Source organism: Paracoccus sp. MA (assembly GCF_020990385.1).
GTDB lineage: Bacteria > Pseudomonadota > Alphaproteobacteria > Rhodobacterales > Rhodobacteraceae > Paracoccus.
The window spans coordinates 1,676,877-1,732,198 of record NZ_CP087598.1 but is presented as its reverse complement, the minus strand read 5'-3'; the positions used below and the strand labels follow the sequence as shown (position 1 = coordinate 1,732,198).

The window sequence follows — 55,322 nt, the reverse complement described above, 5'->3', positions numbered from 1 at the left end:
CAGCTGGGCCATGGCGAGACCATCGCCGACACCGCCCGGGTGCTGTCGCGCTATGTCGACCTGATCATGATCCGCACCTTCGAAGAGGCGACGCTGCTGGAAATGGCCGAGCATGCCAGCGTCCCGGTGATCAACGGCCTGACCAACCGCACCCATCCCTGCCAGATCATGGCCGATGTGATGACTTTCGAGGAGCATCGCGGGCCCATCGCCGGGCGCAAGGTGGTCTGGTCGGGCGACGGCAACAATGTCTGCTGCTCGATGATCCATGCCGCCGGCCAGTTCGGCTATGACTTCACCTTCACCGGCCCGCCCACGCTCGACCCCGAACGCGAGGCGGTGGAATTCGCCCGCGCCCAGGGGGTGCAGGTGCAGATCGAGCGCGATCCGATGCGGGCGGTCGAGGGCGCCGATCTGGTGGTGACCGATACCTGGGTGTCGATGCATGATCCGCAATCGGCGCGCGAACGGCGGCACAACCAGCTGCGCCCCTATCAGGTGAACGAGGCGCTGATGGCGCGGGCCAAGCCGGATGCGCTGTTCATGCATTGCCTGCCGGCGCATCGCGACGACGAGGCGACCAGCGCGGTGATGGACGGGCCGAACTCGGTCATCTTCGACGAGGCCGAGAACCGGCTGCATGCGCAAAAGGCCATCATGCGCTGGTGCCTGGGCCTGTAGAGCATCGCGGCCGGCGCGCATCCGCTTTCGGCCGGGATCGTCCTGGCCCGGATCGCTGGCCCCGGGCCTGCGACCGACCGGCCCCGGGAGGCGTTGCGGGGTCAAGGCGCCGCCTGACCGGGTCCAGGCATCGTCCCATGCCCACCATTCGCTGCGGCGGGGGGTGGACCTGCCCCGGGTCTCGCGCAGGCCGGATCGGCGCCTTTGCGGCAGCGGCCCCTGTGCCGGAGGCGTGGCAAAGGAGGCTCTGCCCCCGTCGCGCCGCGGCGCGACTCCCCCGGGATATTTGGACAAGAAAGAAGCGGGGAGGCTGCCGCGGGCGATCCTGTCAGTTCTCGCGGAAGGCGCGGGTGAAATAGTCCGACAGCGGCTTCACCAGGTAGGCCATCGGGCTGCGGTCGCCGGTCTGGATATAGACCTCGACCGGCATGCCGGGCACCAGTTCCAGCCCCTGGAGCTTTTCGGCCTCGGCGGCGGGGATGGTCACCTCGGCCCGATAATAGGGCACATGGGTGGCCTGGTCGATCAGCGTGTCGGCGGAAACCCGGCTGAGCGTGCCGTCGATCTCGGGCGTGGTGCGCGACGAGAAGGACGAGAAGCGCAGCGCCACCTGCTGTCCGGGATGGACCTCGTCGATATTGATCGGGGCGATGCGGGCCCCCACCACCAGCGGGCGGTCCTGGGGGATCAGGAACATGATCGGGTCCGCCGGCCGGATCACCGAGCGCGGCGTGGTGATCTGCAGTTCCTGCACCACGCCCGAGACCGGGGCGCGGATTTCCAGCCGGGTGATCTGCTCGAGCAGCGAGCGGCGCCGTTCGGCCAGTTCCAGTTCGCGATAGCCGAGCTCGCGCAGTTCGGTCTCGGCCGCCTCGCGGCGGGTTGCGGTCTTTTCCAGCCGCGACAGGTCGATCTCGGCCAGCTGGGTCACGGCGCGGGCGCGCGTGGCGGTCGCCTCGCCCAGCAGCCCGTCGAGCCGCGCCGCCTCGCGTTCGAGCGCCAGCACGCGCGGCGCCTGCGCCAGGCCCTTTTCCAGCAGCGAGCGCTGGTCGCGCAGCTCTTGCGCGATGAAGCCCCTCTGCTGCTGCAGCGCCTGGCTCTGGGCATCCACCCCGCCGATCTGCGACTGGATCTGCTCGGCCTGTTTCGCCAGCTGGCCGAGCGACTGCTCGAGCGTATCGAGCCGGGCCAGGAACAGGCTCGACTGCCCGTCCATCAGCGCCTTCAGCTCGGGGCGCTTCGCGGCGGCTTCGATCAGGTCGGGCGGAAAGGCGATCTGCTTGCCGTCAGCCCGCTCGGCCTCGAGCCGGCCGCGGCGGGCGAGGATCTCGAAATACTGCCCTTCGACGATGGCCAGCTCGGTATTCAGCAGCGCGCCGTCCAGCCGGATCAGCGGCTGTCCGGCGCTCACGCTTTCGCCGTCCTGGATCAGGATTTCGGCGACCACCCCGCCATCCGGATGCTGGACGATCTGGCGGCGCTGTTCGACCTCGACCTGGCCGGGGGCGACCACGGCGCCGGCGATCCGCGCCGTCCAGGCCCAGAGCCCGAAGCCGCCGATCAGCACCAGCAGGGCCAGCAGCCCCAGCAGCACCGGTCCGCGCGCCGACCACTCCGGACGCTTGCGGACCGGCGCTGGCGGCGGGGCCGGGCTTTCTGCACGGCGGGCGCGGAAGCGCGGCGGGGCCTCGCGGCCGGCCGTCGGGGGCGACAGCTTTTCGACCGGGGCGCGGCCAAGCTCGCTGGGATCGGTCATGTCACGCCTCCGCCTTGGCCCTGGGCGCGGACGATCTGGTCGGCATTCCGGACCAGAGATTTCAGCACCTCGTCGCGCGGGCCGAAGGCGCGGCGCAGGCCCTGATCCATCACCAGCAGCATTTCGCATTCACTGATCGCGGCCGGGCGATGCGCCATGATGATGACGGCGCCGCCGCGCGCCTTGATGTTGCGGATCGCCAGATTCAGCGCCGTGGAGCCCTCGTTGTCGAGATTCGAGTTCGGCTCGTCCAGCACGAAGATCACCGGATCGGCATAGAGCGCCCGGGCCAGGCCGATGCGCTGGATCTGGCCGCCCGACAGCCGGCCGCCGGTCTGGCTGACCCTGGTGTCATAGCCCTGCGGCAGGTCCAGGATCATCCGATGCGCGGCCGCCGCCATGGCTGCGGCGACGACGCGCTGCGGATCGGGTTCGGGGGAAAGCCGGGCGATGTTCTCGGCAATGGTGCCGTCGAACAGCGTGACCTGCTGCGGCAGGTAGCCGATCAGCCCGCCCAGCACGTCCGGGTCGTATTGGTCGAGTGTCGCGCCCCCCAGGCGGATCGAGCCGGAGGCCACCGGCCAGGCGGCGATCAGCGCGCGGGCCAGCGTCGTCTTGCCGGCGCCCGAGGGGCCGATCACGCCGAGCGCCTGGCCGGGGCCCAGGTCGAAGCTGACCCCGCGCAGCGTGGCCACGGCCTGGCCGGGAGGGGCGACGGTCAGGTTGCGCACCTCGAGCAGCGCCTCGGGGCGGGGCAGCGGGGTCCGCTGCGGCACCGGCGGCCGGCGCGACAGCAGCTCGCCCAGCCGCCTCCAGCCGTCCTGGGCGCGCTGCACGATGGACCAGCCGCCCACCACCTGCTCGACCGGCGCGAGCGCCCGGCCCATCAGGATGGAAGAGGCGATCATCGCGCCCGGCGTCACCTCTTGCTGCAGCACCAGCCAGGCGCCGGCGGCCAGGATCGCGCTTTGCAGGAACAGCCGGAAGGTGCGGGAAAATACGGTGAAACCGGTGGCGCGATCGTTGCCGCGCATCACCGCTTCGGTCGCGGCGTCCCGTGCGGCCTGCCAGCGTTCGAAGGCCGCCGACCGCATGCCGAGCGAGCCGATCAGCTCGCCCTCGTCGCGATAGAGGTCCGACATGCGCTCGGCCGACTGGCTGGCGATGGCCGCCTGCTGCAGCGCGTCGCGGCCGAGCCATTGGTTCAGCAGCGTCGCGCCGACCAGCACCGCCAGGCCCGCCGTCGCCACCGCGCCCAGCAGGGGGTGGAAAAGGAAGACCGCCGCCAGGAAGAACGGCGCCCAGGGCAGGTCGAACAGCGCCATCAGCACCGGCGAGGCGATCAGCCGCTGCACCGCCTCGAGATCGCGCATCCCGCCGCGCACCACCAGGTCCGAGCCGGCGGCCTGGCCGTCCTGAAGCGCGGCGGTGAAGACGCGGCCCTCCATCCGTTCCTGGAAACGGGCGGCGATGCGGGACATGACGCGGTTGCGCGCCAGGTCGATCACCCCCATCAGGGTGAACAGGAAGACCACCAGCAGGAACAGCGCAGTCAGCGTCTCGACCGAGCGGCTGGCCAGGACCCGGTCATAGACCTGCATCATGAAAAGCGGCCCGGTCAGCATCAGCATGTTCACCGCGAACGAGAACAGGCCGACAAAGGCGTAAAGCTGCCAGGCCCTGCCCCGGGCGGATTTCAGCTCTTTCTGGCCGTCATGTCGCGTCGGCGGCAAGGCCATGCCGGTTCCTTCCTCGTCAACCTGTCCGGGCTTGCCCGGAATCGTTCCAGCGCATATCCCAAAGCGCGGCCGTGAAACAGTCCGCTCGCCACCCCCGGTCCCGCCGAGGCGAATCGTCGCCGCCTTGACAGGTCATAGCCACGGAAGGTTACCAAAAGCTTGCCCGCGCGGAATTTTTCAATGCTTCTTTTCGTCACCGCGATTCTGGCGGCCTGTTCTGCGGATCGCGGTGCCGAGGGCATCAACGATCCCTATGAGCCGATGAACCGCAAGATCCATGCCTTCAACCGCGGGCTCGATGCGCGGGTGGTCAAGCCGCTGGGCGCGGGCATGGCGGGCGAAGGCGACGACGGATTGGGCAGCCATGCCCTTGAGGCCGTTGGGAATTTCGGGTCGAACCTCGCGCTGCCCGGCAAGGCGGCGAACCACCTTCTGCAAGGCAGGCCGGCGCCGGCGGTGCGGACGAGCTTTCGCTTTCTGGTGAATTCGACGCTGGGGCTGGCCGGCTTCCTGGACCCGGCGGGCAAGGATTTCGCCCTGCCCGAGGAAGACACGGATTTCGGCGAGACGCTGGCCGTCTGGGGCATGGGCGAGGGGGCCTATCTGGAGCTGCCGCTGATCGGGCCTTCGACGACGCGCGACGCGGCCGGGCGGGTGGCCGATCTGGTGCTTGACCCGATGCGCGGCTGGCTGAACCGCGACCAGTATCTGATCGGCATGGGGGCGCGGGTCGCCTCAAAAGCCGGTGAACGGGGCCGTTTCGGCGATTCCGTCGATTCCATCCTGCACGAAAGCGCCGATAGTTATGCCCAGACGCGGCTGATCTGGTTGCAGCATCGCCGCCACGAGCTTGGCGAGGAAGGAGAGCACATTGACCCTTATGCCGAATGAGATCCGCCAGCCGGATCGCCGGGGCTTCCTGGGCCTGGTCGGCGCCGGGCTGGCACTGGCGGCCACTCCGGCCTGGGCGCTGGACACGAACGAGGCCCGGGCGCTGATCCAGACCTCGCTGGACGAGGTCTATGCCGTGATCAATTCCGGCCAGCCGCCGGCACAGATGTATCGCGCCTTCGAAGCGATCTTCGCGCGCTATGCGGATGTCGAGATCATCGCCCGCTCGGCGCTGGGTCCGGCGGCACGGCAGGCCGGCGCCGCCGAATTCGCCGATTACAGGCAGGCGTTCCAGGGTTATATCGGCCGCAAATACGGCAAGCGCTTCCGCGAGTTCATCGGCTCGAAGATCGAGGTGACGGGCGCCCGGCCGGTGAAATCCTTCTATGCGGTGACCTCGGTCGCCTATCTCAAGGGCCGCAGCCCGATGGAAGTCGAGTGGCATGTCTCGGACAAGTCCGGGAAAAGCCGCTATTTCAACATTATCATCGAGGGGGTGAACATGCTCGCCTCGGAACGGGCCGAGATCGGGGCGATGCTGGCGCGGCGCAAGGGCGATCTGGCGGCGCTGGCGGCGGACCTGAGGCAGGCGGGCTGAAACACATCCGCCCTGCGGCAAAGGGAAGGCCGGCCCCGCGGGACCGGCCTTTTGCCATTATTGCTGATAGACCCCTTCGATGCCGCGCAACGCCTGGGTCAGCGCGTCTTCGGTGCCGCCATCGGCGCCGGGCACCGGCATCTCGGCCTCGGGGCCGCTGGTCACGGTCTCGGCCGGGAAGGTCGGCGGGCCGCCGGGGGTCTGCACGCCGGGATCGGGCAGGGCTTGTCCCTCGGCGGGCGCCTGCGCCTGTCCCTGCGGCGAGGGCTGGCCGAGCGCCTCGGACAGCGCCGCGGCCAGCGGATCCGCCGCGCCGTCGCCGCCGGTGCTGACCACCTGCGGCACGGCGCTGTCGGGATCGAAGGCGAAATTGCCCAGCGGCTCGACCGGCAGGCCGTCATGGATCTCGGCCATCACCGCCTGCCAGATCTCGGCCGGCAGCCCGCCGCCGGTCACGCCCTTGAGCGGCGTGTTGTCGTCATAGCCCATCCAGACGCCGGTGACATATTGCCCGGTGAAGCCGATGAACCAGGCATCGCGATAGCTGGAGGTGGTGCCGGTCTTGCCCGCCGCCGGACGGCCCGACAGCTTGGCGCGGGTGCCGGTGCCGCGCTCGATCACCTGCTGCATCATGCCGATCAGCTCTCCGGCCGCCTTTTGCGAGATCACCCGCTGGCCCATGCCGCCGGCCTGGCCGATCAGCGCCTGGTCGTCGCCCTTGATGCGCAGCTCGACCAGGCCATAGGGGCTGACCGCGGTGCCGCCGTTGCGGATGCCGGCATAGGCGCCGGTCATCGCCAGCAGCGTCGATTCCGACACGCCCAGCCCCAGCGAGGGGCCGCTGGCCAGGTCGTTGGCAAAGCCGAAATCCTGCGCGACCCGGCGCACGGCGTCGCGGCCGGCGATCTCTTGCAGGCGGATCGTGGCGGTGTTCAGCGATTGCGACAGCGCCCGGGTCAGCGTCACCTCGCCCAGATAGCGGCGGGTATAGTTCTGCGGCGACCAGGGACCCGAGCCGCGCACGTTGATGGTCAGCGGTGCGTCCAGAACCGTGTCGTTGGGGCTGTAGCCCTGGTCCAGCGCCGCGGCATAGACGAAGGGCTTGAAGCTCGAGCCGGTCTGCCGCTTGGCCTGCGTCGCCCGGTTGAAGGTGCCGGTCGCGGTATTGTCGCGCCCGCCGATCATCGCCCGGACCGCGCCGTCGGGCGACATCACCACCACGGCCGCCTGCGCCTTGGAGCCGGGCGCGACCTTCTCGTCGAAGATACGCTTCAGCGCGCGTTCGGCGGCCCGCTGCACCCGCTGGTCGAAGGTGGTGGTGATGGTGACGTCCTCGGTCGTCTCGCTGGTCAGGAAGCCGGGGCCGGATTCCATCACCCAATCGGCGAAATAGCCGCCGGCCCGCGCCGCCGCCGCCTTGGACAGCGCCGCCGGCTGCGCCTTGGCCTCGGCGAACTGCTTGTCGTCCAGGTAGCCCTGGTCGTGCATCAGCCCCAGGATGACCGAGGCCCGGTCCTGCGCCCGCTGCAGGTTCGAGGTCGGCGCGAAATAGCTGGGCGCCTTGAGCAGCCCGGCCAGCATCGCCGCCTCGGCGGCGTTGACCTCGGCGGCCGACTTGTCGAAATAGCGTTGCGCCGCCGCCTCGAAGCCACGCGCCCCCGCACCCAGATAGGAGCGGTTCATGTAGATGTTGAGGATGTCCTGCTTGGAGTATTTGAACTCCATCGCCAGCGCATAGGGCACTTCCTTGACCTTGCGCCAGATCGAGGACTTGCGGCATTCCGCCTCGAACTCGGCCTCGGATTTCCAGCGGATCGGGTCGAAGCTTTCGCCCAGGCACAGCAGTTTCGCGACCTGCTGGGTGATGGTCGAGCCGCCATTGCCCTCCAGCGGGCCGCGGCCCTGGGACAGGTTGATCCGGATGGCGCTGGCGATGCCCTGCGGGTCCACGCCGAGGTGGCGATAGAATCGCTTGTCCTCGGTCGCGACCACCGCATTCTTCAGCACCGGGGCGATCTTGTCGGCGCTGACCATGCCGAAAGTTTCGCCACGCCAGGCGAAGACCCGCCCCTCGGTGTCCAGCATGGTGACCGAACCGCGGGCACGGCCGTCGAAAAGCGCCGAAGGTTCGGGCAGCGTCGTGTAGTAATAGAAGCTGGCGGCAAAGAGAATCAGCGCCACGGTCAGCCCCAGCCGCCAGACCGAGCCCCAGATCACCCGCCAGACCAGCAAGACGATTCCGGCGATTCCCCGCGTGACGACATTGCCGCGCCGCGGCTTCCGCGGCGGCTTGCCCGAGGATCCGCCGGATTGTTTCTGCCTTTTCTGAGGGGCTTGGTCGAAATTGCGCTTGTCCGCGACAATGCGGCCTGTGCCGGTCGGTTTCTTCATGCCTGCTTTCCTGCCCGGCCGAGTGCTCCGGCCCGTTGGCGCGCAACATACAGCAAAGCCCGGGGCTTGAGAACCGAGATGACCTATCAGTGAACTGCCCCGTCATGGCGCAAAGCCCGGCAAGGCTGCCCTTTTTCCGGGCAGACGAGGCGCGGGCTCGGCCGAAAGCTGCACAAACCTTGTGCCCGGCCGCGGGCGGCGGGTTTTCTGGCCGGGACATGGAACTGCTGCAACGCAGAAAGAAGGTGCAGGAAACATGATGAGACCTACCGCGATCAAACCCATGATCCCGGCGCTCGCCCTCCCGCTGATCGGGCTGGCGGTGCCGGCCCTGGCGCAGGATGCCGAAAGCCCCGCCGCCGCCGTCGAAGCCGTCGTCGAGGCGGTCGCGCCCATCGTGGACAAGGGCGACACGACCTGGATGATGATTTCGGCCATCCTGGTCATGGCCATGTCCATCCCGGGGCTGGCGCTGTTCTATGGCGGGCTGGTGCGCGCCAGGAACATGCTGTCCGTGCTGATGCAGGTCTTCACCGTCTTCTGCATCATGTCGATCCTCTGGGTCTGCTTCGGCTATTCGCTGGCCTTCACCGGCGCCGGCTCGGCCGAGGAGGCGAACTGGCTCACGCCCTTCATCGGCGGCTTCTCCAAGGCGTTCCTGGCGGGGGTGGACAGCTCGTCGCTGGCCGAGACCTTCACCACCAATGTCTATGTGCCGGAATATGTCTTCATCATCTTCCAGATGGCCTTCGCCTGCATCGCGCCGGCGCTGATCGTCGGCGCCACGGTCGAGCGGATGAAGTTCCAGGCCATGCTGGCCTTCGTGGTGATCTGGTTCTTCTTCTCCTACCTGCCGATGGCGCATATGGTCTGGTGGTGGGGCGGGCCCTCGGCCTTTGACGCGCCCGGAGGCTTCCTGTTCGGCCATGGCGATCTGGACTTTGCCGGCGGCACGGTCATCCATATCAACGCCGGCGTCGCCGGCCTGGTCGCCGCGCTGGTCGTCGGCCCGCGCCTCGGCTACGGCAAGGAGCTGATGGCGCCGCACAACCTGCCCTTCACCTTCCTCGGCGGCTGCCTGCTGTGGATCGGCTGGTTCGGCTTCAACGCCGGCTCGAACATGGAGGCCACCGGCACCGCCGCCATGGCGATCCTGAACACCACCGTCGCCACCTCGGCCGCGGCGCTGGCCTGGGCCTTCGGCGAATGGCTGTTCCGCGGCCATCCCTCGCTTCTGGGCGGCATCTCGGGCGCCATTGCCGGGCTTGTCGGCATCACGCCCGCCGCCGGTTTCGTGGGCCCGATGGGTGCCATCGTCATCGGCCTGGCCGCCGGCTTCCTGTGCATGTGGTTCGTGGTCAGCCTGAAGGCGAAGCTGGGCGTGGACGAAAGCTTGGACGTGTTCGGCATCCACGGCATCGGCGGCATCGTCGGCGCCATCCTGACCGGGGTCTTCGCGGCGCCGTCGCTGGGCGGCTCGGGCATCTACGACTATGCCACCGAATCGGTCGTGGCCGGCTACGACATCGCGGGCCAGCTGATGACGCAGACGCTGGGCGTGATCGTGGCGGTGGTCTGGTCGGCGGTGGTCTCGTTCATCGCGCTGATGATCGTCAAGGCGGTGGTCGGCCTGCGCGTCTCGGACAATGACGAGCGGCAGGGCCTCGACGTCACCACCCATGGCGAAAGCGCCTATAACAGCTGAGGCAGGGCTTCAGGCCAAGGAAAAGCCCGGCGCGAGCCGGGCTTTTTCGTTGCGCGGCGTCCGGCGGTCAGGCCAGGCGCGAGACCACGAAATCCGCCAGATCCGCCAGGATCCTGCGCAGGGGCTGGTCGGGGGCGGCCTGCAGGGCCGCCTTGGCGCGGCCCGCCCAGGCGATGGCGTCGGCGCGTGCGGCCTCCAGCGCCTCGCGGCGGCGCAGGATCTCCAGGGCGGCAGCCAGGTCGGATTCCTCCTGCCGGCCCTGGCCGATGGTGCGCTCCCAGAAGGCGCGTTCCCCGGCATCCGCGCGGGCAATGGCCTTGATCACCGGCAGGGTCAGCTTGCGCTCGCGGAAATCGTCGCCGACATTCTTGCCGATCACGGTGGTCGAGCCGCCGTAATCCAGAAGGTCGTCGACGATCTGGAAGGCGATTCCCAGCGCGTCGCCGTAATCGAACAGCGCCCGCTGCACCGCCGGCTCGGCGCCGGCGACCACCGCGCCCGCCTCGGTCGCGGCCGAGAACAGCGCCGCCGTCTTGCCGCGCACGATCTGGATATAGGTATCCTCGGTCGTGGCGATGTCCTGCGCGGCGGTCAGCTGCAGAACCTCGCCCTCGGCGATGGTGGCGCTGGCATTGGCCAGGATGCGCATGACCTGCATGCTTTCCGTGTCCGCCATCAGCTGGAAGCTGCGCGCGAACAGATAATCGCCGACCAGCACGCTGGACTTGTTGTCCCACAGCAGGTTCGCCGTCGGCCGGCCGCGGCGCTGCTGGCTTTCATCGACCACGTCGTCATGCAAGAGCGTCGCGGTATGGATGAACTCGACCGCGGCGGCCAGCAGGACATGGCTTTCGCCCGCATAGCCGCAAAGCCGCGCGGCGGCCAGCACCAGCATCGGCCGCAGCCGCTTGCCGCCGGCCTCGACCAGATGCGCGGTGACCTCGGGAATGCGGGGGGCGTGGCGGCTGGCCATGCGTTCGCGGATCAGCGCGTTGACCCGGTCCATATCCCCGGCAAGTTCGGCCGAAAGCCGGTCGAGCGGCTTGGAGACGTTTTCGTTCATGCCCATCAGCGATCCCCTTTCGCCGCAAGCCATTGCCATGCCATGGACACATGCGCAACAGCCGCGTAACTTTCCCGTGTCATGAAAGAGCTTCTGCGCACCACCGACCCGCTTCTCATCACCCGCGCCGCCGACCTGCTGGCGGCCGAGGGCATCCAGTCCTTTCCGCTGGACCAGCACATGAGCGTGCTCGAGGGCTCGCTGGGCATCCTGCCGCGGCGGCTGATGGTGGCGGATCGCGACCTGTTCATGGCGCGCGCCATCCTGCGGGACAATCGCATCCACCATGACTGAGCTGCGCGAGGACGGCTTCCTCGGCGGCCGGCTGCGCATCCTTCAGCCCGCGCGCGGCTATCGCGCCGGGGCCGATGCGGTGATGCTGGCCGCCGCCTGCCCGGCGCGGGCCGGCGACAGCGTGCTGGAACTGGGCTGCGGGGCCGGGGTGGCGCTGCTTTGCCTTGGCGCGCGGGTGCCGGGACTGCACCTGGCGGGGCTGGAGCTGCAGCCCGCCTATGCCGAACTGGCGCGACGCAATGCCGCGGCCAATGCCATCCCGGCGGAACTGCATCAGGGCGACCTGGCCCGGATGCCAGCCGAGCTGCGCGGCCGAAGCTTCGACCATGTCATCGCCAATCCGCCCTATTTCACCGGCGGCCCGCCGGCGCCGGATGCCGGTCGCGGCCGCGCCCGGCACGAGGCGACTCCGCTGCCGCAATGGGTCGAGGCCGGGCTGCGCCGGCTGCGGCCGGGCGGCCGGCTGACGCTGATCCAGCGCGCCGACCGGCTGGCGGCGATTCTGGCGGCGCTTTCCGGCCCGGCCGGGGCGATCGCGATCCTGCCGGTGGCGGCGCGCGCGGGGCGCGAGGCGGGGCGGATCATCGTCTCTGCCCGCAAGGGCGCGCGGGCGCCGCTGCGGCTGCTCACGCCCTTCGTCATGCATGCGAAACCGTCACATGCGGGCGATCAGGAGGACTTGACCGAGGCCGCGCAGGCGGTTTTGCGCGGGGGTGCGGCACTTTCGCTCGAGGGGCCGAATTTTCGGTGACAATGTGACGATTCTGTGCTGCAATCCCTTGGTTCGATCAATCCAAGAGGAGGACGACATGTCGGTTGAATCCCATGTTCAGGAGCTTCGCCGCAAACATCAGTCACTTTCGAACGCCATCGAGGCCGCGCATCGCAGCCCCGGCATGGATGACCTCACCATCGCCCAGATGAAGAAGGAAAAACTTCGCCTCAAGGAAGAGATCACACGCCTGTCGCATTGACCTGTGACACGGGCGGGCCCGGTCCCGCCCGCGGCCCTGACCATGGAATGAGAAACGGCCCGCGAGATCTCGCGGGCCGTTGCCATTTCGCGGCCTGTCCGGCCAAGGGGTCAGACGAAGAACTGGCCGCCGTTCGCGCTGATGGTCGAGCCGGTGATGAAGCCGGCCTCGTCCGAGGCCAGGAAGGTGACGCAGCGCGCGATCTCTTCGGGTTCGCCCAGGCGTCCGACCGGGATCTGGGGGATGATGCGCTCGTTCAGCACCTTCTCGTCGATGGCGCGGACCATCTCGGTGCCGATATAGCCCGGGCAGATCGCGTTCACGGTGATGCCGGCGCGCGCGCCCTCCTGGGCCAGGGCCTTGGTGAAGCCCAGGTCGCCCGCCTTGGCCGCCGAATAATTCGCTTGGCCGGCCTGCCCCTTCTGGCCGTTGATCGAGCTGATGTTGATGATGCGGCCGAACTTGCGGTCGCGCATGCCCGACCAGACCGGATGGGTCATGTTGAAGAGACCGGTCAGGTTGGTGTCGATGACCTCCTTCCACTGCTGGGGGGTCATCTTGTGGAACATCGCGTCGCGGGTGATGCCGGCATTGTTGACCAGCACGGCGATGGGGCCCAGCTCCTCCTCGACCTGCTTGATGCCCGCCGCACAGGCGTCGTAATCCGCCACCGACCATTTATAGGTCTTGATGCCGGTCTCCTCGGTAAAGGCGCGGGCGGCATCGTCATTGCCGGCGTAATTCGCGGCGACCGTATAGCCCGCCTCCTTCAGCGCCTTCGAGATCGCCGCGCCGATGCCGCGCGACCCGCCGGTCACAAGGGCCACTTTTGCCATTTCTCGTCCCCCTTTGAAAATGGTCTTGAAATTGTGTTACCGAACCCGGCCGGCGCGCGCAAGATAGTTGCGCGCGCCTTTTTCGATCAGGGACGTTCCAGGCACAGGGCGACGCCCATGCCGCCGCCGATGCACAGCGTCGCCAGACCCTTCTTGGCGTCGCGGCGCTGCATCTCGAACAGCAGCGTGTTCAGGATGCGCGCGCCCGAGGCGCCGATCGGGTGGCCGATGGCGATGGCGCCGCCGTTGACGTTGACGATGGCCGGATCCCAGCCCATGTCGCGGTTGACGGCGATGGCCTGGGCGGCAAAGGCCTCGTTCGCCTCGACCAGGTCCAGGTCGCCGACCGACCAGCCGGCCCGCTCCAGCGCCCTGCGGCTGGCCGGGATCGGGCCGGTGCCCATGATCTGCGGATCGACGCCGGCCGTCGCATAGGAGGCGATGCGCGCCAGCGGCGTCAGGCCGCGGCGGGCGGCCTCGTCCTCGGTCATCACCAGCACGGCGGCGGCGCCGTCATTCAGGCCCGAGGCGTTGCCGGCGGTCACCGTGCCCTCCTTGCTGAAGGCGGGGCGCAGCTTCTCCATCGCCTCCAGCGTGGCACCGTGGCGGATGTATTCGTCGGCATCGACCACCGTCTCGCCCTTGCGGGTCTTGATCGTCACCGGCACGATCTCATCGGCGAACTTCCCGGCCTTCTGCGCCGCTTCGGCCTTGTTCTGCGAGGCGACGGCGAACTCGTCCTGCTCGGCGCGGGTGATGCCCCATTTCGAGGCGACGTTCTCGGCCGTGGTGCCCATGTGGTAGTCGTGGAAGGCGTCCCAGAGCCCGTCCTTGATCATGGTGTCGAGCATCTTCATGTCGCCCATCTTCTGCCCCGAGCGGATATAGGCGGCATGGGGCGCCAGCGACATCGATTCCTGGCCGCCCGCCGCGACCACGGTGGCGTCGCCCAAGAGCACCTGCTGCGCCGCCAGCGCGACCGAGCGCAGGCCCGAGCCGCAGACCTGGTTCAGCACCCAGGCGGCGGAACCCTGCGGATAGCCGGCCTTGATATGGGCCTGACGGCCCGGGTTCTGGCCCTGGCCGGCGGTCAGGACCTGGCCGAGGATGGTTTCGGACACTTCGGAAGGATCGATGCCGGCGCGCTCGACAATGGCCTTCAGGACGATGGCGCCAAGGTCATGCGCGGGCAGGTTCGCATAGGATCCCAGAAAACTGCCGACGGGGGTGCGCGCGGCAGAAACGATTACGGCTTTGGTCATGACAGGTTCCCTCCTGATGCCGAGACGATCGGTGCATGCCGACGTTTGCCGTTTCGTTACCCGAGGTCAAGCGGACTTGGCGGCAGGTCCGGCGCGGAAACGCCGCATCCGGCCGGCTTGCGCGGCCGCCCTGCGCGGGCTGGCCGGGGCAGGGCCTTCCCCCGGTCCCGGCGGCATGGATGCGACGATGAAAGCGGGCCGGGCGGCCGCGGATATGGCCGGAGCATTTCTACCATAAGGCGAATCGCGCTCAGCTGCGCTGGGCGGCAGAGCTGGGGGACCTCCACGGCGGCACGATGGTCGGCGCGCCGAAGTAATAGCCTTGCAGGCAGTCGATGCCCATGTCGATCAGGAAGGCGGCGTCATCCGCCGTCTCGACCGATTCCGCGACGGTGAACATGTCGAAATGGTGCGCGATGGATTGCAGCGCCCGGGCCAGGACCTGGTTGTCGCGCTGCTCGGCGATGTCGCGGATGAACTGGCCGTCGATCTTGATCATGTCGAAGCAGAAATCGCGCAGATAGCGGAACGAGGTGTAGCCGGCGCCGAAATCGTCCAGGGCGAAACTGACGCCCTGGGCCTGCAACTCATGCATGAATCGCCCGACCAGCTCCGGCATGCCCATGGCCGAGCTTTCGGTGATTTCCAGGATCAGCCGCTCGCCGATGCTGTCGTCGCCGGCGATGCCCTCGCGCAGCGTGCGCAGCCAGGCCGGATAGCCGATCGAGCGCGCCGACATGTTGATCGACAGCCGCAGCGAGGGTTCCTCGGCCAGCGATTTCAGGCCCAGGGCCAGCGACAGGCAGTCGATCTGGCGGCCCAGCTCGGTGGTTTCGGCCAGCGGCAGGAAGTCCCGCAGCGGCACGATTCGCCCGGTTTCGTCGATGATTCGGATCAGCCCCTCGTGGAAGGCCGCATGGTCGGGGCGTTCCGCCTGCACCACCGGCTGATAGGCCAGGACGGCATCGCCGCGCGAGACCGCCCGCCGCACCGTCGCCATCGTCACCCGCGACTGCTGATCGACGGCGAAACCCAGCGGAGAACCCATTTCCTTTTGCGAATCAATATTGTCGGTCATGCCAAGACTCCTGTCATCGACGGAAGTCTGGCGATCATCTCCTAAGATCGCGTAAACTGGTCCCGATTTCTCGACTCGAGGTTAACGGATCCTTGCCCGACATGACCGAACGCTGTGCCTGGTGCGGCTCCGACCCGCTTTACGTCGCCTATCATGACCATGAATGGGGGGTGCCGGAATACGATGCGCGCGCGCTTTGGGAAAAGCTGGTGCTGGACGGCTTCCAGGCCGGGCTGAGCTGGATCACCATCCTGCGCAAGCGCGACGCCTTCCGCGAGACCTTCGAGGGCTTCGATCCCGAGCGCGTCGCCCGCTGGGGCGAGGCCGAGGTCGAATCGGCGCTGAAGAACCCCGGCATCATCCGCCATCGCGGCAAGATCGAGGCCACCGTCAAGGGCGCCCGGCTTTTTCTGGACATCGAGGGTTCCGAGGGGTTCTCGCCCTTCATCTGGTCCTTCGTGGGCGGGCGTCCGGTGCAGAACCGTTTCGCCAGCATGGCCGAGGTCCCCGCCAAGACCCCGGAATCGGAGGCCATGGCCAAGGCTCTGAAAAAGCGCGGTTTCACCTTCTGCGGGCCGGTGATCGCCTATGCTTTCATGCAGGCCTGCGGGCTGGTCAACGACCATATGGTCCACTGTCCCGCCCATGACCGCGTCAGGGCGCTGTCGCCTGCCGGATAAGCGCCTTGGCCGTGTCCGAGGACCAGTCGGCGCCGCCGATCAGCCGGGCGACCTCGTTGCCGTCGCGGTCGATCAGCACCGTCACCGGCATGCCCATCACGCCCATCTCGCGCGCGAGCTGCTGGCGCGGGTCCAGCCGCACCGGCAGGTTGGCGATGTTCTCCTCGTCCAGGAACTTCCTCACCGCCGGGGGCGGGTTGTGGCCGGCGGCGATGGCGACCACCTCGAAATCCTCGCCGCCCATCTCGGCCTGCAAGGCGTCCAGCGAGGGCATCTCCTCGCGGCAGGGCGCGCACCAAGTCGCCCAGAAGTTCAACAGCACCACCTTGCCCTTCCAGTCGGCCAGGCTGTGCGTGCCGCCCTCGGGATCGGTGAATTCGGTTGCCGGCACCGGGGTCGGGTCGGTTTGCTGCAGCTTCGCCAGCCCGCCGTCATGCGCGGCCTGCCAGTCGATTTCCCCCGCGTAACCGGCATTTGCACCAAGGATCATCGCCGTATAAAGAACCAGCCAACGCATTCCACCCCCCGAAGGACAAGTCATGACCGAGCAGCCCGCCAGCACCGCCAACCAGATGTGGGGCGGACGTTTCGCCGCAGGCCCGGACGCGATCATGGAGGCGATCAACGCCTCGATCGGCTTCGACCAGCGGCTCTATGCCCAGGACATCCGGGGCAGCCGCGCCCATGCGGCGATGCTGGCCGCGCAGGGCATCATCAGCACTAGCGATGCCGAGGCGATCGGGGAAGGGCTGCTCACGGTCTTGTCAGAGATCGAGGCGGGCGGCTTCCCGTTCTCGACCGCGCTGGAAGACATCCACATGAACGTGGAATCGCGGCTGAAGGAGCTGATCGGCGAGCCGGCGGGGCGGCTGCACACGGCGCGGTCGAGGAACGACCAGGTGGCGACCGATTTCCGGCTGTGGGTGCGCGACCAATGCGACGCGGCGATCCAGGGGCTGGACGCGCTGATCCGCGCCACTTTGTCGCAGGCGGAAAAGGGCGCGGATTGGGTCATGCCGGGCTTCACCCATCTGCAGACCGCGCAGCCGGTGACCTGGGGCCATCACATGATGGCCTATGTCGAGATGTTCGGCCGCGACCTGTCGCGCTTTCAGGACGCGCGCCGGCGGATGAACGAATCGCCGCTGGGCGCCGCCGCGCTGGCCGGGACCGGCTTTCCCATCGACCGCGAGGCGACCGCGCAGGCGCTGGGCTTCGACCGGCCGATGGCGAACAGCCTCGATGCGGTCAGCGACCGGGATTTCGCGCTGGAATACCTGTCCTCGGCGGCGATCTGTGCCGTCCACCTGTCGCGGCTGGCCGAGGAGCTGGTGATCTGGTCCTCGGCCCAGTTCCGCTTCGTCACCATGTCGGACCGCTTCTCGACCGGCTCGTCGATCATGCCGCAGAAGAAGAACCCCGACGCGGCCGAGCTGATCCGGGCCAAGATCGGCCGCATCCTTGGCGCTGCCGTGGCGCTCTTCGTGGTGATGAAGGGGCTGCCGCTCGCCTATTCCAAGGACATGCAGGAGGACAAGGAGCAGGTCTTCGACGCGAGCGACAACCTGATGCTGGCGCTGGCCGCGATGACCGGGATGCTGTCGGACCTGACGGCGAACCGCGAGCGGCTGGAGGCGGCGGCGGGCTCGGGCTTTTCCACCGCGACGGACCTGGCCGACTGGCTGGTGCGCGAGGCCGGGCTGCCGTTCCGCGACGCCCATCACGTCACCGGCGCGCTGGTCGCCATGGCCGAGAAGCAGGGCGTGGACCTGCCCGAGCTGACGCTGGAGCAGATGCAATCGGTCAACCCGGCGATCACCGAAGACGTCTACAACGTGCTGGGCGTGCATAATTCTGTCGCCTCGCGCACCAGCTACGGCGGCACCGCGCCGGCGCAGGTCCGCGCCCAGATCGCGCGCTGGAAAGAGAAGCTGGGGGAAACCGCATGACGCAGCACCTGCTTCTGGCGCTGTTCGCGCTGATGCTGGCGACGCTGGCCGCCTGCGGCGTCGATGGCCCGCCGACCCGGCCCGGCCCTGCCGCCGAATCCGGCCTGCAGATCAGCGGAGAGGCGCAGATCGGTGTCGTCTCGAAGCTCTGAGCTGACGCCGCTGCGGCTGGTCTGGGCGGGGCTGGCGCTGCTTGGCGCCGCCGTGGCGCTGTGGCGGGGCGAGGCGCTCTGGCAGGGCGTCCGGGCGACCGAACTGGTGGCGCAGGCGGCGCTGGCGCTGTGGTGCCTGATCGAGACCATGCTGCGCCGCAACTGGGCGGCGCTTCTGACGTTTCCGGGGCTGGCGCTGGGGATCGGCTTTGCGCTGCCGCTTTATCTGTTCATCCGCTCTCGCAGGATCACCTGATGGACCATTTCAACTATGTCGACGGCTGGCTGCATGCCGAGGACGTGCCCCTGACCCGCATCGCGGCCGAGGTCGGCACCCCGGTCTATGTCTATTCCGCCGCCACGCTGACCCGGCATTTCAGGCTGTTCCAGCAGGCGCTGGCGTGGTGCGACCATCTGGTCTGCTTTGCGGTCAAGGCGAATTCGAACATCGCCGTGCTGAAGCTTCTGGGCGATCTGGGCGCGGGCATGGATATCGTCTCGGCCGGGGAATATGCGCGCGCCAGGGCGGCGGGCGTGCCGGGCGAGCGCATCGTCTTTTCCGGCGTCGGCAAGCTGGAACCCGAGATGCGCATGGCCTTGGAAGGCGGCATCCGACAGTTCAACGTCGAATCCGAGCCGGAGCTGGAGCTTTTGTCGCGCGTCGCGGCCTCGATGGGGGTCGAGGCGCCGGTCGCCGTGCGGGTGAACCCGGATGTCGATGCCAAGACGCATGAGAAGATCGCCACCGGCAAGTCCGAGAACAAGTTCGGCATTCCCATCGCCCGCGCGCGCGAGGTCTATGCGCATGCCGCGCGCCTGCCCGGGATCAAGGTGGTCGGCATCGACATGCATATCGGCAGCCAGCTGACCGACCTGGAGCCCTATCGCCAGGCCTATGCCAAGATGGCCGAGCTGACCCGCGCGCTGCGCGCCGACGGGCATGCGATCACCCGGCTCGACATGGGCGGCGGCCTGGGCATCCCATACCGGCGCGACAACAACGCCCCGCCGCTGCCCATCGAATACGGCCAGGTGATCCGCGATGCCGTGGGCGATCTGGGCTGCGAGATCGAGATCGAGCCCGGCCGCAACATCGCCGGCAATGCGGGCATCCTGCTGTCCTCGGTGATCTATCTGAAACAGGGCGAGGGGCGGGATTTCCTGATCCTCGACGCGGCGATGAACGACCTGATCCGGCCGGCGATGTATTCGGCGCATCACGACATCGTCCCGGTGCGCGAGGCGGCGCCGGGAGCCGCGGTCGCGCCGCATGACGTGGTCGGCCCGGTCTGCGAGACCGGCGACACCTTCCAGAAGGCGGTCGAGCTGCCGGCGCTGGGTCCGGGCGACCTGGTGGCGCTGCGCTCGGCCGGGGCCTATGGGGCGGTGATGGCCTCGGAATACAATTCCCGGCCGCTGGTGCCCGAGGTTCTGGTCAGCGGCGATCAATTCGCCGTCATTCGGGCGCGGCCGACGCTTGAGGAAATGCTGGGACGCGATACCATCCCGGAATGGCTCTGATCGCTCATTCCCGCGCCGCTGCGGCCGGGGGTTTCACACCCCCGGGCCCCCGTGGGATATTTGTCCAAGAAAGAAGCGGCCATGGCTGAACCGCGCCGTATCGGCTGGGCGGTCGGGCTGACCCGCGCCGGCATGTGGTGGGAGGCGCTGGCCGCGGCCTTCTGGCCCTTGGGCGTGTTGCTGGCGCTGGTGCTGGCGGCGCTGGCCTTCGGCGCGACCGATCTTTTCTCCTCGCGGGCGCTGATCTGGCTGATGGGTCTGGCGGCGCTGGCGGCCCTGCTGGCTGCGGGCTGGGGGCTGCGGCGCTTCCGCCGGCCTTCGGCCGAGGCGGCGCGGGAACGGGTGGACCTGGCCCTGCCGGGGCGGCCGCTTTCGGCGCTGCGCGACCGGGTCGCGGTGGGGGCCGGGGACGAGGGTGCGGACGCGCTGTGGCGCGCGCATCTGGCGCGGATGCAGGCCGCCGCCATGGCCGCGCGCCCGGTTGCGCCGGATGCGCGGCTGCGCTGGCGCGATCCGGTCGCGCTGCGGCTGGTCGGCCTGGTGGCGCTGGTCATGGCGCTGATCTTCGCGCCGCCCGGGCAGCTGGGGCAGGGCATCGCCGCGCTGGGTGCGACCTTCCGCCCCGCCCCCGAGGCGCGTCCGGGCCCCGAGGCCGGTCCGTCCTGGGAGGGCTGGGCCGAGCCCCCCGCCTATACCCGCCGCCCGACGCTTTACCTGAACGCCTTGCCCGAAGGGCAGCGGCTGGAATTGCCCAAGGGCTCGAAGCTGAGCTTCCGGCTTTACGGCGAGGGCGCCGAAATCGCGCAGGATATCGGCGCCGCGCTGCCGGGCGGCGAGCCCTCGGCGCCGGAATTCATGGCCGAGCGCGACGGGGTGATCGAGGTCGCGGGGCGGCGATTCGACGTGACCGTGCTGCCCGATGCCGCGCCGGCCGTCGCGCCCGGCAAGGCGCCCGAGCGGCGTGCCGACGGCCGGCTGGTGCAGGAATTCACCGCCAGCGACGACAACGGCATCGCGGCCGGGCAGGCGGTGATCGTGCTGGACCTGGATGCGGTCGACCGGCGCTTCGGCCTTGCCCCCGACCCCGAGCCGCGCGAGGCTGTGGCGCTGGACCTGCCGCTGCCCGCGACCGGCAGCCGCAAGGAGATCCGCGGCCGGCTGGTGGGCGATCTGTCGCGCCACCCCTGGGCCAACCTGCCGGTGACCGTCTCGCTGAGGGTGGAGGACGGCATCGGGCAGCAGGGCGCCTCGGCCCCGATGCGCATGGTGCTGCCGGGGCGGCGCTTCTTCGACCCCTTGGCGGCGGCGCTGATCGAGGTGCGGCGCGACCTGCTTTGGTCGCGCGGCAATGCCGGCCGCAGCGCCCAGGTCCTGCGCGCCGCCAGCTGGCAGCCCGAGGGCTTCATGGATGCCGAGCTTTACCAGGGATTGCAGGGCGCCGTCGGCGCGCTGGAATCCGGCAATCTGAGCGAAGAGGCGCGCAACAAGCTGGCGCAGCTGCTCTGGGACGCCGCCGTGGCGCTGGAGGATGGCGGACTGGCCGATGCGCTGGAGCGGATGAGCCAGGCGCAGGAGCGGCTTTCCGAGGCGATCCGCAACGGCGCCAGCCCCGACGAGATCCAGCGCCTGATGGACGAGCTGAAGCAGGCCACCGACGATTATCTGGACATGTTGGCGCAGCAGCAGGGGCAGGACCCTTCCGAGCGTTTCGACCGCTCGCCCCAGAACCGCCAGCAGATCACCGGCGACCAGATCCAGCAGATGATGGACGAGATCCACCGCCTGATGAACGAGGGCCGCATGGCCGAGGCGCAGGAATTGCTGGAGCAGTTCAACCGCATGATGCAGAACCTGCGGGTGACGCAATCCGAGGGCGGCGAGGGCGGGCGCCAGCGCCCCTCGGACCGGCTGGCCGAGACGCTGCGCGACCAGCAGAAGCTGGCCGACGAGGCGATGCGCCAGATGCAGGACCAATACGGCCAGTGGCAGCAGGGCGAGGAAGGCCAGGGCAGCCAGGACAACCAGCAGCTTGCCGACCGCCAGCGCGAGCTGCGCGAGGACTTGGGCCGCCAGCGCGGCTTGCTGCCCGGCCGCGGCACGCCGCAGGGCGAGGAGGCGCGGCGCCAGCTGGACGAGGCCGGCCGCGCCATGGAGGAGGCCGAGCAGGCGCTGCGCGAGGGGGATGCCGGCGGGGCGATGGAGCGGCAGGCCCAGGCCATCCAGTCCATGCGCGAGGGGATGCGGGCGCTTGGCGACATGATGGCGCAGGACCAGCAGCAGGGCCAGGATGGCGAGCCGCAGCAGGGCGGGCAGGAGAACGGTCCCGAAGGGCCCTCGGGCGATCCGCGCGGCCAGCGCGGACTGGCGCAGCCCTATGACCGCCGGCCGCAGACCGATCCGCTGGGCCGGGCGCTGTCGGGCGATGGCGGCTCGATCACCTCGGGCGACCCGCTGGCCGAGGGCGGCGATCCCTCGCGCAAGGCCCGCGAGCTGCAGGACGAGATCCGCCGCCGCAGCGGCGAGCGCGAGCGGCCCCGCGACGAACGCGACTATCTGGGCCGGTTGCTGGAGAGTTTCTGAGCCTGCCGCGGCTGGCGGTCGTTCGGGGCGCCGCGCCGGCGCGGCGGAGACTTCCCGACGCGGCCTGCCTGCCGGTCCCGGTCAGGGGCGCAGGGCCTCGGCAGCCTATTCCCCCCGGATGCGGTCATGCAGCCACAGCCGGCCGCGGTCGATCTGTTGGCGCCATTCCGCCAGCGGCCCGCCGCCCTCATCGGCCGGGATCTGCGGGGCCAGCGCATAGCTGGCCACCAGCCCCAGCGCCAGCATCGCGGCAAGGCCGAAGCCCGAGGCATAGCCCGTGCGGCGCGGCCTCGGCACGATCACAGGCACCGGCGCCTCGCGCGGGGCGGGCTCGGCGGCCGTGTCGGCCGGTGCCGCCTCTTCGGCAGCGGCGGGGCGCAGCAGGGGCAGGACGGGCGGTTCCTCGGCGGCCGCCCCGGCCGCGCCGCCGGGCAGGGACGGCGCCGAGCGAGTCAGGGTCGCGGCCAGTTCCTGGGCATCGGGCAGGATGGGAATGATCGGCTCGGGCTGGTCAAAGGCCGACGTGTCCTCGACCGGGGCGGCCAACGGCTCGGGCCGAGGGGACGGGTGCAGAGCTTGCGGATCTCCGGCTTCGGACTGCGGGACCGGATCCGCGGCCGGCTGCGAGGCGGCACCGATCCCGGCGGGCGGTTCCGCCTCCGGGCGGGCGGGGGCGGGCTCGGCCAGCGGGGCTTCGGTCACGGTGGTGGCGGGCCAGTCGATCGCCGGGCCGGCGGCCGCCTCTCCGTCGCCGGAAAGCGCGGGTTCGGCGGGCTGCGTTGCGTCGGCCGCGACATCAGGCGGGACAGCGGGCGGGGCCTCGGCCGCCTGCGTCGCGGGAATGTGATCGGGTTCGGCGGGCTGCGCCTCGGAGCGGCGGGCGCCCAGTTCGCGCGCGGCTTCCTCGCGCAGGATGGCCAGCACCGATTCGTCCAGCGGCCGGTTCAGCGCCGGGCGCGCCTCGGGGTCGTAGGGGCCGCGTTCCGGAGCAGCCGGCGACGGCGCGGATTTTCCCGGCCCCGGCTGGCGCCAGACATGGCTGCAGGCCGAGCATTCGACCTCGCGCCCCGAGGCGGGAATGGCGGATTCCGCGATCTCGTACTGGGCCGCGCAGCGGGGGCAGGTCAGGCGCATGGGCGGGTCTTTCGTCTCCGGACAGGGGCGGTTTCGGTCATGCGGGCGTCTCGCATTCGCCGCGCGACTGTTCTATCAAGCCACGAACCGCGCGCCAAGCAGCCCGCTCGGAAAGGCCCGCTCAGAAAGGGACGACCAGTGATCGAGATGCAGAACCTGTCCTTCGGCTACAGCGGCAACGATCCGTTGCTTGCCGATATGTCGCTGACGCTACAGCCGGGTTCCTTCCATTTCCTGACCGGCCCTTCGGGTGCGGGCAAGACCACCTTCCTGCGGCTCTGCTATGCCGAGCTGCTGCCGAGCGCCGGGCGCATGACGGCATTCGGCCAGGACGTGCGCGGGCTGTCGCGCGACGGCATCGCCGCGCTGCGCCGCCGGGTGGGGGTGGTGCATCAGGACACGCAATTCCTCGACCACCTGCCGGTGGCCGAGAACATCGCCCTGCCGCTGCTGGTCTCGGGCGAGCAGGTGGACATGCCGGCCCTGGGCGACCTGCTGGCTTGGGTGCAGCTGTCCGGCCATGCCCGCGCCATGCCGCCGGAACTGTCGGGGGGAGAGCGGCAGCGCGCCGCGCTGGCCCGCGCCGTCATCATGTCGCCCGACCTGATCCTGGCGGACGAGCCGACCGGCAACCTGGACTGGGACATGTCGATGCGGCTGCTGCAGCTGCTGATCGAGCTGAACCGCTCGGGCAAGGCGGTGCTGATCGCGACGCATGACCTGAACCTGATCCGCGCCGCCAAGCAGCAGGTGCAGGCGCGGGTGCTGCGCATCGCGGGCAAGAGGCTGCAACTGGCGGGGGCGGACCTGTGAAGAAAGCCGAACTGAAATCGCTCGACCTGGCGACGTTGTGGCGGGGGCTGACCCGGCCGGACCCGGCGGGAACGGACCGCGTGGTGCCGCCGACCGGCTTCACTGCGCAGCTGACGGTGTTCTCGGCCGGCGCCATGGCCTTTCTGGCGGTCTTTGCGCTGGCGCTGGCGCTGGCCACCGGCCGGCTGGCCGAACGCTGGTCGACCGAGCTGGCGCAGACCGTGACCGTGCGCATCTCGGCCCCCGAGGACCAGATCGACGAGCAGACCGTGACGGTGATGGAGGCGCTGAAGACCACCCCGGGCATCGCCGAGGCCAAGCTGCTGCCCGATGAGGAGGTGGAAAAGCTGCTGGAGCCCTGGTTCGGCCCCGATGTCCCGGTTGAGGCTCTGCCGGTGCCGAGGCTGATCGAGATCACCGAGGCCGCCGAGGGTTTCGATGCCGCCGCGCTGCGCCTGCGGCTGCAGGGCGAGGCGCCGGGCGCGGTGCTGGACGACCATACCCGCTGGCGCCAGCCGCTGGTCTCGGCGGCGAACCGGCTGCGGGTGCTGGGGCTCGTCTCGCTGCTGCTGATCGCTGCCGCCTCGGGGGCGATGATCACGCTGGCCGCGAAGGCGGCGCTGGCCGCGAACGGGCAGGTGATCCGGGTGCTGCGGCTGATCGGTGCGCGCGACATCACCATCGCCACCGCCTTCGTGCGCCGCTTTACCCGCCGCGCCGCCATGGGCGCGGCCGGGGGCACGGCGCTGGGGATGGCGGCCATCTGGGCGCTGCCCTCGATGGATCAGGCGGGAAGCTTCCTGACCGGGCTGGGGTTTCAGGGCTGGGGCTGGCTCTGGCCGCTGCTGGTGCCGCCCGCCGCCGTCGCGATCGGCTTTGCCGCCACCCGCTGGGCGGCGCTGAAGATGCTGCGCGAGGTGCGCTGATGAATCCCTACCATCCGCGCCCGCCTTCGCCCTTGGACTGGCTGCGCGCGGTGGTCTATTACCTTTACGCGGCGCTGGTGACCTTTGCGCTGGGGCTGTGGGGCCTGCCGCAGGTGCTGGTCCATCCCGAGCGCGCGCATCGCGTCGCCCGCCTGTGGCTGGACCAGATGCTGGGCGCGGCGCGGGTCATCCTGGGGGTGCGCATCGAATATCGCGGCACGCCGCCCGCGGGAGAATGCATCGTCGCCTCGAAGCATCAGAGCTTTCTCGACATCCTCGCGCTGGCCCACGCCTGTCCGCGCCGCGCCTTCGTGATGAAGCGCGAGGTGCTGCGCGTGCCGATCATGGGCTGGTTCGCCCGCAAGGTCGGCTGCATCCCCATCGACCGCGCGCGCGGCAAGGAGGCGATGAAGCAGATCATCGCCGGCATCGAGGCCGCCCGCGCCCGCCCCGAGGGTCTGGGCCAGCTCATCATCTATCCCGAGGGCACCCGCACCCGGCCGGGGCAGAAACTGCCCTACAAGCACGGCGCCGGCACGATCCAGCGCGCGACCGGCCTCTCCATCCATCCCGTCGCGGTGAATTGCGGCCTGTTCTGGCCCAAGCGCGGCATCCCGATCCGCGGCGGCACCGCGGTGATCGAGTTCCTGCCGCCGATCCCGGCCGGCCAGCGCTCGACCGCGGTGATGGAGCTTCTGGAGGCACGGATCGAGACCGCCAGCGACCGGCTGCTGGCCGAAGCGGGCGGCCCGCCGCCGGCCTGACGGCTGACGCAAGGTCAGGGGCGTTTTCGCCATTGCACCCGCGGCCGGTTGCGGTCCAACCTGCCCGGCGGATTCGCGGGCCTTCGGGCCAGAACAGGGGGACGGGATGCGTCCGATCATCGACATCGACCATGTTTCCAAGCGCTACGGCAGCGGCACGGTGGCGCTGAACGACGTCTCGCTGCAGATCGAGGAAGGCGAGATCCTGGCGCTGCTCGGCCCGAACGGCGCCGGCAAGACCACGCTGATCTCGATCATCTGCGGCCTGGTGGTGCCGACCGGCGGCACGGTGCGCGTCGGCGGCCACGACATCCGCACGGACTGGCGCGCGGCGCGCAAGCTGATCGGCCTGGTCCCGCAGGAGATCGCGCTGGAGCCCTTCGAAAGCGTCCTCGACTGCGTGCGCTTCACCCGCGGGCTTTACGGCGAGCCGCCGGACGAGGTCTATATCGAGCAATTGCTGCGCAGCCTGGCGCTGTGGGACAAGCGCGAGGCCAAGACGCGCGAGCTGTCGGGCGGCATGAAGCGCCGGGTGCTGATCGCCAAGGCGCTGTCGCACCGGCCCAAGGTGCTGTTTCTGGACGAGCCGACGGCGGGCGTGGACGTGACGCTGCGCCGCGAGATGTGGCAGGTGGTGCGCGAATTGCGCGCCGAGGGCGTGACCATCATCCTGACCACGCATTACCTGGAAGAGGCCGAGGACATGGCCGACCGCATCGGCGTCATCAACCGGGGCGAGCTCTTGCTGGTCAAGTCCAAGGACGAGCTGATGGGCGAATTCGGCAAGAAGCACCTGACCGTCTCGCTTTACGAACCGCTGGCGGCGCTGCCCGCCGAACTGGCGGGGCGCGGGCTGGTGCTTTCGGCCGACGGGCGCGAGTTGGGCTATGACTACGACACGAGGGCCGAGCGCACCGGCATCGCGCATCTGCTGGCCGAACTGGCCGAGCGCGGCATCGCCGTGCGCGACGTCTCGACCAAGCAGAGCAGCCTCGAAGAGATCTTCATGTCGCTGGTCGAGGAGGAAACCGCATGAACTGGCGTTCCGCCCGTGCCGTCTTCAACCACGAGATGGCGCGGTTCTTCCGCACGATCTGGCAGTCGCTGGCCTCGCCGGTGCTGTCGACGGTGCTGTATTTCGTCGTCTTCGGCGCCGCCATCGGCGGGCGCATCCAGGCGGTCGAGGGCGTGGCCTATGGCGCCTTCATCGTGCCGGGGCTGATGATGCTGACGGTGCTGCAGCAATCGGTGGCCAATGCCAGCTTCGGCATCTACTTCCCGAAATTCGCCGGCACGATCTACGAGATCCTCGTCGCGCCCACCGGCTGGATCGAGGTCACGCTGGGCTTTGTCGGCGCCGCCGCCACCAAGGCCGTGATGATCGCGCTGGTGATCCTTCTGACCAGCTTCTGGTTCACCGGCGTGCATATCGCGCATCCGTTCTGGATGCTGGCCTTCCTGGTCCTGACCGCCGTCGCCTTCTCGCTCTTGGGCTTCATCATCGGCCTTTGGGCCAAGAATTTCGAGCAGTTGCAGATCGTGCCGATGATGGTCATCACGCCGCTGGTGTTCCTGGGCGGCGCCTTCTACTCGGCCTCGATGCTGCCGCCCTTCTGGGAGGGGGTCGCCAAGCTCAACCCGGTGCTCTACCTGATCTCGGGCTTCCGCTGGAGCTTCTTCGGCTTTGCCGACGTGCCGGTGGGCCTGTCGCTGGCCGCGGTGGCGCTGATGATCCTGGTCTGCATGGGTGCGATTCGCTGGATCTTCCTGACCGGCTGGCGGCTGCGGGAGTGATCCCCGTCGCGCCGCCGGGCCGCGCCTGAGCGCGCGCCTGCGGCCGATGCGCCGCCCCTTTACGGCCGGCAGGGCGTTCCGGCCTTGGCCATCTGTGCTGCGTGCCGGCCAAGCGCCGCCGCCTGCTGCTGCAGCCAGGCATCCGCCGCCTGGCGTCCCTGCGCCTGCAGTCGCCGGTGGTATTCCGGCCGCAGCCGCTCGCGGCTGGCCGAGATCGAGCAGTCGGCCGTCCGCACCGGCTTCTTGCCCGCCTTGCCGGCGGGCGCGCCGCCGTTCGGCGCGGTCTGCTGTTCCAGCAGGTCGCCCTGATGCATGATCATCGCCTGGTTGCCGGCGTCGAACCACGGCGTCTGCGCGGCCGCTGCGCCAGCCCAGATCATGGCCGCGGCGACCGCGGCCCATCCTTGTCCCGACATGGCTGTCCTCCTTGGGTCCAGCCTGCCATGAAACCGCGCCCTCGTCACCCCGCTGGGTGCGTTTCAGCGCCGGCACAGCCGGGTCTGCGGGTCCAGCCGGACATATTCCCGCGCCGAGATCTTCTGCATCTGCAGCGAGTGCTTCCAGCGCGCATTCCACATCTGCAGGATGCCGTTGCGGTAATATTGCGCCATCAGCTCGTCCACGATCGGCGGGATGATCCGGGTGCCCGGCAGCCGCGGGGCATGGAATCCCACCGTCGCATTCGGTCCCAGGCAGGCGTTCGGCAGGGTGATGTAGATGGTGCAGGCCGAGCGGCAATAGCCCCGCACCTCGACCGGGCGGCCGCTGGCCGCCAGCCGGTTGCGATACCGGATCGCCTCGACCACGTTGCCGCCGCGGTTGTTCATGATCACGATGGGCTCGCCCCGGCCGCGCTGCTGGGCCTGCGCCTCGGGCGCGGCCAGCAGGACCAGGGTCAGCAGCAGGGCAAGGCAAGCGGAAATCCGGGGCATGAGGGCGCGCATCCTGTTCGTCATCCCCGCCGATATGCCCGTTCCGGCGCGCAAGGCCAAATGACGTTCCGGCGAGCCGCGCTTCCTGCTTAACAAGCGGCCCGCTTGCCACTATATGCCGCGCATCATGAGCCAGAACCCGCCCCTGTTGCGCCCCGATCTAGCCCCCAGCCCGATCTTCGACTCTGCACAAGGGGAGGGGGGGCGAAGGGACGGGCAACCGACCATCGGCATGGTCAGCCTCGGCTGTCCCAAGGCGCTGGTGGACAGCGAGCGCATCCTGACCCGCCTGCGCGCCGAGGGCTATGCCATCAGCCCCGATTACAAGGGCGCCGGCGCGGTGATCGTGAACACCTGCGGCTTCCTCGATTCGGCCAAGGCCGAGTCCCTGCAGGCCATCGGCGAGGCGCTGTCGGAAAACGGCAAGGTGATCGTCACCGGCTGCCTGGGGGCCGAGCCGGAATACATCACCGGCGCGCACCCTTCCGTGCTGGCGGTGACCGGCCCGCAGCAATACGAGCAGGTGCTGGACGCGGTGCATTCCGCCGTGCCGTCCGCGCCCGATCCGTTCGTGGACCTGCTGCCGGCCTCGGGCGTCAAGCTGACCCCGCGCCATTACAGCTATCTGAAGATCTCCGAGGGCTGCAACCACGCCTGCAAGTTCTGCATCATCCCCGACATGCGCGGCAAGCTGGTGTCGCGCCCGGCGCATGCGGTGATCCGCGAGGCCGAGAAGCTGGTCGAGGCCGGCGTGCGCGAGCTGCTGGTGATCTCGCAGGACACCTCGGCCTACGGGCTCGACCGCAAGTTCGCCGAGGAGCGCGGGCATCGCGCGCATATCACCGACCTGGCCCGCGACCTTGGCCAACTCGGGGCCTGGGTGCGGCTGCATTACGTCTATCCCTATCCGCATGTGCGCGACCTGATCCCCTTGATGGCCGAGGGGCTGGTGCTGCCCTATCTGGACATCCCCTTCCAGCACGCCCATCCGGACACGCTGCGCCGCATGGCCCGGCCCGCGGCGGCGGCCAAGACGCTGGACGAGATCGCCGCCTGGCGCGCCGTCTGCCCCGAGATCACCCTGCGCTCGACCTTCATCGTCGGCTATCCCGGCGAGACCGAGGCCGAGTTCCAGACCCTGCTGGACTGGCTGGACGAGGCGCAGCTGGACCGCGTCGGCTGCTTCCAATACGAGAACGTCAAGGGCGCGCGGGCGAACGACTTGCCCGACCACGTGCCCGACGAGGTCAAGCAGGACCGCTGGGACCGTTTCATGCAGAAGGCGCAGGCGATCTCCGAGGCGAAGCTGGCCGCGAAGCTCGGCAGCCGCATCGAGGTGATCGTGGACAGCGTCGATGCCGAAGGCGCCACCTGCCGGACCAAGGCCGATGCGCCGGAAATCGACGGCAACCTGTTCATCGACCAGGGCTTCGAGGATCTGACCCCCGGCGACATCGTGACGGTGACGGTGGACGAGGCCGGCGAATACGACCTCTGGGGCCGGCTCTGACCGGCGATGACCGCCCCGGTTGTGGCGCGGGCCCGGCTGGCTTATCAGGGGCGGCAGCGACGCAACAAGGCGGCACGGATGAACTGGGACCCTGAAGGCAAGCCCCGCAAACCCGATTTCCTGGGCATCGGCGCCCAGAAGGCCGGCACCACCTGGCTGTCGCAGATGCTGAGCCAGCATCCCGAGGTCTGGACGCCTCCGTTCAAGGAGGTGCAGTTCTTCAACCATCGCTTTATCGAGGAGCATCGCAAATGGCTGCCCTGGCATTTCCGCCGCGGCCGCCAGAACATCGAGAAACGCTGGGCCGCCCGCGGCGAGGAGATGCCGCGCCACATGGTGCGCTATCTTGACCGCATCACCCGCGAGCCGATGTTCACCAACCATTGGTACAAGCTGGTCTTCGCCCCGGCGCCCGAGGGGGCAAAGGCGATCGACGTCACCCCGGAATATTCGACCCTTCCGCCGGAAGGCGTGGATTTCGTGGCGAAATTCCTGCCGCAGGCGAAGTTCGTCTATATCATCCGCCATCCGGTGGATCGCGCCATCTCGCAGCTCAAGATGAACCTGACCCGCGCGCGCCGCCGCCCGAAGGGCGTCGAGGACTGGCTGCGCGAGGTCGAGGATCCGGTGCTGATGGATCGCGGCGACTACATGCGCTATGTGCCGCGCTGGAACGCGCACTTCGGCCCCGACCGGCTGCTTTACATGCCCTTCGGCATGATCGCCCGCGATCCCCTGGGCTTCCTGCGCCGGGTCGAGGATTTCCTGGGCCTGGCCCCGCATGATTATCGCGATGTCGGCAAGAAGGTCTTCGCCTCGGACAACGCGCTGGTGGTGCCCGACAAGGCCCGCGCCCGGCTGCGCGAGAAGCTGGAACCGCAGTTCGAGTTTCTCGACCGGACCTTCGGGCCGGAATTCACCCGGCAGTTCCGCTGAGCCTTCCCCTTTCGCCGCTGCTCGACTACATAGCGCGCAACTTCACGGGTTCAGCAACGAGGAAAGATCATGGCCTCCTACCAGTTCGTTTACCACATGGACGGGGTGTCCAAGACCTATCCGGGCGGGAAGAAGACCTTCGAGAACATCCGCCTGAACTTCCTGCCCGGCGTCAAGATCGGCGTCGTCGGCGTGAACGGCGCCGGCAAGTCGACGCTGCTGCGCATCATGGCCGGCATCGACAAGGACTTCACCGGCGAGGCCTGGGCCGCCAAGGGCGCGACCGTCGGCTACCTGCCGCAAGAGCCGCAGCTGGACCCGGCCCTGAACGTGCGCGGCAACGTCATGGAGGGCGTCAAGGCCAAGCAGGCCAAGCTCGACCGCTACAACGAGCTGGCCATGAACTACTCGGACGAGACCGCCGACGAGATGGCGAAGCTGCAGGACGAGATCGACGCCGAGAACCTCTGGGATCTCGACAGCCAGATCGACGTCGCCATGGAGGCGCTGCGCTGCCCGCCGGACGATGCCGACGTGGAAAGCCTGTCGGGCGGCGAACGCCGCCGGGTGGCGCTGTGCAAGCTGCTGCTGGAACAGCCCGACATGCTGCTTCTGGACGAACCGACCAACCACCTGGACGCCGAGACCATCGCCTGGCTGCAAAAGCACCTGATCGAATATCCCGGCACCATCCTGATCGTCACCCACGACCGCTATTTCCTCGACGACATCACCGGCTGGATCCTGGAACTCGACCGCGGCCGCGGCATCCCCTACGAGGGCAATTACTCGGCCTGGCTGGAGCAGAAGGCCAAGCGGCTGGAACAGGAAGCCCGCGAGGACAAGGCCAAGCAGAAGACGCTGGAGCGGGAACTGGAATGGATCCGCGCCGGCGCCAAGGCGCGTCAGGCCAAGCAGAAGGCCCGGATCAACGCCTATAACGAGCTGGCCAGCCAGTCCGAACGCGAGAAGCTGACCCGCGCCCAGATCATCATCCCCAATGGCGAGCGGCTGGGCAACAAGGTGATCGAGGTCGACGGCCTGAAAAAGGCCATGGGCGACAAGCTGCTGATCGAGGACCTGACCTTCAGCCTGCCGCCGGGCGGCATCGTCGGCGTGATCGGCCCGAACGGCGCCGGCAAGTCGACGCTGTTCAAGATGCTGACCGGGCAGGAAAAGCCCGATGCCGGCGAGATCAGCTACGGTGACACGGTGAAGCTTTCCTACGTGGACCAGTCGCGCGACGCGCTGGACCCCAACAAGACGGTGTGGGAGGAAATCTCGGGCGGGGCCGAGCAGATCGAGCTGGGCGACGCGACGATGAACAGCCGCGCCTATTGCTCGGCCTTCAACTTCAAGGGCGGCGACCAGCAGAAGAAGGTCGGCCTGCTTTCGGGCGGCGAACGCAACCGCGTCCACATGGCGAAGCTGCTGAAGTCCGGCGGCAACGTGCTGCTGCTGGACGAACCGACCAACGACCTGGACGTCGAGACGCTGCAGGCGCTGGAGGCGGCGCTGGAGGATTTCGCCGGCTGCGCGGTCATCATCTCGCACGACCGCTTCTTCCTCGACCGGCTCTGCACGCATATCTTGGCCTTCGAGGGCGACGCCCATGTCGAATGGTTCGAGGGCAATTTCGAGGATTACGAGGCCGACAAGGTCCGCCGCCTCGGCCCGGATTCCATCGAACCGAAGCGGGTGAAATACAAGAAGTTCACGCGCTAGGGCCGGCGCCCTGTGCAGGGTGCGCCCTAGCGCACCTTGCCCTTCCAGCCCGGCGGCCGCTTCGCCACCCAGGCGAAGAAGCGCGCCAGTTCGGGATGGCCGCGCAGCGCCTCGACCGTGTTGTATTGCCGTGCAAGCTCGGTCTCGCTCAGCTTGCGATGGATGGTCGAGTGGCAGACCTGATGCAGCAGCACCATCTCGCCGCCCTTGCCGCCGCGCAGCTTGGGAACCAGATGGTGCCGGCTTTGCGGCACGCCCGGCGGGATCGGCCGCCCGCAAAGCGGGCAGACCGGGTTCATGGCTTCAGGCCCATTCCCAAGGCAGGGTGAACTGGCCCAGGCAATCGGCCACCGCCTTGTCATTCACCGTGCCCCGCCGCGCCAGCCTTGCCACCAGCCCGCGTTTGCGGTCGTCCACCACCTCGGCCACCTCGACCGCCAGCCCGGCCCCGGCCAGCGCCTCGTCGTAGACGCGCTTGATCGCCAGCTTGCGCAGGTCGGGCTTGAAGATCTTGCCCACCGCGGTCTTGGGCAGTTCCGGCAAGATCTCGATATGCTTCGGAACGGCGGCGCGTTCGTGAATATGGGCGCGGGCATGCTCCATCAGCTCGTCCAGGCCGACCTCGGCCCCGGCGACCAGTTCGACATAGGCGCAGGGCAGCTCGCCCGCGAAGCTGTCGGGCTGGCCGATGGCGCCGACCGAGGCGACCTTGGGATGCGACAGCAGCGCGTCCTCGATCTCGGCGGGGTCGATGTTGTGGCCGCCGCGGATGATCAGGTCCTTGGCCCGGCCGGTGATCCACAGATAGCCGTCGGCATCCATCCGGCCCAGATCCCCGGTGCGCAGGAAGCGCCCCTCGGCAAAGAGGTCCTTGTTCTTGTCGGCCTCGGTATAGGTCGAGCCCTCGAAGACGCCGGGATTGGCGATGCAGATCTCGCCGATCTCATCGGTGGCGCATTCGCGGAAGCCGCCGTTCTGGCGCTGCAGGATCCGGACATGGGTATAGGGCAGGGGCAGGCCGACGGAGCCGACCTTCTTCAGCCCGTCGATGGGGTTGCAGGACACGAGGCAGGTCGCCTCGGTCAGCCCGTAGCCCTCGGCGATCTCGACCCCGGTCGCGGCCTTGAAGCGGTTGTAAAGCTCGATCGGCAAGGGCGCCGAGCCCGAGATCGCGGTCTTCAGCGACGAGACATCGGCATCGACCGGGCGCTGCATCAGCGCGGCGATGGCCGTGGGCACGGTAATCAGGAAGGTCGCCTGCCAGCGTTCGATCAGCTTCCAGAAGTTGTCGAATACTCCCTCGCCGCGATAGCCGGCCGGCGTCGGCATGACCAGCTGCGCGCCCGACATCAGGCAGGACATCAGAACCGGATAGGCCGCGAAGACGTGGAACATCGGCAAGGGGCACATCAGCACGTCGGTTTCACTGAACAGCAGCGTGCCGCCCAGCCAGCCGTTGTAGACCATGCCCGATTGCTTGTGCTGGGCGACCTTGGGCATGCCGGTGGTGCCGCCGGTGTGGAAGAAGGCGGCGACGCGGTCCTCGGCCGGTTCGTCGAAGGTCAGGCGGTTGTGCTTCTGGGCGCTGGCGGCGGCTTCGAAATCCATCACCTTGGCATGGTGCCGGGTCGGGACCTTGGGCCGCATCAGCGGCACCAGCAGGCGCTTGACGCCGGTCAGATAGCCGCGCAGGTCCACCTCAAGCACGGTCTGCACGTTCGGGGCCTGCGCCACCGCCTCGGCCGCCTTCTGGGCGACTTCGGATTTCGGGAAGCTCTTCAGCGTCACCAGCACCCTGGCGCCGCTCTCGCGCAGGATGGCGGCGATGTGGTCGGGTTCCAGCAGCGGGTTGATCGGGTTGACGATCCCTGCCGTCGCCCCGGCCAGCAGCACGATCGGCGCCTCGATGCAATTGGGCAGCAGATAGGCCACCACATCCCCCGGCCCGACGCCCAGGCTGCGGAACAGGTTCGCCGTCTCGGTCACCCGCTCATGCAACTCGGTCCAGGTCAGCGTGCGGGCCGGAGCCTTCGGGTCCGAGAACAGCTGGAAGCTGGTCGCCGGGCGCTGGGGATGGCGGTCGCGGGTCTCGGTCAGGGCCTGATAGACCGTCTGCGGCACCTGGCGTTGCGCATAGGGCATCTCCGTCTCGACCGCATCGCGGTCTGCGACGTTCGCGAACCTGACCATTATCCTACCTCCCAGTTCTTCCTCCCGGGGTCGCGCCCCGCCGAGAGGCAGAATGGTCCAACTATCAGCGTGCTGGCAAGCGTTCCGCCACGCCAGCCGGGCGGCGAACGCAGCGTCGCGGCCGGCAGGGGTCAGGTCTGGGGAATGCGCAGGGTCTGGCCGGGATAGATCTTGTCGGGATGGCTGAGCATGGGCTTGTTGGCCTCGAAGATCTCGGGATAGCGGCTGGCCTTGCCCAGGTATTTCTGCGCGATGGCCGAAAGCGTCTCGCCCTTTTGCACGGTATGGAACACCGGGGCCGCTGCGGTCGGGGCGGGGGCTTCCGTGCCGGCGCCCTCGGCCAGCTCGACCCGGGCGATGCCCTTGATGTTGCCCACCGCCAGGATCAGCTTCTCCAGCGTCTCCTGATTGCGCGCCTTGCCCGAGATCACCACCGTGTCGCCGCGCAGTTTCAGGTGCACGTCCTTGCCGGTCAGGCCCAGGGCGGACAGTTCGGCCTTGAGCGCCGCCACCTTGCGGTCGGTGTCGCTTTGCGCGGGCTGCGCGGGCGCCTCCAGCGCCTCGGCTTCCGAACCGAAAAGCGATTTGCCGGCGTCCTTCACGAAATCCCAGATAGCCATGACCTCTCCTTTCAGGCTGCGTCTCGGGCGGCAACGCTCCGCCGATCCGCCGGTTCCAGACAAATTTAAGCAATCAGAAGTTGAGAAAATGGACCGTCGCTCCTAGCTTCTGCCCGTCTAGAGGAAATCGAATGTTGAACACATCTGCTAAATTCCTGCTTTTTGTCGCATTTCTTGGCTTGGGGGTGCCTGCCGCCTGGGCGGAAGGGGTGCGAATCTCGACGAAATCGGTCGGGCCCGGCGGGGCGGGCCCGGGGACGGTCACCTGCTACCAGACCTCGATGCCTGAAAACGAGGCAGCGGTGCGCGCCACCAACGCCACCCGCCAGGCGCGGGGGCTGCCGCCCCTGCGGTCCAACCGGGATCTTGCCGCGGCGGCGGCGCGCCATGCCTGCGACATGGCCAAGCGGGGGGTGATGTCGCATCGCGGCAGCAAGTCCTCGGGGCCGATGCAGCGGCTGAAGAGTCAGGGCTACAAGCCCCGCGTCGCGGCCGAAAACATCGCCGCCGGTCCCTGGGGGCAAGAGCGCGTGCTGCAGGAATGGGCGCGTTCCAGGGGCCATCTTGCCAATATCCTGATCCCGCAGGCCCGGCATTACGGCATCGGCAAGGCGGTCGGGGCGGATGGCAAGACCGTGTTTTGGGCGGCGGTCTACAGCGCCCCGCGCTGAACGGACCCGCCCCGGCCTCCCAGCCGCGGCGCTTTCCGGATGCGACCCTGCCCCGGTATTGCCGGTTCCCCGCTGCCGTGCCGAGAAGGCCAAGGTGGGCGGAGAGGGGTGGATCCGCCCCACCGCGCCGCGAGACCAGCCGCTTGACCGAGGCCCTCGCGCGGCCATCATCACGGCGCTTGCGGTTGCAGGCCCGCGCGGCAGGGGCGATCTCCCGTTGCCGTTGCCATGGAAGGGCGGAGTCGGTCCGGCAGCGCCCGGAAGCCCGGTTGCCTGACGGGAGCCCGGAAACCCCGCAGCCCGATCGATTCACGCGAGGCCGTTTCGCCGCCGTTTCCCTTGCTGCGGTTGCGGGCTCGCCGCGGCCCTCACGACGCCCCCGGGGTGCGCCGAACGACATGGACCGCAGGCTGGAGAGGGTCTTCACAGCTGCTGCGCCGTTGTCGAATTGCCGGAGCGTGGATCGCCGGGCCGGCTCCTCGCCACGACGCCGGGGGTATGCGGGGGGGGGGATCATGGCCGGGCCATGAAACGGGCCTGCCTTCACCATGGCCGGGCGGCGGGAATCTCGGGGCGGCCGTCGCCTCCCCGCATCGCGCCTGTCGCCTGGCCGCCGCTTACGCGGTTTCCGCCGCGCCTTCGGTGAATTGCAGCCGCGCCAGCCGGGCATAAAGCCCGCCCTGCGCCACCAGCTCCTCGTGCCGGCCCTGCGCCACGATCCGGCCGTGGTCGAAGACCACGATGCGGTCGGCCTTCTTCACCGTTGCCAGCCGGTGCGCGATGATGATCGTGGTGCGCGAGCGGGCCAGTTCGTCCACGGCATGCTGCACCAGCCGCTCGGATTCGGCATCCAGCGCCGAGGTCGCCTCGTCCAGGAGCAGGATCGGCGCGTCGCGCAGGATGGCGCGGGCGATGGCGATGCGCTGCTTCTGCCCGCCGGACAGCATCACGCCGCGCTCGCCGACGAAACTGTCATAGCCCTGGGGCAGCAGGCGCAGGAACTCGTCGGCATGGGCGGCGCGGGCGGCAGCCTCGACCTCGGCATCCGAGGCGCCGGGGCGCCCGAAGCGGATATTCTCGCGCGCGGTGGCGGCAAAGATCACCGGATCCTGCGGCACCAGCGCGATGGCCTGGCGGAAATCGGCCCGCGCCATGGCGCGCAGGTCGATGCCGTCGATGCGCACCGTGCCGGCATCCGGGTCCCAGAAGCGCAGCAGCAGCTGGATCACCGTGGTCTTGCCGGCGCCCGAGGGACCGACCAGCGCCACCGTCTCGCCGGGGCGGATGTCCAGCGTCACGCCCTCCAGCGCCGAACGGTCGGGGCGCGAAGGATAGTGGAAGGTCACCTCCTCGAAGCCGATGGCGCCCTTGACCGGGCGGGGCAGGGTGACGGGATCGGCCGGATCGGTCAGCGTGTCCTGCGTGGTCAGCAGCTCGGTCAGCCGTTCGGTGGCGCCGGCGGCGCGCTGCAGCTCGCCCCAGATTTCCGACAGCGCGCCGACGGCGCCGGCGACCAGCACCGCATAGATGACGAACTGCACCAGTTCGCCCACCGTCATCGCCTCCATGCGCACGTCGCGCGCCCCGACCCAGAGCACGCCCAGCACGCCCGAGAAGATCAGGAAGATCACGATCACCGTCATCACCGTGCGCGTCCTGACCCGGCTGAGCGCCGCGTCGAAGGAGCGGTCGGTGACCTCGGCGAAACGCGCGCGGGTCGGTCCCTCATGGGTGAAGGCCTGCACGGTCTGCGCCGAGAGCAGGCTTTCCGAGGCCGCGCCCGAGGACAGCGCGATCCAGTCCTGGTTCTCGCGCGAGAGCTTGCGCAGCCGCCGGCCCAGCACGACGATGGGCACCACGATCAGCGGCACCAGCAGCAGCACCAGGCCGGACAGCTTGGCCGAGGTCCAGACCAGCATCACCATGCCGCCGGCCAGGATCAGGAAATTGCGCAGCGCGATCGAGACCGAGGAACCGATCACCGACTGGATCAGCGTGGTGTCGGTGGTGATGCGGCTGATGATCTCGCCGGTCAGCACCCGCTCGTAGAAGGCCGGGCTCATGGCGATGACCCGGTCGAAGACCGCCTTGCGGATATCGGCGACCACCCGCTCGCCCAGCCGGGTGACGAGATAGTAGCGCATCCCCGTCCCCAGCGCGAGCAGCCCGACGATGGCCAGCGCCGCGCCGAAATACTGGTCCAGCAGATGCGCCCCGGCGTCGAAACCGTCGACCACCCGCCGCACGGCCAGCGGCAGGACCAGGCTGATCGCCGCCGTCACCGCCAGCGCGACCAGCGCCGCCGCCAGCAGCCCGCGATAGGGGCGGATGAAGGGCCAGAGCGCGCGGAGCGCGCCGATGCGGCGCGTGGTGGGGCGGTCGGCGATGATCGGGGTGCCGCGGGCCATGCTTGTCTTCCTTTGCCGTTCGGGCGGCCGGGCCGGGGGTGCGCGCGGCGCCCGGCCGGTTCCGGCATGCCGGTGCTTCAGATATCCCGCGTGCCGCCCGCGAGCTCCAGGATCACATCCCATTCCGCCTCCGAGACCGGCTGCACGGACAGGCGCGAATTGTTGACCAGCACCATCTCGGCCAGCCGCGGCTCGGCCTTGGCCTCGTCCAGCGAGACGGGGCGGTTGACGCGGGCGACGGCCCGGACATCGACGCATTCCCATTTCGGGTCCGCGGCGGTCGAGTCGGGATGCGCCTCGGCCACGACCTCGCAGATGCCGACGATCTCCTTGCCGATGTTCGAGTGGTAGAAGAAGCCGCGCTCGCCCTTCTTCATGGCGCGCATGTTGTTGCGGGCCTGATAGTTGCGCACCCCGTCCCATTGCTCGCCCTTGTCGCCGCGGGCGATCAGGTCGTCGAAGCTGAAGACGTCAGGCTCGGATTTGAACAGCCAATACGCCATCAGCCGATCACCTTCTTCCATTCGATCACCTCGACCGAGGCGAACAGGTCCGCCGCCTTGTAGGGGTCCTGCGCCGCCCATTCCTTGACCTGGGTCAACCCCTCGGCCTCGACCACCAGCAGCGAGCCGCGCATCTCGCCCTCTTCGATCAGCGGACCGGCCATCTGCAGGCCGGGCTGCGCCCTGAGAAAGGCCAGGTGCTTTTCACGGGTGTCGAGACGGGTTTGCAGCTTGCCGGGATGGTCGCGGCAGATCACGGCGAAAAGGGGCATCATTCCTCCTTGAGCGGGCGGTTCAGCAGAAAATCCAGCGCATGTTCCATGGCGATGCGGCCCTCGGCAAGGCCCGCGACCAGATTCGAGATCGGCATCTCGATCCCCAGCCTTTCGGCCAGTTGGGTGACGGCGCGGGCGGTGGCGGCGCCCTCGACCGTGGTGCCGGCGGCGAAGGGGCGGCGCGATCCCAGCGCCAGGCCATAGCGGAAATTGCGCGACTGTTCCGAGGTGCAGGTCAGCACCAGATCGCCCAGGCCCGACAGGCCGGGCAGCGTCTCGGGCCGGGCGCCGAGCGCAGTGGCCAGCCGCAGCATCTCGGCAAAGCCGCGGGTGACGATGCTGGCCCGCGCGCTGTCGCCATAGCCCGCGCCGATGGCGGCGCCGGCGGCGATGGCGATGATGTTCTTCAGCGCGCCGCCCAGCTCGGCCCCGGCGACGTCGGTGGTGCGGTAAAGCCGCAGCGTGGCGGTGGACAGCTGGCGTTGCAGCGCCTCGGCCGCGCCGGCGTCGGCGCAGGCCAGCGTCAGCGCCGTGGGCAGGCCGCGGGCGATGTCGGCGGCGAAGCTGGGGCCGGTCAGCACCGCCACCGTGGCATGCGGGCAGGCGGCGGCGATCAGCGCCGAGGGCCCGGTCAGCGTGGCCAGGTCGATGCCCTTGGCGCAGCTGACCAGATTGCGGCGGTCGAAGCGCCCGCCGTGCTCGGCCAGGAAGCCGCCCAGCACCTGCGCGGGCAGCGCGAGCAGCACGGTTTCGGCCGCGATCTGCTCCAGCCGGTCGGTGACGCGTAGCGCGGGCGGCAGCGAGACGCCGGGCAGGCGCGGGTTCTCGCGCGTCGCGGTCCAGCCGGTGTCGCGACCCCAGAGCGTGACCGGCCCCTTGCCTGCCAGCGAAACCGCCAGCGCCGTTCCGAAGGCGCCGGCCCCGATCACCGCGACGCTCATGCCTTGGCCCCCCGCTTGCCGGCGCCCAGCATCGGCGCGGCCGTCCGGTCCAGCGGCCAGCGCGGGCGCGCGGCCAGATCCATGCCGTCGCGCCGGCCGGCCCGGTAAGCCTCGATCCCGGCCCAGGCGATCATCGCGGCATTGTCGGTGCAAAGCCGCAGCGGCGGGGCGAGGAAGGACGCGCCCGCCTCGGCCGCGACCGCCTGCAAGGCCGTGCGCAGCGTCTCGTTGGCCGCGACGCCGCCGGCCACGGCCAGCGCCGGAGCGGGCGCCAGCGCCAGCGCGCGGCGGGTCTTTTCCGCCAGCACCTCGGCCACCGCCGCCTGAAAGCCGGCGCAAAGATCGGCGCGGTCCTGCTGGTGCAGGCCGCCCTGTGCCGCGACCAGTTCGTCGCGCTGGCGCAGGACGGCGGTCTTGAGGCCGGAAAAGCTCAGGTCGCAGCCCGGCCGGTCCAGCAGCGGCCGGGGCAGGGCGAAGCGCCGGGCATCGCCGGCGCGCGCGGCGTCCTCGACCGAGGGGCCGCCCGGCTGCGGCAGGCCCAGCAGCTTCGCCACCTTGTCGAAAGCCTCGCCCGGGGCATCGTCGATGGTGCCGCCGAGCCGGGCGAAATCCTCGGGGCCGTCCACGCGCAGGAACTGGCAATGCCCGCCCGAAACCAGCAGCAGCAGATAGGGATAGGCGACACCGTCGGTCAGCCGCGGCGTCAGCGCATGGCCGGCAAGGTGGTTCACGCCGATCAGCGGCAGGCCGCTGCCCGCCGCCAGCCCCTTGGCCAGCATGACCCCCGACAGCACGCCGCCGATCAGCCCCGGCCCGGCGGTGACGGCGATGCCGTCCAGATCCGACAGGCGCAGCCGCGCCTGGGCCAGCGCCTCCTCGACGCAGAGGTCAAGCTTCTCGGCATGGGCGCGGGCGGCGATCTCGGGCACCACGCCGCCGAAATCGGCATGCAGCGCCGTCTGGCCCGCCACCACCGAGGCCAGGATCGTCCGGTCGTCGCGCACCACGGCGGCGGCGGTATCGTCGCAGCTGCTTTCTATGCCCAGAAAGGTCAGTCCCATGCTCATCCTTGTTCCCGCGCCGCCAAGGGCCTAGGCAAGGGGGAAGTAACACCTTGTCAGGCCGATTGCCATGCCGCCCAACCCCGCGCCCATCCTGCTGCTGACCCGGCCCGAACCGGCCTCGCGGCGATTTGCCGCAGGGCTGGGACAGCCGGGGCTGAAGGTGCTGATCTCGCCCGTGCTGCGCATCCGGCCGGTCGCGCATGACGCCGCGCGGTTGGCGGCGGCGCGGGGGCTGGTCTTTACCTCGGTCAATGCCGTGCCGGCGGCGGGGCAGGGGCGCGGGCGGCCGGCGATCTGCGTCGGCCCGGCCACGGCCGAGGCGGCGCGGGCCGCGGGTTTCGACGTCACCGAGGGGCCGGGCGACGCGGCGCGGATGCTGCCGCTGCTGGAGGGGCTGGGCAAGGGCTGGCTGCATCCGCACGGCGCCCATGTCGCCAAGGTGCTGCCGGTGCCGGGCATGGTGGTCTATGACCAGCTGCCCCAGCCGCTGGACGGGCCGGCGCGGGCGGTGCTGGCGGGCGCGGCGCCGGTGATCCTGCCGCTGTTCTCGCCCCGCTCGGCGCGGATACTGGCGGATCAGGCGGCGGGGGCGCGGGCGCCGCTGTGGCTGGCGCCGATCAGCGCCGCGGCGCGCGAAGCCTGGACGGGGCCGGCGGCGCAGGTCGCGCTGGCGCCCACGCCCGACGCGGAGGGGATGCTTTGCGCGATCCGGCGCCTGCTGGCAACGGAACAATCCGCATGAGGGCGGGTTGAGGCGCCACGCCCCCGCGACTAGACTGCCGGCGGGAGCCAGGCATGATCGCGGGCGGAGGGGGCAGGGCCTGCCCCGGCAGCCGGGCTGCGACACGAAAGGGAACGGGGAAGAATTGTGAAGAAGCCAGAAACCAATTCCAGCGAGAACAAGGCAAGCCCCGGAAAAGACGGAAAGAAAAAAGCGGTTTCGGGCGCGGCGATCGACAGCCGCCCGGTCAGCGCCGGCGAGGGCGCCGCCGCCCTGAAGCCCGAGCCCAAGCCGCAGATCGAATCGAGGCTGGTCGGCAGCGGCACCGGCCCGGATGCCGCCGCGCCCAAGCCGGCGACCGGCAAGCCCTCCGCCGAATCGAAAACCGCCGTGCCGCCGTCCGCCGCCGAGGCGAAGCCGGGCACCGTGCCGCCGGTCGGCAAGTCGGATGCCGGGCCGGCCGAAGCGCCCAAGCCGGCCGTTTCGCAGCCGCAGCCCGCCAAGGTCGAAACCCGCGTGGTCGAGGTGCGCAAGGCCGGTTTCGCGCCGACCTTCCTGGGCGGCGTCGTCGCCGCCGGCCTGGGCGCCGCGGCGGCCTGGTGGGCGATTCCGCATCTGCCGCCCGCCTGGCAGCCGGTCGGGACCGATCCCGCCCCGACCGAGGCCCAGATCGCCGCCGCCCGCGAGGCCGCCATCGAGGCGGCGCGGGAGGAGATCCAGACCCAGGCCGACGCCTTTGCCAACCGCGCCTCCGAGGCCGGGGCGGATGCGGCGCGCCAGGCGCTGGCCGATGCCGAGGGGCAGTCCCAGGCCGGCCAGGCCGAGGCGCTGCAGGCGCAGGGGGAAAAGCTGGCCGCGCTGGAAAAGGCCGTCGCCGAACTGGCCGCGCGTCCCGTCGTGGCGCCGGTGGTCTCGGGCGAGGACAGCGACGGGTTGCAGCAAGTGCTGAACGAGCTGACCGCGCGGCTGGCGGCGCAGCAGGGCCGCATCGACGAGCTTGCGGCGCGTCCGGCGACCGATACGGCCACCGCCGAGCAGATCCAGGGCTTTGCCGCCCAGGCCGAGGCGCTGCAGGTGCAGATCGCCGCCGCGGCCGAGGAGGCCGAGAAGCGCATCGCCGCCGCCGAGGCGCAGGCCTCGACCCTGCAGGAAAGCGCCGAGGCGGCCAATCGCCGCGCCCAGGCCGCCACCGCCGCCGCCGCGCTGCAGGCCGCGCTCGAGACCGGCGGCCCGCGCGATCAGGCGCTGGCCGACCTGCGCGCCGCCGGGGTCGAGCCGCCCGCCGTGCTGGCCGGCGACGTGCCGACGCTGGGCCAGCTGCGCGCGGGCTTTCCCACCGCCGCGCGCGAGGGCCTGGCCGCCGCGCTGCGCGACGCGCCCGAGGCCGAGGGCGCGCTGGGCGTCATCGGGAATTTCCTGCGGGTGCAGACCGGCGCCCGCTCGGTCGAGCCGCGCGAGGGCGGCGATCCCGACGCCATCCTGTCGCGCGCCGATGCGGCGGTGAATGCCGGCGACATCAAGGGCGCGCTGGACGAGATCGCCACCCTGCCGCAATCCGCTCAGGCGGCGATGGCCGGCTGGACCTCCCGCGCCCGGACCTGGATCGAAGCCAATGCCGCGCTGGCCGCTCTGGCCGCGGGCAGCATGTAAGGGGCGCGCCATGCTGCTTTCGGCACTGAAAATCCTGATCTTCTTCGCCATCGTGCTGGTTCTGACGCTGGGCGCCATGCAGCTTTCGGAAACCGGCCACGGCCTGAGCATGGTCTATGGCGGCACCGAATACACGCTGGGGCCGGTGCAGCTGGTGATCGCGGCGCTGGTGGTGGTGGTGCTGGGCTGGGCCGTGGTGCGGCTGCTGGCCCTGCTTCTGGCCTTCCTGCGCTTCCTGCTGGGCGACGAGACGGCGATCAACCGCTATTTCGCCCGCTCGCGCGAGCGCAAGGGCTACGACGCCCTGTCCGAAGGCATGCTGGCCGTCGCCTCGGGCGAGGGCCGGCTGGCGCAGGACAAGGCGGCGAAGGCGGCGAAATTCCTCGACAAGCCGCATGTCACCGATCTTCTGGCGGCGCAGGCCGCCGAGGTGGCCGGCGACCGCGCCAAGGCGGCCGAGATCTATCGTCGGCTGCTTTCGGATCCGCGCACCCGCTTCGTCGGGGTGCGCGGGCTGATGCACCACAAGCTGGCCGAGGGCGACACCGCCACCGCGCTGAAGCTGGCGGAAAAGGCCTATGCGCTGAAGCCCAAGCACGGCGAGGTCCAGGACATGCTGCTGGAGCTGCAGACCCGCGAGGGCGACTGGAAGGGCGCGCGCGCGGTGCTCAAGGACAAGCGCAAGCAGGGCCAGCTGCCCAAGGACGTGCATGTCCGCCGCGATGCCGTGCTGGCGCTGAAGGAGGCGTCCGAGGTGCTGGCCGAGGGCAATTCGATCAGCGCGCGCGAGGCCGCGATCTCGGCCAACCGGGCCAGCCCGGACCTGATCCCGGCCGCGGTGCTGGCCGCGCGCAGCTACATCGCCCAGAACGATCCCCGCAACGCCGGCCGGGTGCTGCAAAAGACCTGGAGCGTGCGCCCGCATCCCGCGATCGCCGCGACCTATGCCGAGATCGTGCCGGACGAGAAGCCGGCCGCGCGGCTGCGCCGTTTCGAGGACCTGATGCGGCAGAACCCGGATCACGAGGAAACCCGGCTGCTGCGCGCCGAACTGCTGCTGGCCGCCGAGGATTTCCCCGGCGCCCGCCGCGCGCTCGGCGATCTGGCCGAGAAGCATCCGACGGTGCGCTCGCTGTCGATCCTGGCCGCCGTCGAGCGCGGCGAAGGCTCGGACGACGCGGTGGTGCGCGGCATTCTGGCGCGGGCGCTGGTCGCCAGCCGCGGCCCGCAATGGGTCTGCGACAAGTGCCACAACGTCATGGCGGACTGGTCCCCGACCTGCGACAGCTGCGGCGGCTTCGATACGCTGACCTGGCGCGAGCCGGACAGCCCGGTCTGGAGCGCGCCGGCCGCGAACGGGGCCGAGATGCTGCCGCTGCTGGTCGGGGACAGGCATGGGGCGGGGGGGGCGGTGCGGGTTCCGACGCCGCTTGCCACGGCTTCGCAGCCCGCCGGCGCGCCGTCGCCCGGCATGGTCGGTCCGCAGCCCGGGGCGCAGCCTTCCCCAGACGCCCCGCCCCCGGTCGAGATCGCCGACGTCTCGCCCGGCATGGTGCCGCGCGAATCGGATTATCGCCGGGTTTCGCCGGTCTCGGCCGGGGCGGAACCCGCGATGACCGTCACCGACCCCGAGCCCGAACCGGCAGCTGCCCAGGCCGAGGCCGCCCCGCCCGAGTCCGAGCGCCAGCCGCTGGTCGCCGCGCAGGGCGACATCCTGCCGGTGCGCCCCGATGTCGAACCGCCCGAGCCTGAGGAGGCGAAGATCGCAGGGAAAAAATACTGATCCCCCCTTTTCGGCCGCGCCGTAACCTGCTATCCGGCGCGGCATATGCCGGTGTAGCTCAGCTGGTAGAGCACGTCATTCGTAATGATGGGGTCGGGGGTTCGAGTCCCTTCACCGGCACCAGAAACCCCGGACAAGTCAATGTATTGCGTTGGCTTGTCCGGGGTTTCTGCTTTTCGGGCCGGAGACCGTCCTCAGCCTGGTCTTCCGCTTGAGCTGCATGCGCGGGACCCTCTGGTGCGGCGGGCGCTTCTGGCGATGCAGCAGAACCTGCACGCGCCGCTGCCGATCGCGCGCATTGCCCGCGATCTGGGTGTGGGGCGGCGCAAGCTCGAGCGGCATTTCAACGCCGACCTGGGCATCCCGCCGGCCGATGCCTCGATCCGCATCCGGCTGGCGCAGGCGCGCATGCTGCTGGCGCGCACCGACCGCACCGTGACCCGCATCGCCGAGGAGACCGGCTTCTGCGACGCCTCGCACCTGATCCGCGTCTTCCGCGAGACCGAGGGCAGCACGCCCGATCTCTGGCGCCAGAGCCGCGGCCTGCCGGCCGGGGAGGCGCCCTAGCCGCCCGTTGCACGGCCCTTTGCGGCAACGCCGGCGCCTCTGCCGGATAATGGCCCGGCCATTCGGATGAGGAGAGGGACAGATGCCGAACAAAGCCACAGTCAGGGGGGTGCTGGTGGACGCGACGCTCGCCCCGGTCGCCGCGGGCAAGATCGTCGCCACGCTGCAGGGCTCGGACATTTTCGACGGCGGGGTGCGGGTGGTGACGCAGAAGGTCGAGGCGACCACGAATGCGCAGGGCGAATGGGCGCTGGCGCTGATCGTGAACGGCGAGGGCGAGACGGCGGGCACGAGCTGGACCATCGAGGGCTACAACCAGTATGTGGCCAAGGTCTTCGAGGCGAAGGCGCTGTTTCTGGCCTCCGGCCTGGAGATCACCCTGGGCGACCTGGAAAAGACCAGCGCCCAGAACCTGAAGGCGGCGCGCGAGGCCGGCCTCGCCCGGCTGATCCTCGCCGCCGATTACGACAGCTACCAGGCCATGCCGGAAAACCAGAGGCGCCAGAACGATCTCGTGGTGGTGGACGGGCGCGAGTCCCCGCCGGCGATCCAGGGCACGCTGGAGCGCGCGCTTTTCGACGGGGTGACGCGCATCTGGCATGGCGGCCGGCCGGCCGCGCTGCTGGATGCCCGCGGCGTGACCCTGATCGAGGGCGCGCCGCCGGCCGTAGCGCCGGCCGTCATCCGCCAGCCGGCGATTCTGCCCGAAGGCGCCGGGATCGGCGACAGCATCGCGCTGGATCTGGGCGCGGCCGAGGCCGCGCCCCCGGCGGCGGCGAGCTGGGACCTGACCCTGAACGGCAGCTCGGTCCGCGACCGGCTCGACCCGGATCTGCGCATGGTGCTGTCCGAACCGGGCGAATATGCGCTTGCCGTCAGCTGGAGCAATGCGGCGGGAACGGCGGAGGCCGAGACGGCGTTGCTGCAGGTGGCCGAGCCGCAGGCGACCAGCATCGATTACTCGCAGGCGGCGGGCTATCTTCACCCGGGCGCGGCCTATGCCGGCACCGCCGCGGCGGTGACCGGGGTGACGAATGGCGGCAATGGCGGCTGGAACCTGGCGGCGACGGGTTCGGGCAATGCCATCGCCATGACCCCGGCCGGGATCCGGTTCGAGGACGGGCGGTCACTGCAGGCGGGCGGGCTGACCACCGGCGGCATCGACGCGGCCTTCATCGTGCTGCGCATGGTGATCGACAGCTACGGCTCGGGCGTGGCGCAGCTTTTCGCCGCCAATCCCAGCGGGGGCACCTTCGCGATTCACAACAACAACGGCACGCTGCAGGCGCGCTATCATGACGGGATGCCGCGCACCATCGCGCTTGGCCCGGTGCCCTATGGCCAGGAATTCGTGGTCGGGATCGAGATCGACAATGCCGCGCAGCGCGTCCGCGCCTATACGCCGTCGGGCGCGATGCTCTCGGAAACCCCGGCCGGCACGCCGGGGCTGAATTACGTCACCGTCCGCACCGGCCAGTATGTCCGCGGCACGCTGATGCGGGCGGCGCTGTTCGCCCGGCCGGCCGGAGGAGTCTTTGCCGCCGGCTTCGAAGAGGTGATCGCGGATTTTCGCTCGGCGTGACGGCGCCGGGGAATACCGTCGATCTGATGCTGGCCCGCGGCCAGTCGCTGGCGCTTGGCGCGAATTTCGGGCCCGATCTCGCGCCGAACGGCCAGCGGTGGCGCGAGGTGTTCGGCGGCGCCGCCAATCCCGGCGCGCTCATGCTGACCGGGCTGCGCCGCGCGGATGGCGTGGCGGTAACGCATGTCGCCAACCCGCTGCTGGCCGGCTATGATCCCGCCGTCCCTGCGGCGGGATATGGGCCGATGCTGGTGCAGGGCTCGGTTCCCGAAGGCGCGGTCCTGGCCTGCGCCATGCTGCGCGACGGGCTGGCGGGGGCGGTCGCCTTCCAGTTCCACGATGCCGGCGGCCAGTCGATCCAGAACCTGGACGACGATCCGGGCTCGGGGGTCGAGGGCGTGGTCACTCCCCATGCCAATGCCGAGCTGTGGCTGGCCGAGGCCGTGCGGGTCTTTGCCGCCGAGGGCAAGGCGATCCGGGTGCCGCGCATCTTCCTGAACCAGGGCGAGGCCGATGTTGCCCGTCCGCGCGGCTGGTGGTCGGCTGCGGCCGAGGTCACCTGCGGGCAGATGGTCGAACAGGTCCGGCGCCGGACCGGCCAGGCCGAGGCGCCGGTGCTTTTCGTCCAGCAGACCGGCGGCTACATGATGGGCGCGGCGACGAACCTGCATCATTGCAAGCTGGACCAGCTGGATTTCGTCCGCGCCAAGGGCGGCGTGCTGGTCGGGCCGCTTTACCCCTACAAGATCGACAACAGCGACGACAAGGGCGTCCACAAGCTCTGGTCCGAATATGTCCGCGCCTATGAGGTCGGGGCCTGGGCGGCAGCCGAGGTCGCGGCGGGCCGGGCCTGGAACCTGCTGCCCGGCCCCGCCACGCGGACGGGCGACCGGATCGCCATCCCCGTCTCGGTCCGCGAGGACGAGGCGCTGACCATCGCGCCCGGGCTTTATGCCGATTACGGCGGCGATCCGGAGCATCTGGGGCTTGAGGTCACGGGCGGCGGCGCCATCATTGCCGCCGGCGTCTCGGGCGGGACCATCCTGCTGGACGTCGCGGGCCCGGTCACGGCGGTGCGCTATGCCATGCAGCGCGACCCGACCGATTACCGGAGGCTGACCGATGCCGCGGGCTGCGGCTATGGCGCGCATCGCGGGCTGATCTGCAGCACGCTGATCCGGACCGTGTCCTGGGGCGGCATGGAATTCGCGCTGGAACGCTGGCTGCCAAGCTTCGAGGTCGCGCTTTAGCGGGGCCTTCGCGCGAAGGGGCCGTCCCTCGGGGCGGCCCTTTTTCGTCCGGCCTGCGGTCCGCGCTGCATCACCTTGCGCGAAACAGCCCGGCCGGGCGCGTTTTCCTGTGGACATGGCGGCGAGCGTCGCAACACTGCGCGGCAGTCCGATCAGCGGAGAAAGCCATGAACCTGACCATCGACGAGGCCCTGACCCAGGGCGGTGCGGGCCGTTTCCAGCAGCGCCTGCTGGGCATCTTTGGCCTGGTCTGGGCGGCGGACGCGATGCAGGTCATCGCCATCGGCTTCACCGCCGCCTCGATCGCGGCGAGCTTCGGGCTGACCGTGCCGCAGGCCCTGCAGACCGGGACGCTGTTCTTTCTGGGCATGTTCGCGGGGGCGACGCTGTTCGGGCGCATCGCCGACCGGGTGGGACGGCGCAACGTGCTATTCCTGACGGTGGGCTGCGACGCGGTCTTCGGGCTCGCCTCGGTCTTCGCGCCGGACATCTGGTCGCTGATGCTGCTGCGCTTCCTGACCGGCATGGCGGTCGGCGGCACGCTGCCCGTGGATTACGCCATGATGGCCGAATTCCTGCCGCCCCGGAACCGCGGCCGCTGGCTGGTCTGGCTGGAGGGGTTCTGGGCCATCGGCACCATCGCCATCGCCCTGACCGCCTGGATCGCGCATCTGGCGGGCGCGGCCGAGCCCTGGCGCTGGATCTTCGCCGTCGCCGCCCTGCCGGCGCTGATCGGCATCTGGCTGCGGCTCTGGGTGCCGGAATCGCCGATGTATCTGCTGCGCAAGGGCGACGAGGCCGGGGCGCGGGCGGTCGTCGACCGGGTGCTGACCGCGAACGGCGCCCGCGGCCTGCCGCCGGGCACCCGCCTGACCGCGCCGCCCGTCACCGCCGAGGCGCGGCTTTTCGGCCCCGAGCTGCGCAACCGCAGCCTGGGCATCTTCGCCGCCTGGTTCCTGGTCTCGCTGTCCTATTACGGCGTCTTCGTCTGGCTGCCGGCGGAACTGGCCAAGGGCGGCTTCGGCTTCGTGCGCGGCTATGGCTTCCTGGTGCTGATGGCGCTGGCGCAGCTGCCGGGCTATGCGCTGGCGGCGCATGGCGTGGAACGCTGGGGCAGGAAGCCCACCCTGCAGATCTTCCTGCTGCTCAGCGCCGGGGGCTGCTTCCTCTTCACCCTCGCCGTCAGCCCCTGGCTGGTCGCCCTCGCGCTGCTGCTGATGAGCTTTGCGCTGCTCGGCACCTGGGGGGCGCTCTATGCCTATACGCCCGAGCTTTACCCGACCGGCCTGCGCGGCACCGGCATGGGCACGGCCAGCGCGGTGGCGCGGGTGGGCGGGCTGCTGGCGCCCTCGCTCATGGGCTATGTGGTGGCGCGCGGCTTCGGGGTCGCCATCGGCGTCTTCGCGGCGCTGCTGCTGCTGGCCGCCATCGGCACGCTGTTCATCCGGGCCGAGACCCGCAACCAGTCCATCGTCTAAAACCGCGCAGCCGTCACCCGCGATGCGGCCGGACACCCTTCCGGCCAAGACCGCTTCATGCGAAGCGAATCTCTTGCGCATTGGAAATCCACGATTACTCTCGCGCCGGACCGGAAACATTCCCTCCGGTCGCGGGGCGCGGCGCAACCCGTCCCTTGCGGGAGGCGCTTTTCTGATCCAGCCGTTTTCAGAAACAAGATCATGCCAGAGGCCTTGGCGCAGTTTCCAAACCGCCGGCCACGCGGCCGGCCCGTCATTCATTTCCCGAACGAGGAGCCATCCCATGTTGAAACCCGCCCTTCTGGCGCTTGGCCTGACGCTTGGCCTTGCCGCCTGCTCGAACACCTGGGAAACCGCCTATGAACAGCTCGACCCGGCGCAGACCGCCAGCTGGCGCGTCGCCTCGGTCGATGTCGCGGTGCCCGAGACCCTGACCACCAGCGAGGAAAACAGCTACACCCCCGATTTCGACATCGTCTGGCATGGCGAGCCGGCCGGAGACCGCCGCGCCCAGGCCGCCGCCATCCTCCGCGAAGGCATCGAGAAGGGCGCTGCCGGCCTGCGCGGTAAGACCCGCGTGCGCATCGTGGCCACGCTGGGCCAGTTCCATGCCATCACCCCCGTCGTGCGCGAGAACCTGCAGAATTCCGGCGTGCACAACATCCAATACAGCGTGCAGGTCTTCGATGCCCGCACCGGCGCCGCACTGACCGAGCCGCAGCCGGTCAAGGCGGAATTCCCGGCGCTGGTCGGCACCGCCGGGGACGAGGCGGATGCCCGGGGCCTGACCCAGCGGGTGCAGATCGTGAACCAGATCGCGCTGGTGACGCAGAACTGGCTGGGTACCGGTCCCGATCCGCGCGGCAGCTTCCAGCGCCGCGGGCGCTGAACCTTAGCGAAATCGACGGAAATCTCCGGCCGGCCCTTGCGGGCCGGTCCTTTCTTTGGCAGGGGGCGGATATGGCAAGCGTATCCGAACTCTACGAGGCCCGCGTGGCGACGGGCCGGCTGGCCCCCGATGCGGCGCAGCGCGGCGTGCTGCCGGTGCTGGACCGGCTGGTGCGGGACCTGGCGGCCGCGCCCGCCGCGGCGCCGCAGAAAAAGGGCCTGCTGTCGCGGCTGCGCGGCGCCGCTTCTCCTCCGCCGGCGCCGGCGGTCCGGGGCATCTATCTCTGGGGCGGCGTGGGCCGCGGCAAGTCCATGCTGATGGACCTGGTGATGGAGGCCGCGCCGGTCGCGGCCAAGCGCCGGGTGCATTTCCACGAATTCATGCAGGAGATCCAGGCGGCGCTGGAGGGGGTGCGCAAGACCGGCCAGCAGGACGCCGTGCGCCCGGTGGCGCTGGCGGTGGCGCAGCAGGCGCGGCTGCTCTGCTTCGACGAGATGCAGATCACCGACATCGCCGATGCGATGATCGTCGGCCGGCTGTTCCAGGTGCTGTTCGAGGAGGGGGTGACCGTCGTCACCACCTCGAACCGGGTGCCAGAGGATCTTTACAAGAACGGCCTCAACCGCCAGCTGTTCCTGCCCTTCATCGCGCTGATCCGCGCGAGGCTGGAGGTGGTCGAGCTGGCCAGCGCCACCGATCACCGCCAGAACCGCGATGAGGGCGGGCAGGTCTGGTTTATCCCCGCCGACACCGCGGCGCATGACCGGATGGACGCGCTGTGGCGGCTGGAAACCGCCGGCGCGGCGGCCCCGCCGCTGTTGCTGGAGGTCAAGGGCCGCGAGGTCGAGATCCCGCAGCATGCCGGCCGCATCGGGCGGGCAAGCTTCTGGGACCTTTGCGGCAAGCCGCTGGGTCCGGCCGATTACCTGGCCATGGCCGAGGCGCTGGACCTGCTGTTCATCGACTCGATTCCGCGGCTGTCGCAGTCGAACTATAACGAGGCCAAGCGGTTCGTGACGCTGATCGACGCGCTTTACGAGGCGAAGGTGCGGCTGATCGCCAGCGCCGCGGACGAGCCCGAGCGGCTTTACGCCGAGGGCGAGGGCGCCTTCGAGTTCGAGCGCACCGCGAGTCGCCTGCGCGAGATGCGCGATGCCGGTTGGGGGCGGGCCTAGCGGCGTGATGCGCGGTCCAGGGGGCTCCGCCCCCGGCCTTCGGCCTCCCCCGGGGTATTTGGAAAACAGAGAAGATGTCGTCCGTCGTCCGGGCCTCCGGGCAGGGCGTTTTTGACCGGGCCTGTTCGCCTTGGGCGGCGCCCCGGGCAAATCCCGGCTTTCTCCGTTTTCCAAATACCCCGGGGGAGTCCCGCAGGGACGGGGGCAGAGCCCCCGACCTCCGCCGAAGGTGGCGCCGGCCTAGCCGTTCTCGCGCAGCACTTGGCCGGCGAGGTAGAGCGAGCCGCAGATCAGGATGCGCGCGCCGGGCTGGTCCGCCGCCAGGCGCCGCACCGCCGCCAGCGCATCGGGCGCGGTCGTGGCGGCGAGCCCGACCGAGGCGGCGGCGGCGGCGGTGTCCTCGGCCGGCAGGGTGTTCGGCTCGCCCGGGATCGCCACGGCGGTCAGGCTTTGCGCCGCCTCGGCCAGCGGGCGCATGTAGCCCGCGACGTCCTTGGTGTTCAGCATGCCGCAGACCAGATGCGTCGGCTTCTTCGCCATGGCCGCGAGCGTCGCCGCCACCGCCTCGCCGCCCGCCGGGTTGTGGCCGCCGTCGAGCCAGAGTTCACAGCCTTCCGCCGCCTCGACCAGCGGGCCGCGGCTCAGGTGCTGCATGCGGGCCGGCCATTCCGCCTCGGTCACGGCGGCGCGGGCCTCGATGCGGCCGAAGCCCAGTTCGCGCAGCGCGGCGATGGCGGTGCCGGCATTCACGATCTGATGCGGGCCGGGCAGGGCGGGCAGCGGCAGGTCCATCAGCCCGTGCTCGTCCTGATAGATCAGCGCGTCGCCCTCGCGCCGGCTGTCCCAGTCCTGGCGGGCGATGCGCAGCGGCGCGAAGAGCCGCTCGGCCTTCTGCTCGATCGCCTCGCGGGCGACGGCGTCCTGCGGGCCGACGATGCAGGGCACGCGGCGCTTGAGGATGCCGGCCTTTTCGCCGGCGATCTCGGCCAGCGTTTCGCCCAGATATTGCGTGTGGTCGATGCTGATCGGGGTGATGACGGTCAGCAGCGGGTCGTCGATCACATTGGTCGCGTCCAGCCGGCCGCCGAGGCCGACCTCCAGCAGCGTGTAATCCGCCGGGCTGCGCGAGAAGGCGAGGAAGGCCGCCGCCGTGGTGATCTCGAAGAAGGTGATCGGCGCGCCGGCATTCGCGGCCTCGCATTCCTCCAGCGCGGCGGCCAGGTCCGCCTCGGGGATCAGCTCGCCCGCCAGGCGGATGCGTTCGTGGAACTGCGCCAGATGCGGCGAGGTATAGGCATGGACCCGCAGGCCCGCCGATTCCAGCCCGGCGCGGATCATCGCCTGGGTCGAGCCCTTGCCATTGGTGCCGGCGATGTGGATCGCCGGCGGGATGCGGCGTTCCGGGTGGCCGAGCGCGGCCAGGATGCGGTGCATCCGGTCCAGCGACAGGTCGATGACCTTGGGATGCAGCTGCATCAGCCGCGCGAGAATGGCGTCGGAGGAGGTCATCGCGATGTCGTCCGGCTCAGGCGGAGGCGCTGTCGGCGGCGGCTTCGGCGCGCGGCGGGGCGATGTTGCCAGGCGCGGGCAGATCGCCCACCACCGGCGCGGGCAAGCCGCCCAGCATGCGCAGGATCGAGATCAGTTCCTCGCGCAGCTTCTTGCGATGCGTCACCCGGTCCAGCATGCCGTGTTCCAGCAGGTATTCGGCGCGCTGGAAGCCCTCGGGCAGCTTTTCGCGGATGGTCTGTTCGATCACCCGCGGGCCGGCGAAGCAGATCAGCGCGTTCGGCTCGGAAATCTGGATGTCGCCCAGCATGGCATAGCTGGCGGTGACGCCGCCGGTCGTCGGATGGGTCAGCACGACGATATAGGGCAGCCGCGCCTCTTTCAGCATCTCGACGGCGACGGTGGTGCGCGGCATCTGCATCAGCGACAGGATGCCTTCCTGCATGCGAGCCCCGCCGGCGGCCGAGAACAGCACCAGCGGCCGCTTCAGCTTCACCGCGCGCTCGGCCGCGGCGATGATGGCGTTGCCGACATACATGCCCATCGAGCCGCCCATGAAGGAAAAGTCCTGCGCGGCGGCGACGATGGGGGTGCGGCCCATTTCGCCCTCGGCGACCAGCATCGCCTCTTTCTCGCCGGTGGATTTCTGCGCCGCCTTCATGCGGTCGGGGTATTTCTTCTGGTCGCGGAAGCCCAGCGGGTCGGCGACCGGCTCGGGCACCTTCACCTCGTTGAAGACGCCGCCGTCGAACAGCGCCGCAAAGCGCAGCCGGGGCGAGATCGCCAGGTGATGGTCGCAATTCGTGCAGACGTTCAGGTTGTCCGACAGTTCGCGGTGGAACAGCATGGTCCCGCATTCCGGGCATTTGGTCCACAGGTTCTCGGGCACCTCGCGGCGCGAGAACAGCGAATTGATGCGCGGACGGACATAATTGGTGATCCAGTTCATCGGCGGGCCCCTGCGCTCTGTTCAGGGGCTCAGATATGCAAAGCGGTGCCGAATTGCAATTCCGCGCTGTCCGGGCTTTCATGGCGGCATGTGGACCGAAGCCCTTGTGTTCATGCATTACGCAGCCGCGCTGGCCGTTTCGGTGCGCGTGCTGCTGCGTCCGCGACTGGAGCCGACGGTCCGGCTGTCATGGATCCTGGTGATCGAACTGGTGCCGCTGGTCGGCATCCTGGCCTATGTGCTGTTCGGCGAGATCCGCATGCGCGGCGCCGAGGTCGAGACCATGGCCAATGTGCGCTCGCACCTGTCGGGCCTGTGGCAGCCCAGCCCCGAAGAGCTGAAGGTCCTGCCCGATTTCGCCGCCCCCGTGATCAAGGCGAATCACGCCACGACCGGCTTTGCCGCCGTCGCCG

General features: G+C 69.7%; 53 protein-coding genes and 1 tRNA gene (2 of these 54 cut by a window edge). 33 read left to right on the top strand and 21 right to left on the bottom strand.

The window, feature by feature from the left end:
• Positions 1-681: the 3' portion of an ornithine carbamoyltransferase gene (gene argF, locus LOS78_RS15645; protein WP_028713256.1), read on the top strand. 246 nt of this gene lie to the left of the window's left edge; the window shows 681 of its 927 coding nt (coding positions 247-927); its start codon lies beyond the left edge, outside the window; the stop codon is at positions 679-681.
• 328 nt (positions 682-1,009) lie between these two features.
• Here argF and LOS78_RS15640 read toward each other — a convergent pair whose 3' ends face one another.
• Positions 1,010-2,437, bottom strand: a complete 1,428-nt coding sequence (locus tag LOS78_RS15640) for an HlyD family type I secretion periplasmic adaptor subunit (RefSeq protein ID WP_230377426.1) — start codon at positions 2,435-2,437, stop codon at positions 1,010-1,012.
• Entirely contained in the window at positions 2,434-4,176 is a 1,743-nt protein-coding gene (locus tag LOS78_RS15635) for a type I secretion system permease/ATPase (protein WP_230377425.1), read from the bottom strand. Before LOS78_RS15635 ends, LOS78_RS15640 begins: the two co-directional genes overlap by 4 nt.
• 180 nt (positions 4,177-4,356) lie before the next feature.
• Between LOS78_RS15635 and LOS78_RS15630 the strand changes: the two genes are divergently transcribed.
• Positions 4,357-5,067 (top strand): VacJ family lipoprotein, encoded by a 711-nt coding sequence (locus LOS78_RS15630; protein ID WP_230377424.1) that lies wholly within the window; start codon positions 4,357-4,359, stop codon positions 5,065-5,067.
• The gene (locus LOS78_RS15625; RefSeq protein WP_028713260.1) at positions 5,057-5,665 is read left to right on the top strand and encodes a phospholipid-binding protein MlaC; all 609 of its coding nucleotides are present in this window, start codon (positions 5,057-5,059) and stop codon (positions 5,663-5,665) included. The genes LOS78_RS15630 and LOS78_RS15625 overlap by 11 nt, the downstream gene beginning before the upstream one ends.
• Before the next feature lie 57 nt (positions 5,666-5,722).
• Here LOS78_RS15625 and LOS78_RS15620 read toward each other — a convergent pair whose 3' ends face one another.
• Entirely contained in the window at positions 5,723-8,056 is a 2,334-nt protein-coding gene (locus tag LOS78_RS15620) for a transglycosylase domain-containing protein (RefSeq protein ID WP_230377423.1), read from the bottom strand.
• Positions 8,057-8,315: 259 nt separating this feature from the next.
• Here LOS78_RS15620 and LOS78_RS15615 point away from each other — a divergent pair, with 259 nt between their 5' ends.
• A complete protein-coding gene (locus LOS78_RS15615) occupies positions 8,316-9,761 on the top strand; it encodes an ammonium transporter (protein WP_198019353.1) in 1,446 nt (481 codons plus the stop codon).
• A gap of 67 nt (positions 9,762-9,828) precedes the next feature.
• Here the strand turns inward: LOS78_RS15615 and LOS78_RS15610 are convergent, their stop codons facing one another.
• Positions 9,829-10,830 carry a polyprenyl synthetase family protein gene (locus LOS78_RS15610; RefSeq protein ID WP_230377422.1) on the bottom strand — a complete coding sequence of 334 codons (1,002 nt, stop codon included), beginning with the start codon at positions 10,828-10,830 and terminating at the stop codon, positions 9,829-9,831.
• Between the two features lie 75 nt (positions 10,831-10,905).
• Here LOS78_RS15610 and LOS78_RS15605 point away from each other — a divergent pair, with 75 nt between their 5' ends.
• From LOS78_RS15605 to LOS78_RS15595, 3 genes are read left to right on the top strand one after another with little or no spacing between them, the layout of a single operon-like run.
• Complete coding sequence (locus LOS78_RS15605; RefSeq protein WP_010398258.1) at positions 10,906-11,118, top strand: DUF2007 domain-containing protein; 213 nt, start codon at positions 10,906-10,908, stop codon at positions 11,116-11,118.
• Positions 11,111-11,869 (top strand): tRNA1(Val) (adenine(37)-N6)-methyltransferase, encoded by a 759-nt coding sequence (locus LOS78_RS15600; RefSeq protein ID WP_230377421.1) that lies wholly within the window; start codon positions 11,111-11,113, stop codon positions 11,867-11,869. Before LOS78_RS15605 ends, LOS78_RS15600 begins: the two co-directional genes overlap by 8 nt.
• A gap of 58 nt (positions 11,870-11,927) precedes the next feature.
• Positions 11,928-12,092 (top strand): YdcH family protein, encoded by a 165-nt coding sequence (locus LOS78_RS15595; protein WP_084637836.1) that lies wholly within the window; start codon positions 11,928-11,930, stop codon positions 12,090-12,092.
• Positions 12,093-12,202: 110 nt separating this feature from the next.
• Here LOS78_RS15595 and LOS78_RS15590 read toward each other — a convergent pair whose 3' ends face one another.
• The 3 genes from LOS78_RS15590 to LOS78_RS15580 form a co-directional block, all read right to left on the bottom strand.
• Positions 12,203-12,928 carry a beta-ketoacyl-ACP reductase gene (locus LOS78_RS15590; RefSeq protein WP_028713265.1) on the bottom strand — a complete coding sequence of 242 codons (726 nt, stop codon included), beginning with the start codon at positions 12,926-12,928 and terminating at the stop codon, positions 12,203-12,205.
• An 86-nt stretch (positions 12,929-13,014) separates the two neighbouring features.
• Entirely contained in the window at positions 13,015-14,190 is a 1,176-nt protein-coding gene (locus tag LOS78_RS15585) for an acetyl-CoA C-acetyltransferase (protein WP_028713266.1), read from the bottom strand.
• Positions 14,191-14,440: 250 nt separating this feature from the next.
• Positions 14,441-15,268, bottom strand: a complete 828-nt coding sequence (locus LOS78_RS15580) for an EAL domain-containing protein (protein WP_230377420.1) — start codon at positions 15,266-15,268, stop codon at positions 14,441-14,443.
• 101 nt (positions 15,269-15,369) lie between these two features.
• On the opposite strand from LOS78_RS15580, the gene LOS78_RS15575 reads away from it, so the two are divergent.
• Positions 15,370-15,948 carry a DNA-3-methyladenine glycosylase I gene (locus LOS78_RS15575; RefSeq protein WP_230377419.1) on the top strand — a complete coding sequence of 193 codons (579 nt, stop codon included), beginning with the start codon at positions 15,370-15,372 and terminating at the stop codon, positions 15,946-15,948.
• Here the strand turns inward: LOS78_RS15575 and LOS78_RS15570 are convergent.
• Positions 15,923-16,465 carry a TlpA disulfide reductase family protein gene (locus LOS78_RS15570; protein ID WP_230377418.1) on the bottom strand — a complete coding sequence of 181 codons (543 nt, stop codon included), beginning with the start codon at positions 16,463-16,465 and terminating at the stop codon, positions 15,923-15,925. The genes LOS78_RS15575 and LOS78_RS15570 overlap by 26 nt on opposite strands.
• 22 nt (positions 16,466-16,487) lie before the next feature.
• On the opposite strand from LOS78_RS15570, the gene argH reads away from it, so the two are divergent.
• From argH to LOS78_RS15545, 5 genes are all read left to right on the top strand, one after another.
• On the top strand, positions 16,488-17,897 hold the full coding sequence (gene argH / locus LOS78_RS15565) for an argininosuccinate lyase (RefSeq protein WP_028713270.1): 1,410 nt from the start codon (positions 16,488-16,490) through the stop codon (positions 17,895-17,897).
• Positions 17,894-18,049 (top strand): hypothetical protein, encoded by a 156-nt coding sequence (locus LOS78_RS15560; RefSeq protein WP_230377417.1) that lies wholly within the window; start codon positions 17,894-17,896, stop codon positions 18,047-18,049. Before argH ends, LOS78_RS15560 begins: the two co-directional genes overlap by 4 nt.
• The gene (locus tag LOS78_RS15555) at positions 18,030-18,305 is read left to right on the top strand and encodes a DUF2834 domain-containing protein (protein WP_230377416.1); all 276 of its coding nucleotides are present in this window, start codon (positions 18,030-18,032) and stop codon (positions 18,303-18,305) included. The genes LOS78_RS15560 and LOS78_RS15555 overlap by 20 nt, the downstream gene beginning before the upstream one ends.
• The gene (gene lysA / locus LOS78_RS15550) at positions 18,305-19,570 is read left to right on the top strand and encodes a diaminopimelate decarboxylase (protein WP_230377415.1); all 1,266 of its coding nucleotides are present in this window, start codon (positions 18,305-18,307) and stop codon (positions 19,568-19,570) included. The genes LOS78_RS15555 and lysA overlap by 1 nt, the downstream gene beginning before the upstream one ends.
• An 81-nt stretch (positions 19,571-19,651) precedes the next feature.
• Positions 19,652-22,150, top strand: coding sequence for a DUF4175 domain-containing protein (locus LOS78_RS15545; RefSeq protein WP_230377414.1), 2,499 nt, complete (start codon positions 19,652-19,654; stop codon positions 22,148-22,150).
• Positions 22,151-22,255: 105 nt separating this feature from the next.
• Here the strand turns inward: LOS78_RS15545 and LOS78_RS15540 are convergent, their stop codons facing one another.
• Entirely contained in the window at positions 22,256-23,284 is a 1,029-nt protein-coding gene (locus tag LOS78_RS15540) for a zinc-ribbon domain-containing protein (protein ID WP_230377413.1), read from the bottom strand.
• A 138-nt stretch (positions 23,285-23,422) separates the two neighbouring features.
• Between LOS78_RS15540 and LOS78_RS15535 the strand changes: the two genes are divergently transcribed.
• The 5 genes from LOS78_RS15535 to LOS78_RS15515 all read left to right on the top strand — a co-directional run bounded on the left by LOS78_RS15535 (position 23,423) and on the right by LOS78_RS15515 (position 27,581).
• A complete protein-coding gene (locus tag LOS78_RS15535) occupies positions 23,423-24,097 on the top strand; it encodes a cell division ATP-binding protein FtsE (RefSeq protein WP_028713276.1) in 675 nt (224 codons plus the stop codon).
• Positions 24,094-25,023: an ABC transporter permease gene (locus LOS78_RS15530; protein WP_230377412.1), complete on the top strand. Its 930-nt coding sequence runs from the start codon at positions 24,094-24,096 to the stop codon at positions 25,021-25,023. The genes LOS78_RS15535 and LOS78_RS15530 overlap by 4 nt, the downstream gene beginning before the upstream one ends.
• Positions 25,023-25,787 carry a 1-acyl-sn-glycerol-3-phosphate acyltransferase gene (locus LOS78_RS15525; RefSeq protein WP_230377411.1) on the top strand — a complete coding sequence of 255 codons (765 nt, stop codon included), beginning with the start codon at positions 25,023-25,025 and terminating at the stop codon, positions 25,785-25,787. The genes LOS78_RS15530 and LOS78_RS15525 overlap by 1 nt, the downstream gene beginning before the upstream one ends.
• A gap of 106 nt (positions 25,788-25,893) precedes the next feature.
• Entirely contained in the window at positions 25,894-26,823 is a 930-nt protein-coding gene (locus LOS78_RS15520; RefSeq protein ID WP_230377410.1) for an ABC transporter ATP-binding protein, read from the top strand.
• The gene (locus LOS78_RS15515) at positions 26,820-27,581 is read left to right on the top strand and encodes an ABC transporter permease (protein WP_028713280.1); all 762 of its coding nucleotides are present in this window, start codon (positions 26,820-26,822) and stop codon (positions 27,579-27,581) included. Before LOS78_RS15520 ends, LOS78_RS15515 begins: the two co-directional genes overlap by 4 nt.
• A gap of 59 nt (positions 27,582-27,640) precedes the next feature.
• Here the strand turns inward: LOS78_RS15515 and LOS78_RS15510 are convergent, their stop codons facing one another.
• Together LOS78_RS15510 and LOS78_RS15505 are read right to left on the bottom strand one after the other, a co-directional pair.
• Positions 27,641-27,997 (bottom strand): hypothetical protein, encoded by a 357-nt coding sequence (locus LOS78_RS15510; RefSeq protein ID WP_028713281.1) that lies wholly within the window; start codon positions 27,995-27,997, stop codon positions 27,641-27,643.
• 63 nt (positions 27,998-28,060) lie between these two features.
• Positions 28,061-28,513 (bottom strand): hypothetical protein, encoded by a 453-nt coding sequence (locus LOS78_RS15505; RefSeq protein WP_230377409.1) that lies wholly within the window; start codon positions 28,511-28,513, stop codon positions 28,061-28,063.
• Positions 28,514-28,640: 127 nt separating this feature from the next.
• Between LOS78_RS15505 and rimO the strand changes: the two genes are divergently transcribed.
• The 3 genes from rimO to ettA all read left to right on the top strand — a co-directional run bounded on the left by rimO (position 28,641) and on the right by ettA (position 32,684).
• A complete protein-coding gene (gene rimO, locus LOS78_RS15500) occupies positions 28,641-30,023 on the top strand; it encodes a 30S ribosomal protein S12 methylthiotransferase RimO (protein WP_230377408.1) in 1,383 nt (460 codons plus the stop codon).
• 78 nt (positions 30,024-30,101) lie between these two features.
• Positions 30,102-30,959 (top strand): sulfotransferase, encoded by an 858-nt coding sequence (locus tag LOS78_RS15495; protein WP_230377407.1) that lies wholly within the window; start codon positions 30,102-30,104, stop codon positions 30,957-30,959.
• A 69-nt stretch (positions 30,960-31,028) separates the two neighbouring features.
• Positions 31,029-32,684 (top strand): energy-dependent translational throttle protein EttA, encoded by a 1,656-nt coding sequence (gene ettA / locus LOS78_RS15490; protein ID WP_230377406.1) that lies wholly within the window; start codon positions 31,029-31,031, stop codon positions 32,682-32,684.
• Between the two features lie 26 nt (positions 32,685-32,710).
• Here ettA and LOS78_RS15485 read toward each other — a convergent pair whose 3' ends face one another.
• The 3 genes from LOS78_RS15485 to lysM all read right to left on the bottom strand — a co-directional run bounded on the left by LOS78_RS15485 (position 32,711) and on the right by lysM (position 35,494).
• Positions 32,711-32,983, bottom strand: coding sequence for an HNH endonuclease (locus LOS78_RS15485; protein ID WP_028717031.1), 273 nt, complete (start codon positions 32,981-32,983; stop codon positions 32,711-32,713).
• Between the two features lie 4 nt (positions 32,984-32,987).
• Positions 32,988-34,874: an acyl-CoA synthetase gene (locus LOS78_RS15480; protein ID WP_230377405.1), complete on the bottom strand. Its 1,887-nt coding sequence runs from the start codon at positions 34,872-34,874 to the stop codon at positions 32,988-32,990.
• Between the two features lie 131 nt (positions 34,875-35,005).
• The gene (gene lysM, locus LOS78_RS15475; RefSeq protein WP_230377404.1) at positions 35,006-35,494 is read right to left on the bottom strand and encodes a peptidoglycan-binding protein LysM; all 489 of its coding nucleotides are present in this window, start codon (positions 35,492-35,494) and stop codon (positions 35,006-35,008) included.
• Positions 35,495-35,775: 281 nt separating this feature from the next.
• On the opposite strand from lysM, the gene LOS78_RS15470 reads away from it, so the two are divergent.
• A complete protein-coding gene (locus LOS78_RS15470; RefSeq protein ID WP_230377403.1) occupies positions 35,776-36,165 on the top strand; it encodes a CAP domain-containing protein in 390 nt (129 codons plus the stop codon).
• A 617-nt stretch (positions 36,166-36,782) separates the two neighbouring features.
• Here LOS78_RS15470 and LOS78_RS15465 read toward each other — a convergent pair.
• From LOS78_RS15465 to tsaD, 5 genes are all read right to left on the bottom strand, one after another.
• Entirely contained in the window at positions 36,783-38,573 is a 1,791-nt protein-coding gene (locus LOS78_RS15465; RefSeq protein WP_028717027.1) for an ABC transporter transmembrane domain-containing protein, read from the bottom strand.
• 77 nt (positions 38,574-38,650) lie between these two features.
• Positions 38,651-39,076 (bottom strand): EVE domain-containing protein, encoded by a 426-nt coding sequence (locus tag LOS78_RS15460; protein ID WP_028713291.1) that lies wholly within the window; start codon positions 39,074-39,076, stop codon positions 38,651-38,653.
• Complete coding sequence (locus tag LOS78_RS15455; RefSeq protein ID WP_036698393.1) at positions 39,076-39,348, bottom strand: YciI family protein; 273 nt, start codon at positions 39,346-39,348, stop codon at positions 39,076-39,078. The genes LOS78_RS15460 and LOS78_RS15455 overlap by 1 nt, the downstream gene beginning before the upstream one ends.
• The gene (locus tag LOS78_RS15450) at positions 39,348-40,292 is read right to left on the bottom strand and encodes an NAD(P)H-dependent glycerol-3-phosphate dehydrogenase (RefSeq protein ID WP_230377402.1); all 945 of its coding nucleotides are present in this window, start codon (positions 40,290-40,292) and stop codon (positions 39,348-39,350) included. The genes LOS78_RS15455 and LOS78_RS15450 overlap by 1 nt, the downstream gene beginning before the upstream one ends.
• Positions 40,289-41,359 (bottom strand): tRNA (adenosine(37)-N6)-threonylcarbamoyltransferase complex transferase subunit TsaD, encoded by a 1,071-nt coding sequence (gene tsaD / locus LOS78_RS15445; protein WP_230377401.1) that lies wholly within the window; start codon positions 41,357-41,359, stop codon positions 40,289-40,291. Before tsaD ends, LOS78_RS15450 begins: the two co-directional genes overlap by 4 nt.
• 64 nt (positions 41,360-41,423) lie before the next feature.
• Here tsaD and LOS78_RS15440 point away from each other — a divergent pair, with 64 nt between their 5' ends.
• The 10 genes from LOS78_RS15440 to zapE all read left to right on the top strand — a co-directional run bounded on the left by LOS78_RS15440 (position 41,424) and on the right by zapE (position 52,451).
• Positions 41,424-42,098, top strand: a complete 675-nt coding sequence (locus LOS78_RS15440; protein WP_230377400.1) for a uroporphyrinogen-III synthase — start codon at positions 41,424-41,426, stop codon at positions 42,096-42,098.
• Between the two features lie 126 nt (positions 42,099-42,224).
• On the top strand, positions 42,225-43,727 hold the full coding sequence (locus tag LOS78_RS15435; RefSeq protein ID WP_230377399.1) for a hypothetical protein: 1,503 nt from the start codon (positions 42,225-42,227) through the stop codon (positions 43,725-43,727).
• A 10-nt stretch (positions 43,728-43,737) separates the two neighbouring features.
• Positions 43,738-45,510 (top strand): heme biosynthesis protein HemY, encoded by a 1,773-nt coding sequence (locus LOS78_RS15430; RefSeq protein WP_230377398.1) that lies wholly within the window; start codon positions 43,738-43,740, stop codon positions 45,508-45,510.
• A gap of 47 nt (positions 45,511-45,557) precedes the next feature.
• A tRNA-Thr gene (locus LOS78_RS15425) sits at positions 45,558-45,633 on the top strand.
• Positions 45,634-45,747: 114 nt separating this feature from the next.
• Positions 45,748-46,077 carry a helix-turn-helix domain-containing protein gene (locus LOS78_RS15420; RefSeq protein WP_028713298.1) on the top strand — a complete coding sequence of 110 codons (330 nt, stop codon included), beginning with the start codon at positions 45,748-45,750 and terminating at the stop codon, positions 46,075-46,077.
• 82 nt (positions 46,078-46,159) lie between these two features.
• Positions 46,160-47,659 (top strand): hypothetical protein, encoded by a 1,500-nt coding sequence (locus tag LOS78_RS15415; protein WP_230377397.1) that lies wholly within the window; start codon positions 46,160-46,162, stop codon positions 47,657-47,659.
• The gene (locus LOS78_RS15410; RefSeq protein ID WP_230377396.1) at positions 47,656-48,909 is read left to right on the top strand and encodes a hypothetical protein; all 1,254 of its coding nucleotides are present in this window, start codon (positions 47,656-47,658) and stop codon (positions 48,907-48,909) included. The genes LOS78_RS15415 and LOS78_RS15410 overlap by 4 nt, the downstream gene beginning before the upstream one ends.
• A 167-nt stretch (positions 48,910-49,076) precedes the next feature.
• Complete coding sequence (locus LOS78_RS15405) at positions 49,077-50,387, top strand: MFS transporter (protein WP_230377395.1); 1,311 nt, start codon at positions 49,077-49,079, stop codon at positions 50,385-50,387.
• Positions 50,388-50,670: 283 nt separating this feature from the next.
• Positions 50,671-51,276, top strand: coding sequence for a DUF6778 family protein (locus LOS78_RS15400; protein WP_230377394.1), 606 nt, complete (start codon positions 50,671-50,673; stop codon positions 51,274-51,276).
• 71 nt (positions 51,277-51,347) lie between these two features.
• A complete protein-coding gene (gene zapE / locus LOS78_RS15395) occupies positions 51,348-52,451 on the top strand; it encodes a cell division protein ZapE (protein ID WP_230377393.1) in 1,104 nt (367 codons plus the stop codon).
• A 240-nt stretch (positions 52,452-52,691) separates the two neighbouring features.
• Here zapE and LOS78_RS15390 read toward each other — a convergent pair whose 3' ends face one another.
• Together LOS78_RS15390 and accD are read right to left on the bottom strand one after the other, a co-directional pair.
• Entirely contained in the window at positions 52,692-53,960 is a 1,269-nt protein-coding gene (locus LOS78_RS15390) for a folylpolyglutamate synthase/dihydrofolate synthase family protein (RefSeq protein WP_230377392.1), read from the bottom strand.
• A gap of 16 nt (positions 53,961-53,976) precedes the next feature.
• Entirely contained in the window at positions 53,977-54,909 is a 933-nt protein-coding gene (accD, locus tag LOS78_RS15385; protein ID WP_028713304.1) for an acetyl-CoA carboxylase, carboxyltransferase subunit beta, read from the bottom strand.
• Between the two features lie 112 nt (positions 54,910-55,021).
• On the opposite strand from accD, the gene cls reads away from it, so the two are divergent.
• Positions 55,022-55,322, top strand: the beginning of a protein-coding gene (gene cls / locus LOS78_RS15380; protein ID WP_230377391.1) for a cardiolipin synthase. 1,103 nt of this gene lie beyond the right edge of the window; only the first 301 of its 1,404 coding nucleotides appear in the window; its start codon is at positions 55,022-55,024; the stop codon falls past the right edge of the window.

Bases quoted from the DNA above. Each gene is read 5' to 3' on its own strand.
- LOS78_RS15640 (WP_230377426.1), bottom strand. From the start codon at position 2,437: ATGACCGATCCCAGCGAGCTTGGCCGCGCCCCGGTCGAAAAGCTGTCG.
- LOS78_RS15635 (WP_230377425.1), bottom strand. From the start codon at position 4,176: ATGGCCTTGCCGCCGACGCGACATGACGGCCAGAAAGAGCTGAAATCC.
- LOS78_RS15630 (WP_230377424.1), top strand. From the start codon at position 4,357: ATGCTTCTTTTCGTCACCGCGATTCTGGCGGCCTGTTCTGCGGATCGC.
- LOS78_RS15625 (WP_028713260.1), top strand. From the start codon at position 5,057: ATGCCGAATGAGATCCGCCAGCCGGATCGCCGGGGCTTCCTGGGCCTG.
- LOS78_RS15620 (WP_230377423.1), bottom strand. From the start codon at position 8,056: ATGAAGAAACCGACCGGCACAGGCCGCATTGTCGCGGACAAGCGCAAT.
- LOS78_RS15615 (WP_198019353.1), top strand. From the start codon at position 8,316: ATGAGACCTACCGCGATCAAACCCATGATCCCGGCGCTCGCCCTCCCG.
- LOS78_RS15610 (WP_230377422.1), bottom strand. From the start codon at position 10,830: ATGGGCATGAACGAAAACGTCTCCAAGCCGCTCGACCGGCTTTCGGCC.
- LOS78_RS15605 (WP_010398258.1), top strand. From the start codon at position 10,906: ATGAAAGAGCTTCTGCGCACCACCGACCCGCTTCTCATCACCCGCGCC.
- LOS78_RS15600 (WP_230377421.1), top strand. From the start codon at position 11,111: ATGACTGAGCTGCGCGAGGACGGCTTCCTCGGCGGCCGGCTGCGCATC.
- LOS78_RS15595 (WP_084637836.1), top strand. From the start codon at position 11,928: ATGTCGGTTGAATCCCATGTTCAGGAGCTTCGCCGCAAACATCAGTCA.
- LOS78_RS15590 (WP_028713265.1), bottom strand. From the start codon at position 12,928: ATGGCAAAAGTGGCCCTTGTGACCGGCGGGTCGCGCGGCATCGGCGCG.
- LOS78_RS15585 (WP_028713266.1), bottom strand. From the start codon at position 14,190: ATGACCAAAGCCGTAATCGTTTCTGCCGCGCGCACCCCCGTCGGCAGT.
- LOS78_RS15580 (WP_230377420.1), bottom strand. From the start codon at position 15,268: ATGACCGACAATATTGATTCGCAAAAGGAAATGGGTTCTCCGCTGGGT.
- LOS78_RS15575 (WP_230377419.1), top strand. From the start codon at position 15,370: ATGACCGAACGCTGTGCCTGGTGCGGCTCCGACCCGCTTTACGTCGCC.
- LOS78_RS15570 (WP_230377418.1), bottom strand. From the start codon at position 16,465: ATGCGTTGGCTGGTTCTTTATACGGCGATGATCCTTGGTGCAAATGCC.
- argH (WP_028713270.1), top strand. From the start codon at position 16,488: ATGACCGAGCAGCCCGCCAGCACCGCCAACCAGATGTGGGGCGGACGT.
- LOS78_RS15560 (WP_230377417.1), top strand. From the start codon at position 17,894: ATGACGCAGCACCTGCTTCTGGCGCTGTTCGCGCTGATGCTGGCGACG.
- lysA (WP_230377415.1), top strand. From the start codon at position 18,305: ATGGACCATTTCAACTATGTCGACGGCTGGCTGCATGCCGAGGACGTG.
- LOS78_RS15545 (WP_230377414.1), top strand. From the start codon at position 19,652: ATGGCTGAACCGCGCCGTATCGGCTGGGCGGTCGGGCTGACCCGCGCC.
- LOS78_RS15540 (WP_230377413.1), bottom strand. From the start codon at position 23,284: ATGCGCCTGACCTGCCCCCGCTGCGCGGCCCAGTACGAGATCGCGGAA.
- LOS78_RS15525 (WP_230377411.1), top strand. From the start codon at position 25,023: ATGAATCCCTACCATCCGCGCCCGCCTTCGCCCTTGGACTGGCTGCGC.
- LOS78_RS15520 (WP_230377410.1), top strand. From the start codon at position 25,894: ATGCGTCCGATCATCGACATCGACCATGTTTCCAAGCGCTACGGCAGC.
- LOS78_RS15515 (WP_028713280.1), top strand. From the start codon at position 26,820: ATGAACTGGCGTTCCGCCCGTGCCGTCTTCAACCACGAGATGGCGCGG.
- LOS78_RS15510 (WP_028713281.1), bottom strand. From the start codon at position 27,997: ATGTCGGGACAAGGATGGGCCGCGGTCGCCGCGGCCATGATCTGGGCT.
- LOS78_RS15505 (WP_230377409.1), bottom strand. From the start codon at position 28,513: ATGCCCCGGATTTCCGCTTGCCTTGCCCTGCTGCTGACCCTGGTCCTG.
- rimO (WP_230377408.1), top strand. From the start codon at position 28,641: ATGAGCCAGAACCCGCCCCTGTTGCGCCCCGATCTAGCCCCCAGCCCG.
- LOS78_RS15495 (WP_230377407.1), top strand. From the start codon at position 30,102: ATGAACTGGGACCCTGAAGGCAAGCCCCGCAAACCCGATTTCCTGGGC.
- ettA (WP_230377406.1), top strand. From the start codon at position 31,029: ATGGCCTCCTACCAGTTCGTTTACCACATGGACGGGGTGTCCAAGACC.
- LOS78_RS15485 (WP_028717031.1), bottom strand. From the start codon at position 32,983: ATGAACCCGGTCTGCCCGCTTTGCGGGCGGCCGATCCCGCCGGGCGTG.
- LOS78_RS15480 (WP_230377405.1), bottom strand. From the start codon at position 34,874: ATGGTCAGGTTCGCGAACGTCGCAGACCGCGATGCGGTCGAGACGGAG.
- lysM (WP_230377404.1), bottom strand. From the start codon at position 35,494: ATGGCTATCTGGGATTTCGTGAAGGACGCCGGCAAATCGCTTTTCGGT.
- LOS78_RS15470 (WP_230377403.1), top strand. From the start codon at position 35,776: ATGCCTGAAAACGAGGCAGCGGTGCGCGCCACCAACGCCACCCGCCAG.
- LOS78_RS15465 (WP_028717027.1), bottom strand. From the start codon at position 38,573: ATGGCCCGCGGCACCCCGATCATCGCCGACCGCCCCACCACGCGCCGC.
- LOS78_RS15460 (WP_028713291.1), bottom strand. From the start codon at position 39,076: ATGGCGTATTGGCTGTTCAAATCCGAGCCTGACGTCTTCAGCTTCGAC.
- LOS78_RS15455 (WP_036698393.1), bottom strand. From the start codon at position 39,348: ATGCCCCTTTTCGCCGTGATCTGCCGCGACCATCCCGGCAAGCTGCAA.
- LOS78_RS15450 (WP_230377402.1), bottom strand. From the start codon at position 40,292: ATGAGCGTCGCGGTGATCGGGGCCGGCGCCTTCGGAACGGCGCTGGCG.
- tsaD (WP_230377401.1), bottom strand. From the start codon at position 41,359: ATGAGCATGGGACTGACCTTTCTGGGCATAGAAAGCAGCTGCGACGAT.
- LOS78_RS15440 (WP_230377400.1), top strand. From the start codon at position 41,424: ATGCCGCCCAACCCCGCGCCCATCCTGCTGCTGACCCGGCCCGAACCG.
- LOS78_RS15430 (WP_230377398.1), top strand. From the start codon at position 43,738: ATGCTGCTTTCGGCACTGAAAATCCTGATCTTCTTCGCCATCGTGCTG.
- LOS78_RS15415 (WP_230377397.1), top strand. From the start codon at position 46,160: ATGCCGAACAAAGCCACAGTCAGGGGGGTGCTGGTGGACGCGACGCTC.
- LOS78_RS15405 (WP_230377395.1), top strand. From the start codon at position 49,077: ATGAACCTGACCATCGACGAGGCCCTGACCCAGGGCGGTGCGGGCCGT.
- LOS78_RS15400 (WP_230377394.1), top strand. From the start codon at position 50,671: ATGTTGAAACCCGCCCTTCTGGCGCTTGGCCTGACGCTTGGCCTTGCC.
- zapE (WP_230377393.1), top strand. From the start codon at position 51,348: ATGGCAAGCGTATCCGAACTCTACGAGGCCCGCGTGGCGACGGGCCGG.
- LOS78_RS15390 (WP_230377392.1), bottom strand. From the start codon at position 53,960: ATGACCTCCTCCGACGCCATTCTCGCGCGGCTGATGCAGCTGCATCCC.
- accD (WP_028713304.1), bottom strand. From the start codon at position 54,909: ATGAACTGGATCACCAATTATGTCCGTCCGCGCATCAATTCGCTGTTC.